Annotated in this window: 56 protein-coding genes, 6 tRNA genes and 1 pseudogene (1 of these 63 only partly in view); 44 read left to right on the forward strand and 19 right to left on the reverse strand. The window is 43.3% G+C overall.

Translation table 11 applies throughout. The features are described 5' to 3' along the window. Window positions 1–185: 185 nt before the first annotated feature. Window positions 186–1,370: a molecular chaperone DnaJ gene (gene dnaJ / locus NBH01_RS11765; protein ID WP_195583381.1), complete on the reverse strand. Its 1,185-nt coding sequence runs from the start codon at window positions 1,368–1,370 to the stop codon at window positions 186–188. Window positions 1,371–1,397: 27 nt separating this feature from the next. Next, the gene (locus NBH01_RS11770) at window positions 1,398–1,979 is read right to left on the reverse strand and encodes a nucleotide exchange factor GrpE (protein WP_048696129.1); all 582 of its coding nucleotides are present in this window, start codon (window positions 1,977–1,979) and stop codon (window positions 1,398–1,400) included. Between the two features lie 203 nt (window positions 1,980–2,182). Here NBH01_RS11770 and NBH01_RS11775 point away from each other — a divergent pair, with 203 nt between their 5' ends. Next, window positions 2,183–3,802 (forward strand): ABC-F family ATP-binding cassette domain-containing protein, encoded by a 1,620-nt coding sequence (locus NBH01_RS11775; protein ID WP_008763401.1) that lies wholly within the window; start codon window positions 2,183–2,185, stop codon window positions 3,800–3,802. Between the two features lie 1,132 nt (window positions 3,803–4,934). On the opposite strand, the gene NBH01_RS11780 is transcribed toward NBH01_RS11775, so the two are convergent. Continuing rightward, entirely contained in the window at window positions 4,935–5,984 is a 1,050-nt protein-coding gene (locus tag NBH01_RS11780; RefSeq protein WP_048695450.1) for a leucine-rich repeat domain-containing protein, read from the reverse strand. Between the two features lie 103 nt (window positions 5,985–6,087). Between NBH01_RS11780 and NBH01_RS11785 the strand changes: the two genes are divergently transcribed. Next, window positions 6,088–6,984, forward strand: coding sequence for a CPBP family intramembrane glutamic endopeptidase (locus NBH01_RS11785; protein WP_225680770.1), 897 nt, complete (start codon window positions 6,088–6,090; stop codon window positions 6,982–6,984). On the opposite strand, the gene NBH01_RS11790 is transcribed toward NBH01_RS11785, so the two are convergent. Further along, window positions 6,956–9,088: a Tex family protein gene (locus tag NBH01_RS11790; protein WP_173664736.1), complete on the reverse strand. Its 2,133-nt coding sequence runs from the start codon at window positions 9,086–9,088 to the stop codon at window positions 6,956–6,958. The two genes, NBH01_RS11785 and NBH01_RS11790, sit on opposite strands and share 29 nt — an antisense overlap. Window positions 9,089–9,205: 117 nt before the next feature. Here NBH01_RS11790 and NBH01_RS11795 point away from each other — a divergent pair, with 117 nt between their 5' ends. The 3 genes from NBH01_RS11795 (at window position 9,206) to NBH01_RS11805 (ending at window position 13,869) form a co-directional block, all read left to right on the forward strand. Then, window positions 9,206–11,131, forward strand: coding sequence for a sensor histidine kinase (locus NBH01_RS11795; protein ID WP_032813464.1), 1,926 nt, complete (start codon window positions 9,206–9,208; stop codon window positions 11,129–11,131). Next, entirely contained in the window at window positions 11,128–12,870 is a 1,743-nt protein-coding gene (locus NBH01_RS11800) for a bifunctional metallophosphatase/5'-nucleotidase (RefSeq protein WP_250700117.1), read from the forward strand. The genes NBH01_RS11795 and NBH01_RS11800 overlap by 4 nt, the downstream gene beginning before the upstream one ends. Before the next feature lie 96 nt (window positions 12,871–12,966). Next, on the forward strand, window positions 12,967–13,869 hold the full coding sequence (locus NBH01_RS11805; protein WP_074855842.1) for a helix-turn-helix domain-containing protein: 903 nt from the start codon (window positions 12,967–12,969) through the stop codon (window positions 13,867–13,869). An 18-nt stretch (window positions 13,870–13,887) separates the two neighbouring features. Here the strand turns inward: NBH01_RS11805 and NBH01_RS11810 are convergent, their stop codons facing one another. Further along, entirely contained in the window at window positions 13,888–14,472 is a 585-nt protein-coding gene (locus NBH01_RS11810; RefSeq protein ID WP_016267785.1) for a Crp/Fnr family transcriptional regulator, read from the reverse strand. Window positions 14,473–14,573: 101 nt separating this feature from the next. On the opposite strand from NBH01_RS11810, the gene NBH01_RS11815 reads away from it, so the two are divergent. Then, window positions 14,574–15,308, forward strand: a complete 735-nt coding sequence (locus tag NBH01_RS11815; protein ID WP_008763407.1) for a DUF3845 domain-containing protein — start codon at window positions 14,574–14,576, stop codon at window positions 15,306–15,308. 170 nt (window positions 15,309–15,478) lie between these two features. Here NBH01_RS11815 and NBH01_RS11820 read toward each other — a convergent pair whose 3' ends face one another. From NBH01_RS11820 to NBH01_RS11830, 3 genes are all read right to left on the reverse strand, one after another. After that, on the reverse strand, window positions 15,479–15,685 hold the full coding sequence (locus NBH01_RS11820) for a hypothetical protein (protein WP_008763408.1): 207 nt from the start codon (window positions 15,683–15,685) through the stop codon (window positions 15,479–15,481). Window positions 15,686–15,751: 66 nt separating this feature from the next. Next, window positions 15,752–15,823 (reverse strand) — tRNA-Glu (locus NBH01_RS11825). 66 nt (window positions 15,824–15,889) lie between these two features. After that, window positions 15,890–15,976 (reverse strand) — tRNA-Ser (locus NBH01_RS11830). A 678-nt stretch (window positions 15,977–16,654) separates the two neighbouring features. Between NBH01_RS11830 and NBH01_RS11835 the strand changes: the two genes are divergently transcribed. From NBH01_RS11835 to NBH01_RS11845, 3 genes are all read left to right on the forward strand, one after another. Then, window positions 16,655–17,098 carry a hypothetical protein gene (locus tag NBH01_RS11835; protein WP_008763410.1) on the forward strand — a complete coding sequence of 148 codons (444 nt, stop codon included), beginning with the start codon at window positions 16,655–16,657 and terminating at the stop codon, window positions 17,096–17,098. 315 nt (window positions 17,099–17,413) lie between these two features. Next, window positions 17,414–19,081, forward strand: a complete 1,668-nt coding sequence (locus NBH01_RS11840) for a putative transporter (protein ID WP_008763411.1) — start codon at window positions 17,414–17,416, stop codon at window positions 19,079–19,081. A 114-nt stretch (window positions 19,082–19,195) separates the two neighbouring features. Next, window positions 19,196–21,190 carry a fructose-1,6-bisphosphatase gene (locus NBH01_RS11845; protein WP_008763412.1) on the forward strand — a complete coding sequence of 665 codons (1,995 nt, stop codon included), beginning with the start codon at window positions 19,196–19,198 and terminating at the stop codon, window positions 21,188–21,190. Window positions 21,191–21,541: 351 nt separating this feature from the next. Here the strand turns inward: NBH01_RS11845 and NBH01_RS11850 are convergent, their stop codons facing one another. From NBH01_RS11850 to NBH01_RS11870, 5 genes are all read right to left on the reverse strand, one after another. Then, window positions 21,542–22,690 carry an LA_2272 family surface repeat-containing protein gene (locus NBH01_RS11850; RefSeq protein ID WP_011107664.1) on the reverse strand — a complete coding sequence of 383 codons (1,149 nt, stop codon included), beginning with the start codon at window positions 22,688–22,690 and terminating at the stop codon, window positions 21,542–21,544. 63 nt (window positions 22,691–22,753) lie between these two features. After that, window positions 22,754–24,412 (reverse strand): AMP-binding protein, encoded by a 1,659-nt coding sequence (locus tag NBH01_RS11855; RefSeq protein WP_011107663.1) that lies wholly within the window; start codon window positions 24,410–24,412, stop codon window positions 22,754–22,756. A 606-nt stretch (window positions 24,413–25,018) separates the two neighbouring features. Then, the gene (locus tag NBH01_RS11860; protein ID WP_234141482.1) at window positions 25,019–26,089 is read right to left on the reverse strand and encodes a GDP-L-fucose synthase family protein; all 1,071 of its coding nucleotides are present in this window, start codon (window positions 26,087–26,089) and stop codon (window positions 25,019–25,021) included. Between the two features lie 103 nt (window positions 26,090–26,192). Further along, window positions 26,193–27,263: a GDP-mannose 4,6-dehydratase gene (gmd, locus tag NBH01_RS11865; protein ID WP_234141481.1), complete on the reverse strand. Its 1,071-nt coding sequence runs from the start codon at window positions 27,261–27,263 to the stop codon at window positions 26,193–26,195. A gap of 76 nt (window positions 27,264–27,339) precedes the next feature. Further along, a complete protein-coding gene (locus tag NBH01_RS11870; RefSeq protein ID WP_048696908.1) occupies window positions 27,340–28,509 on the reverse strand; it encodes a dicarboxylate/amino acid:cation symporter in 1,170 nt (389 codons plus the stop codon). A 109-nt stretch (window positions 28,510–28,618) separates the two neighbouring features. Between NBH01_RS11870 and gnd the strand changes: the two genes are divergently transcribed. The 5 genes and pseudogenes from gnd (at window position 28,619) to NBH01_RS11895 (ending at window position 33,771) form a co-directional block, all read left to right on the forward strand. Further along, window positions 28,619–30,094, forward strand: a complete 1,476-nt coding sequence (gene gnd / locus NBH01_RS11875) for a decarboxylating NADP(+)-dependent phosphogluconate dehydrogenase (RefSeq protein WP_008763418.1) — start codon at window positions 28,619–28,621, stop codon at window positions 30,092–30,094. Then, window positions 30,087–30,254, forward strand: coding sequence for a hypothetical protein (locus NBH01_RS11880; RefSeq protein WP_165360425.1), 168 nt, complete (start codon window positions 30,087–30,089; stop codon window positions 30,252–30,254). The genes gnd and NBH01_RS11880 overlap by 8 nt, the downstream gene beginning before the upstream one ends. Window positions 30,255–30,438: 184 nt before the next feature. Continuing rightward, the gene (gene zwf / locus NBH01_RS11885) at window positions 30,439–31,935 is read left to right on the forward strand and encodes a glucose-6-phosphate dehydrogenase (RefSeq protein WP_008763420.1); all 1,497 of its coding nucleotides are present in this window, start codon (window positions 30,439–30,441) and stop codon (window positions 31,933–31,935) included. Next, window positions 31,932–32,647, forward strand: a pseudogene (gene pgl / locus NBH01_RS11890) (6-phosphogluconolactonase). Before zwf ends, pgl begins: the two are co-directional and overlap by 4 nt. A 173-nt stretch (window positions 32,648–32,820) precedes the next feature. Beyond that, window positions 32,821–33,771 carry a Dyp-type peroxidase gene (locus NBH01_RS11895; protein WP_234141480.1) on the forward strand — a complete coding sequence of 317 codons (951 nt, stop codon included), beginning with the start codon at window positions 32,821–32,823 and terminating at the stop codon, window positions 33,769–33,771. 286 nt (window positions 33,772–34,057) lie between these two features. Here NBH01_RS11895 and NBH01_RS11900 read toward each other — a convergent pair whose 3' ends face one another. From NBH01_RS11900 to NBH01_RS11910, 3 genes are read right to left on the reverse strand one after another with little or no spacing between them, the layout of a single operon-like run. Next, window positions 34,058–34,756 (reverse strand): SOS response-associated peptidase, encoded by a 699-nt coding sequence (locus NBH01_RS11900; protein ID WP_234141478.1) that lies wholly within the window; start codon window positions 34,754–34,756, stop codon window positions 34,058–34,060. 1 nt (window position 34,757) lies between these two features. Next, window positions 34,758–36,008 (reverse strand): Y-family DNA polymerase, encoded by a 1,251-nt coding sequence (locus NBH01_RS11905; protein ID WP_234141471.1) that lies wholly within the window; start codon window positions 36,006–36,008, stop codon window positions 34,758–34,760. After that, window positions 36,008–36,448, reverse strand: a complete 441-nt coding sequence (locus NBH01_RS11910; RefSeq protein WP_055217582.1) for a LexA family protein — start codon at window positions 36,446–36,448, stop codon at window positions 36,008–36,010. Before NBH01_RS11910 ends, NBH01_RS11905 begins: the two co-directional genes overlap by 1 nt. Before the next feature lie 421 nt (window positions 36,449–36,869). Between NBH01_RS11910 and NBH01_RS11915 the strand changes: the two genes are divergently transcribed. Next, window positions 36,870–37,208 (forward strand): hypothetical protein, encoded by a 339-nt coding sequence (locus NBH01_RS11915; protein ID WP_004300192.1) that lies wholly within the window; start codon window positions 36,870–36,872, stop codon window positions 37,206–37,208. On the opposite strand, the gene NBH01_RS11920 is transcribed toward NBH01_RS11915, so the two are convergent. From NBH01_RS11920 to NBH01_RS11930, 3 genes are read right to left on the reverse strand one after another with little or no spacing between them, the layout of a single operon-like run. Continuing rightward, window positions 37,205–37,672 carry a hypothetical protein gene (locus NBH01_RS11920; protein WP_004318837.1) on the reverse strand — a complete coding sequence of 156 codons (468 nt, stop codon included), beginning with the start codon at window positions 37,670–37,672 and terminating at the stop codon, window positions 37,205–37,207. The genes NBH01_RS11915 and NBH01_RS11920 overlap by 4 nt on opposite strands. 20 nt (window positions 37,673–37,692) lie before the next feature. Then, on the reverse strand, window positions 37,693–38,079 hold the full coding sequence (locus tag NBH01_RS11925) for a hypothetical protein (RefSeq protein WP_118443525.1): 387 nt from the start codon (window positions 38,077–38,079) through the stop codon (window positions 37,693–37,695). 10 nt (window positions 38,080–38,089) lie between these two features. Further along, window positions 38,090–38,470 carry a helix-turn-helix domain-containing protein gene (locus tag NBH01_RS11930; RefSeq protein WP_181982437.1) on the reverse strand — a complete coding sequence of 127 codons (381 nt, stop codon included), beginning with the start codon at window positions 38,468–38,470 and terminating at the stop codon, window positions 38,090–38,092. A gap of 153 nt (window positions 38,471–38,623) precedes the next feature. Between NBH01_RS11930 and NBH01_RS11935 the strand changes: the two genes are divergently transcribed. The 29 genes from NBH01_RS11935 to NBH01_RS12070 all read left to right on the forward strand — a co-directional run. Beyond that, the gene (locus NBH01_RS11935; protein WP_115484181.1) at window positions 38,624–38,917 is read left to right on the forward strand and encodes a hypothetical protein; all 294 of its coding nucleotides are present in this window, start codon (window positions 38,624–38,626) and stop codon (window positions 38,915–38,917) included. A 15-nt stretch (window positions 38,918–38,932) separates the two neighbouring features. Next, complete coding sequence (locus tag NBH01_RS11940) at window positions 38,933–39,169, forward strand: hypothetical protein (protein ID WP_004300198.1); 237 nt, start codon at window positions 38,933–38,935, stop codon at window positions 39,167–39,169. Window positions 39,170–39,443: 274 nt separating this feature from the next. Further along, window positions 39,444–39,577 (forward strand) — tRNA-OTHER (locus tag NBH01_RS11945). A gap of 26 nt (window positions 39,578–39,603) precedes the next feature. Beyond that, entirely contained in the window at window positions 39,604–39,810 is a 207-nt protein-coding gene (locus NBH01_RS11950; protein ID WP_004318833.1) for a hypothetical protein, read from the forward strand. A gap of 17 nt (window positions 39,811–39,827) precedes the next feature. Further along, window positions 39,828–40,085 carry a hypothetical protein gene (locus NBH01_RS11955; RefSeq protein WP_004300201.1) on the forward strand — a complete coding sequence of 86 codons (258 nt, stop codon included), beginning with the start codon at window positions 39,828–39,830 and terminating at the stop codon, window positions 40,083–40,085. Further along, window positions 40,082–40,273, forward strand: coding sequence for a hypothetical protein (locus NBH01_RS11960; protein ID WP_004300202.1), 192 nt, complete (start codon window positions 40,082–40,084; stop codon window positions 40,271–40,273). The genes NBH01_RS11955 and NBH01_RS11960 overlap by 4 nt, the downstream gene beginning before the upstream one ends. Before the next feature lie 62 nt (window positions 40,274–40,335). After that, a tRNA-OTHER gene (locus NBH01_RS11965) sits at window positions 40,336–40,406 on the forward strand. 92 nt (window positions 40,407–40,498) lie between these two features. Further along, window positions 40,499–40,596: transfer RNA gene (locus NBH01_RS11970), tRNA-OTHER, on the forward strand. Between the two features lie 394 nt (window positions 40,597–40,990). Further along, window positions 40,991–41,073, forward strand: a tRNA-OTHER gene (locus tag NBH01_RS11975). A gap of 236 nt (window positions 41,074–41,309) precedes the next feature. Further along, window positions 41,310–41,906, forward strand: a complete 597-nt coding sequence (locus NBH01_RS11980) for an ERF family protein (protein WP_009039406.1) — start codon at window positions 41,310–41,312, stop codon at window positions 41,904–41,906. Then, window positions 41,903–42,811: a hypothetical protein gene (locus NBH01_RS11985; RefSeq protein ID WP_032851137.1), complete on the forward strand. Its 909-nt coding sequence runs from the start codon at window positions 41,903–41,905 to the stop codon at window positions 42,809–42,811. The genes NBH01_RS11980 and NBH01_RS11985 overlap by 4 nt, the downstream gene beginning before the upstream one ends. Then, on the forward strand, window positions 42,808–43,281 hold the full coding sequence (locus NBH01_RS11990) for a single-stranded DNA-binding protein (protein WP_008775943.1): 474 nt from the start codon (window positions 42,808–42,810) through the stop codon (window positions 43,279–43,281). The genes NBH01_RS11985 and NBH01_RS11990 overlap by 4 nt, the downstream gene beginning before the upstream one ends. A gap of 2 nt (window positions 43,282–43,283) precedes the next feature. Continuing rightward, window positions 43,284–43,703, forward strand: coding sequence for a NinB/YbcN family protein (locus NBH01_RS11995; RefSeq protein WP_250700118.1), 420 nt, complete (start codon window positions 43,284–43,286; stop codon window positions 43,701–43,703). Between the two features lie 24 nt (window positions 43,704–43,727). Beyond that, window positions 43,728–44,336, forward strand: a complete 609-nt coding sequence (locus NBH01_RS12000) for a hypothetical protein (protein ID WP_004311529.1) — start codon at window positions 43,728–43,730, stop codon at window positions 44,334–44,336. Next, window positions 44,333–46,069, forward strand: a complete 1,737-nt coding sequence (locus tag NBH01_RS12005) for a DEAD/DEAH box helicase (RefSeq protein ID WP_004311530.1) — start codon at window positions 44,333–44,335, stop codon at window positions 46,067–46,069. Before NBH01_RS12000 ends, NBH01_RS12005 begins: the two co-directional genes overlap by 4 nt. A 177-nt stretch (window positions 46,070–46,246) precedes the next feature. Further along, window positions 46,247–46,696: a VRR-NUC domain-containing protein gene (locus NBH01_RS12010; protein WP_250700119.1), complete on the forward strand. Its 450-nt coding sequence runs from the start codon at window positions 46,247–46,249 to the stop codon at window positions 46,694–46,696. Further along, the gene (locus NBH01_RS12015) at window positions 46,693–47,550 is read left to right on the forward strand and encodes a hypothetical protein (protein ID WP_250700120.1); all 858 of its coding nucleotides are present in this window, start codon (window positions 46,693–46,695) and stop codon (window positions 47,548–47,550) included. Before NBH01_RS12010 ends, NBH01_RS12015 begins: the two co-directional genes overlap by 4 nt. Beyond that, on the forward strand, window positions 47,459–48,202 hold the full coding sequence (locus tag NBH01_RS12020; protein WP_009039409.1) for an AAA family ATPase: 744 nt from the start codon (window positions 47,459–47,461) through the stop codon (window positions 48,200–48,202). The genes NBH01_RS12015 and NBH01_RS12020 overlap by 92 nt, the downstream gene beginning before the upstream one ends. Window positions 48,203–48,207: 5 nt before the next feature. Beyond that, complete coding sequence (locus NBH01_RS12025) at window positions 48,208–48,396, forward strand: hypothetical protein (protein WP_008775937.1); 189 nt, start codon at window positions 48,208–48,210, stop codon at window positions 48,394–48,396. Between the two features lie 101 nt (window positions 48,397–48,497). Next, a complete protein-coding gene (locus NBH01_RS12030; protein ID WP_195435823.1) occupies window positions 48,498–50,213 on the forward strand; it encodes a ParB/RepB/Spo0J family partition protein in 1,716 nt (571 codons plus the stop codon). A 28-nt stretch (window positions 50,214–50,241) separates the two neighbouring features. Further along, window positions 50,242–52,755 carry a DNA methyltransferase gene (locus tag NBH01_RS12035; RefSeq protein WP_032811013.1) on the forward strand — a complete coding sequence of 838 codons (2,514 nt, stop codon included), beginning with the start codon at window positions 50,242–50,244 and terminating at the stop codon, window positions 52,753–52,755. Window positions 52,756–52,853: 98 nt separating this feature from the next. Beyond that, a complete protein-coding gene (locus NBH01_RS12040) occupies window positions 52,854–53,147 on the forward strand; it encodes a hypothetical protein (RefSeq protein WP_004318818.1) in 294 nt (97 codons plus the stop codon). 60 nt (window positions 53,148–53,207) lie between these two features. Further along, window positions 53,208–53,864, forward strand: coding sequence for a ParB N-terminal domain-containing protein (locus NBH01_RS12045; RefSeq protein ID WP_004314103.1), 657 nt, complete (start codon window positions 53,208–53,210; stop codon window positions 53,862–53,864). Continuing rightward, complete coding sequence (locus NBH01_RS12050; protein WP_004300221.1) at window positions 53,833–54,585, forward strand: GREB1-related protein; 753 nt, start codon at window positions 53,833–53,835, stop codon at window positions 54,583–54,585. The genes NBH01_RS12045 and NBH01_RS12050 overlap by 32 nt, the downstream gene beginning before the upstream one ends. Window positions 54,586–54,696: 111 nt before the next feature. Beyond that, a complete protein-coding gene (locus tag NBH01_RS12055) occupies window positions 54,697–55,272 on the forward strand; it encodes a hypothetical protein (protein ID WP_004300222.1) in 576 nt (191 codons plus the stop codon). Window positions 55,273–55,320: 48 nt separating this feature from the next. Continuing rightward, window positions 55,321–55,968: a DUF3560 domain-containing protein gene (locus tag NBH01_RS12060; RefSeq protein WP_004300223.1), complete on the forward strand. Its 648-nt coding sequence runs from the start codon at window positions 55,321–55,323 to the stop codon at window positions 55,966–55,968. A 28-nt stretch (window positions 55,969–55,996) separates the two neighbouring features. Beyond that, complete coding sequence (locus tag NBH01_RS12065; RefSeq protein WP_004318813.1) at window positions 55,997–56,461, forward strand: hypothetical protein; 465 nt, start codon at window positions 55,997–55,999, stop codon at window positions 56,459–56,461. Next, a complete protein-coding gene (locus NBH01_RS26795) occupies window positions 56,458–56,790 on the forward strand; it encodes a hypothetical protein (RefSeq protein ID WP_004318811.1) in 333 nt (110 codons plus the stop codon). The genes NBH01_RS12065 and NBH01_RS26795 overlap by 4 nt, the downstream gene beginning before the upstream one ends. Further along, on the forward strand, window positions 56,783–56,856 hold the 5' portion of the coding sequence (locus NBH01_RS12070; RefSeq protein ID WP_250700121.1) for a DNA cytosine methyltransferase. The gene runs 1,612 nt beyond the window's last position; the window shows 74 of its 1,686 coding nt (coding positions 1–74); the start codon lies at window positions 56,783–56,785; the stop codon falls past the right edge of the window. The genes NBH01_RS26795 and NBH01_RS12070 overlap by 8 nt, the downstream gene beginning before the upstream one ends.

Genomic DNA, 56,856 nt, shown 5'->3' on the forward strand with positions numbered 1-56,856 from the left:
GAAGTAGCTATACACTTCTGAAGAGTAGTTATGTCTATATACAAACTTACCCAAGGATACGTTAATGTTCGTAAACTTGGGTAAGATTTTATAGATATTGTTTGGAGAGGACTTAGAATTCACACTCTTTATTATATCTCTGTGTGAATGACTATGATCTTAAAAACAGACCCAGCCAAAGAAAGCTAGTCAAAGAAGCTCTTGAACTTCTTGAAGATCTTCTCCTTCACCGATGTACTCGGCTTGAAGTTGTCCGAAGCCTCCATCTTTTCCAGCGTGCTCTTTTCCTCCTTGTTCAATGCTTCCGGCACATAAATGCTGATATTAACCAGCAAATCTCCCGTACCGTAACCATTGACATTCGGCAGACCTTTGCCGCGCAGACGCAGCACTTTTCCCGGTTGAGTACCCGAGTCGATCTTCACTTTCACTTTTCCGTCGATTGTCGGAATCTCCACGGCACCGCCCAGTGCGGCAGTCGGGAAACTCAGCAGCAAGTTATAGATCAGATCATTCTCGTCGCGGATCAAGTCCGGATGCGGTTCTTCCTCTACGAGAATCAGCAAGTCGCCCGGCACACCATTATGCTTTCCGGCATTACCCTTGCCGCCCATCGAGAGCTGCATACCTTCTGCCACTCCGGCAGGAATCTTCACCGTCACTACCTCTTCGCCATATACGATACCGTCGCCGCCACACTCTTTACACTTGTTCTTGATGATTTTACCTTCACCGTTACAAGTAGGACAAGTGGCGCGGGTCTGCATCGTACCCAGAATCGTCTGCTGGTTACGGATCACCGAACCGCTACCTTTACAGGTCGGACAAATCTCCGAACCGCCGTCGCCTTCGGCACCCGTGCCATGACAGTGATTACACGGCACATATTTTTTCAGTTTGAATTTCTTTTCTACTCCTGTCGAGATTTCTTTCAAAGTCATCTTTACCTTGACACGTAGATCGCTGCCCCGATAGCGACGTTGCTGTGAACCACCGCCACCGAAACCGCTGAACCCTCCGAAGCCGCCGCTGAAACCGCCGCCGCGACCTCCGAAGATGTCACCGAACATGGAGAAGATATCATCCATAGACATTCCTTCGCCACCGAAACCACCGAACGGACCTCCGTTGCCCGCCGCACCGCTTACTCCCGCATGACCGAACTGGTCGTAACGCGAACGCTTGTCCGGATTGCTCAACACGTCATACGCTTCGGCAGCCTCCTTGAATTTCTCTTCCGCTTCCTTGTCACCCGGATTTTTGTCGGGGTGATATTGGATCGCTTTTTTGCGGTAGGCTTTTTTAATCTCTTCTACTGTGGCGGTTTTTGTCACCTCCAGCACTTCATAATAGTCTCTTTTTTCTGCCATGCTTCTTAACTAAACTAACTTTTGTATTTACTCCCCAACTACTACTTTCGCGTGACGAATCACCTTGTCATTCAGCGTATATCCCGTCTGTACGCAGTCCAGAATCTTACCTTTCTGCTCTTCCGACGGGGCAGGGATGACGGCAATGGCTTCGTGATAATCGGTATCCAGCGGCTGGTCTTTCGTTTCGATGACCTTCACACCATTCTGTGCAAGGGTAGCCATGAACTTATTATAAATCAATTCGACACCTTCCTTCACGGCTTTTACGTCTTTGGCAGTTTCCATCGTTTTGATGGCACGTTCAAAGTCGTCGATCACCGGCAGAATGCTGCTGATGCTCTTTTCGCCACCATTCAGAATCAGTTCCGCCTTCTCCTTCATGGTACGTTTGCGGTAATTGTCAAACTCAGCGGACAGGCGCAGATATTTGTCCTTTTGCTCCTCGATGACAGCCTGAGCATCTTCCAGCTCCTTTTCGAGTTGCTCCTCATGAGTCAGGGGAGCGGCCTCTTCTGCCTGATCGTTTTGCGGTTGTTCTTCCGCCGTATCCTTTGTTTCTTCCACATTCAGCTCTTCAGCCATCTTTTCTTTTTCTTTTGGATCCATATCTTATTTTTATTTTTTATTCATAATATCAATTTCCCAAGCAAAAACTTTGCCAATCTGACCGTTTTGCCAAAAAACGTGGCAAAGGTAATACATTTATGCCAGATTGACACATTCCGGATAGCTCATAATTCATTTTAAATGTCTACCTTTGCACGCTCAAATAATAATATAGTAACTGGTAAAATAGTAAATAATAGAAAATGATTACAGTTTCAAACGTTTCGGTGCAGTTTGGTAAAAGAGTCTTGTTTAATGACGTGAACCTGAAATTTACAAGTGGCAACTGCTATGGTATTATCGGCGCGAACGGTGCGGGAAAATCCACCTTCCTTCGTACAATCTACGGAGATCTGGACCCGACGACCGGTACGATTGCCCTGGGACCGGGCGAACGCCTGTCGGTGTTGAGCCAGGACCACTTTAAATGGGATGCTTATACGGTAATGGACACCGTAATGATGGGCCACACCGTGTTGTGGGACATTATGAAGCAGCGTGAAGTATTGTACGCCAAGGAAGACTTCACGGACGAAGACGGACTGAAAGTATCCGAACTGGAAGAGAAATTTGCCGAGCTGGACGGATGGAATGCGGAGAGTGACGCAGCCATGCTGTTGAGCGGTCTGGGCATCAAGGAAGACAAGCATTATACATTGATGGGTGAGCTGAGCGGTAAGGAAAAGGTGCGTGTGATGCTTGCGCAAGCATTGTATGGCAACCCCGACAACCTCCTTCTGGACGAGCCTACCAATGACCTCGATATGGAGACAGTGACCTGGCTGGAAGAATACCTTTCCAACTTCGAGCACACCGTGCTGGTGGTAAGCCACGACCGTCACTTCCTCGACTCCGTATGTACGCACACTGTAGACATCGACTACGGAAAGATCAATATGTTTGCCGGAAACTACAGTTTCTGGTACGAATCTAGTCAGCTGGCGCTCCGTCAGCAGCAGAACCAGAAGGCGAAGGCTGAGGAGAAGAAGAAAGAGCTGGAAGAATTTATCCGCCGTTTCAGTGCCAACGTAGCGAAGAGCAAGCAGACCACAAGCCGCAAGAAGATGCTGGAAAAACTGAATGTAGAAGAAATCAAACCTTCTTCACGCAAGTATCCGGGCATCATCTTCACTCCCGAACGCGAGCCGGGCAACCAGATCCTCGAAGTTTCCGGATTGAGCAAGAAGACGGAAGAAGGCGTAGTGCTGTTCAGCGACGTGAACTTCAACATCGAAAAAGGCGACAAAGTGGTATTCCTTTCACGCAACCCGCGTGCGATGACCGCTTTCTTCGAAATCATCAACGGAAACATGAAGCCGGATGCCGGACAGTTCAACTGGGGGGTAACCATCACAACGGCTTACCTGCCTCTGGACAATACGGACTTCTTCAACACTGACCTTAATTTGGTGGACTGGCTGAGCCAGTTCGGCGAAGGTAACGAAGTGTACATGAAGGGCTTCCTCGGACGTATGCTGTTCTCCGGCGAAGAGGTACTGAAGAAAGTCAGCGTGCTTTCCGGAGGCGAAAAGATGCGTTGTATGATTGCACGTATGCAGCTCCGCAATGCGAACTGTCTGATTCTGGATACTCCGACCAATCACTTGGACCTGGAATCTATTCAGGCTTTCAACAACAACCTGAAGACGTACAAAGGAAATATCCTCTTCTCTTCGCATGACCACGAATTTATTCAGACGGTTGCCAACCGCATTATCGAACTGACTCCGAACGGTATCATCGACAAGATGATGGAATATGACGAATATATTACTTCGGATCATATCAAGGAGTTGAGGGCGAAGATGTACGGTGATAAATAGCGTGTTGTATCAGCCGGATACACTGAATAATGTATAGAAGGTAGTATAAATAGTACCTTACTGTTAAATAAAGGGAAATGCTTGTTGACTGTCGTCACATTGCTTTTCCCTTTCCTTTTGTATATTGAAGTATATAAACTTGTATTGTACTGTTTGTAAAATAAAGTTTATTTAGATGTATTGCTGAGGGAGAGATCGAAAGTTCCAAAATTCCTCCAGCAAAGTCCAGTAAAGTTCAAAAGTCCACTATAGGATTTTCAGAAAACGGAAATTGGATTAAAAACGAGGAAGAAATGAGCAGAGAAGGACTTGGCGGGCATATTTAAATTTTCCCGGACTAAACCTGCAATCTGATTCCCACCATCTTCAAAAATGTGTCTCCATCATAAGAAAATAACGTGAATAGGATGAATAGTTGTTGTTATTTATTGTTGCGTGTGTTGCCGGACGAACCGGAAGATGTTGAACAGTCTTCTTATTTATTCTTGACAATATCAGTCGCACGTATATCGAAGTAGCGTTCGCCATTTTACTATATTACGTTGAACATAATAAAATGGTCAACACCTGCGTGAGAAGCTTTGTCGAAGACACGAAAACGTGCAATCGTCTGACATATCTCGCATCTTTCGGAGAAGCTTAGACAGTTTTTGGGGCTAAAGATTCATGTGTTGCGGGAGAGGAATTAAACTTCTCTAGAAGCGCTGTTTATTATTTAATAAATTAAGGCGTTAATGCTTGAAATATAGTAAGTTATATCGCAGATTGTGTATTCTAAAAATCTAATATGGACTTTCTGGACTTTATTGGACTTTGAAAGGAAGGAAATTCGTGACTTTTCCTTGATTGTCATAAGAAAAAAGAGTTGTGAAAATCGGGAGAAATTATGAAATAAAAGAAAGTTGTGACAAACGAGAAGCTTTTTCTCTCTATGCCAATGACGAAGTGAAATAATTGATCGGTTTTGTCATTCTTTTCTTTCAAATACGCTATGAGCAAATCGAAATTAGCTATTAGCAAAAACAAATTAGCTAATAGCTAATCGAAATATGCTAATAGCTAATTTATTTTCGATCTATCCTCGTATCTTCTACATAGCATAAATCAATGTCCAATGTGGATTATACTTTTTTTATTTCTTATAAATCAACTTGCTCGGCACCCCGTTTCCGAAGAGTTCATCGCCCAGCGTTGTTATCTTATCACCTGTAGCAAGCACATAGCGCAGATTATCGCATCCCATGAACGCTCCGAACTCGATAGCCGTCACGCTCGCAGGCAGCTCAAGTGTTCCGGCAAGCCGTCCGCAGTTGCTGAATACCCGTTGACCGATGGTCTTGAGGTTATGTGGCAGTTTGATCTTCAGGAGATACTTCTTTTGTGCGAAAGTGAAGTCGGGGATAGTCGTCGCATTTGTTTTAGAAATATCCAGAGATACGAGATTCGGCATATAGTCGCGGATTAGTTTGAAGTCGGCGTTATCCAGTTTCCCTTCGATGGTCAGGAAGTTGATGTCCCTGGGTTGCAGACCAGCTTTCATAATCTCGTCTTCCAGTTTGCCCATTGCGCCTACCTGTATGGTGGTTTCCAGCGGTTCACCTTCTATAAATGCAAAGTGCTCCCATCTGTTCTTAAAACGGTAGGCATCACTGCTGCCCAGCGGGATGAAGATGGCGGTCACACTGTCCGCCAGAGCTTCCGGCAGCAGGTTAGGAGCTGTCTTCTTGCGTATCTGACAGATTTTCAAGTTGTCACATCCTTTGAAGGCTGCATCTTCGATATTCTTTATCTTTTCGGAAAGGATCACTTTCTCCAGCGTCTGTTTACCTTTGGTCACTCCGTTCACCACATTCGAGAAAGCGTAGGCAGGGATGAAATTGGCCATATAGATGTAGAACTTTCCGTTAGGATATGTGCCGGCTTTTCCGCTGTACATCTTGATTTCGGCATTGGAGATATCAAGCACTTTCAGGCTGGGAAACTCGTCGCGGAGATGTCTGAAGTCTTCTGCGTTCAGTTTTCCTGTCAGTGTCAGGTGGGTGATGCTGTTGGCTTCTTCTTCCGTCATCATCGAGATCAATGTGCCGGGCTTGCTGACATAATACGTTTTGCTTACTTGTGCGGTTGCTCCCAAAGTACTGGCAGCCAATAAAAAACTTATCAGTAGTTGTCTTATTTTCATAATTATGCAGATTTGTTCAGACAAATATAGGAAAAATAGGTAAGACACGATGTTTTTTTATGTTTTATATCTAATTTTGTAGCGTGATTAACAAAAAGTAAAAATGGAGACAGAAGAAATCAGAGAAAAGAAAGAACCGAAGAGACTTCCCGTATGGGCGTGCATCCTGTTGTTTGCACTGGGGCTTTTCGTCACCTTTGGATTGTATAGTACGATAGGCTTCGGAGTTTTATCTCTGATTCTTGGTGATGAGGCAAGGCACCCCGGATTGTTGGGGCATATGGTGGCGGAAGCCGGTATGCTGCTGGCTGTGCTGACTTCGGCAGTGATTCTGCTCTATTTTGAGCGCCGCCCTTTCTCTGACCTGGGACTGACACTGAAAGGTCATGCACGGGGATTGTGGTACGGACTGCTGGCAGCCATCCTTCTCTACTTGATCGGCTTCGGACTGTCTTTGGCTTTGGGTGAGGTGGAAGTAACCGGTTTTCAATTCGATCCTCTGAATCTGCTTGCTACCTTTGTGTTCTGCCTGCTGGTGGCTCTGGCCGAAGAAATCATGATGCGTGGCTATATACTCGGCCGTCTGCTGCATACCCGGATGAATAAATTCCTGTCTCTTTTTGTCTCCGCACTGCTGTTCGCATTGCTGCACCTCTTCAATCCGAACCTTGCCTTCCTGTCTATGCTGAATCTGTTACTTGCAGGTATGTTTATCGGCGCTTCCTATTTATATACGCGCAATCTTTGTTTCCCTATTTCCCTTCATCTTTTTTGGAACTGGATTCAGGGCCCGATACTGGGCTATCAGGTAAGTGGAAATGACTTTGGGACATCCCTGCTGACGCTGCATCTGCCCGAAGAGAACGTACTGAATGGCGGAGCCTTCGGGTTTGAAGGCTCGCTCATTTGTACAGTACTGATGATTATCTTTACGATTTTAATTGTTTGGTGGGGAGAAAAACGTGAGGCGATCAGTCTTGCTGTACCCCGATCATGCTAAGCTGAATCCGTTTCCGGTCGGTATCCACGTTCATCACTCTGACCATGACATGCTGGTGGATGGACACGATTTCTGTAGGATCGGAGATGTATCGTTCGGCCAGTTGGGAGAGGTGTACAAGCCCGTTCTCCTTGATGCCTATATCGACGAAAGCTCCGAAATTGGTAATATTGCCTACGATGCCCGGCAGAATCATGCCTTCGCGCAAGTCTGCGATGGTGCGCACGTTCTTGTCGAATTCAAATACCTTGATCGCTTTACGCGGGTCGCGTCCCGGCTTGTCGAGTTCCTGCATGATGTCTTGCAGGGTAGGCAGGCCCACAGTCGGCGTGATGTAGTCCGATATCTTGATTTTTTGGCGGAGTTCCTTATTCGCGATCAGTTCGTCTACGCTACATTTCAAGTCCTTTGCCATTTGCTCTACGATGTGGTAGCTTTCCGGATGCACGGCTGTGTTGTCCAACGGGTTCTTTGCTCCGGGAATGCGGAGGAAGCCGGCACACTGTTCGAAGGCTTTGGCACCCATGCGGGGGACTTTCATCAGCTCCTTGCGTGAACTGAAAGCTCCGTTCTCGGCACGGAAGTTGACAATGTTTTGTGCCAGTTGCGGACCCAGACCGGAGATGTACGTCAGCAGATGGCTGCTGGCGGTATTCAGGTTCACGCCTACTAGGTTCACGCAGTTTTCCACTGTCTGGTCAAGGGCTTTCTTCAGTTTCGTCTGGTCTACATCGTGCTGGTATTGTCCTACACCGATTGATTTGGGATCGATTTTTACCAGTTCCGCCAGAGGGTCCATCAGTCGGCGACCGATGGAGACTGCTCCACGTACCGTTACGTCATAATCGGGAAACTCGTCACGGGCGATCTTGGATGCCGAATAAATGGAAGCGCCCTGCTCGCTGACCACGAATACAGGAATCTGCCGGTCGAAGGTCTGATGATTGATAAAGTCTTCCGTTTCGCGGCTGGCTGTTCCGTTGCCGATGGAGATGGCTTCAATTTCATAGGCTTCTATCATCTTGCGGAGTTTGGAGGCCGCTTCACCGGTTTTATTGACCGGAGGATGCGGGTAGATATTCTCATTGTGCAGCAAGTTGCCTTGCGCATCGAGGCAGACGACTTTGCAGCCGGTACGGAATCCGGGGTCGATGGCGAGCACCCGTTTCTGTCCGAGAGGAGGAGAGAGAAGCAGCTGGCGGAGATTCTCCGTAAATACGCGGATAGCTTCGTCGTCGGCTTTTTCTTTGGACTGGGCGGCAAATTCTGTTTCGATGGAAGGTTTGAGCAGACGTTTATATGCGTCGGCAGTGGCTTCCTTTACCTGATGGCTGCATTCATTATTGCCATGTACGAACTGGCGGTCGAGGCGTTCCAGGCAGGCTTCGTCATCCGGACTGATGGATACTTTCAGCAACCCTTCGGATTCTGCCCGGCGGATGGCGAGCAGGCGATGGGAAGTGCAGCGTTTCAGCGATTCGGAGAAGTCGAAATAATCCCGGTACTTGGCGGCCTCTTCCTCTTTTCCTTTCACTACCTTGGCGGTGATTTCCGCCTGACGGGTGAACTGGTTACGTATGGCGTTGCGGGCACGCTCGTCCTCGTTCACTTGCTCCGCGATGATGTCACGGGCACCTTTCAGTGCGTCTTCCGTATCCTTGACGTCGCCTTTGACGAAGGTGGCGGCTTTGGCGGTGAGGTTAGGCTCCCTTTGCAGCATCATGATCATGGCCAGTGGTTCCAGTCCCTTCTGACGGGCCGCTTCGGCACGGGTCTTTCGTTTGGGTTTGTAGGGGAGGTAGATGTCCTCCAGTTCCGTAGGATTCCAGGTGGCGTTGATGCGCTTTTCGAGCTCCGGAGTGAGTTTGCCTTGCTCGTTGATGGTACTGAGGATGGTTTCCTTCCGTCTGGCTATGTCGCACAACTTGTCATGTTGCTCCTTGATGTTCTCTATCTGTACTTCGTTCAGTCCGCCGGTAGCTTCCTTACGGTAACGGCTGATGAAAGGGATGGTGGCACCTTCGCCCAACAAGTGGAGGGTACTGCTGATTTGTCTTTCCGGAATTCCCAGTAATCCGGAAATCATTTGATGAAATAGTTCCATAAACAATTTTTTTGTGAATGAATGAGCGACAAAAATACACATAAATCTGTTATAGCCGACAAGTTTTAGTATATTTGCAAGCTAAAATGAGATAGTAACACTTCAAAACTTACAAGTATGATGAGATATATAGGATGCCTGTTTATCTGTTTACTATGGCTTTTCCGGGCCACAGCGTTATTTGCTGTCTCTAACGATCAGAAACCTATCCTGATTATCTGCTCCTACAATCCCGCCGCTCATCAAACTTCGGTCACTATCTCCGACTATATGGAAGAATATAGCAAATTGGGAGGGAAACGCGATATTATCATTGAAAACATGAACTGCAAAAGTTTCTCCGAAGCCCCGCTTTGGAGCGGTATGATGACGCAGATTCTTTCTAAATATCAAGGGGAGAAGCATCCGGCCCAGATTATTCTGTTGGGACAGGAAGCATGGGCGGCGTATCTGTCGCAACGGGATTCGATACAGGTGAAGGTGCCGGTGATGTGTAGTCTCGTCAGCAGCAACATCGTCATACTGCCTGAGGATACGGTTGCCGGACTGGACGCATGGATGCCGGAATCGGTAGATCTCTTTACCGACCACATGAATATACCGGAATTGAAGTCGGGATTTATCAATCAGTACAATATAGAAGATAATGTCCGGATGATCAAGGCGTTTTATCCGAAGACGGAACACATCGCTTTTATTTCGGACAATACTTACGGCGGCGTCACCATGCAGGCACTGGTGCGGAAGGAAATGAAAAAGTTTCCCGAAATCGACCTGATCCTGATGGACGGCCGGCGGCATACTATCTATACGATTGTAGAAGAATTGCGTCATTTACCGGAGAATACGGTGATCATGGTAGGCACGTGGCGTGTGGATATGAACGAAGGTTATTTCATGCGGAATGCTACTTATGCCATGATGGAGGTTACTCCGACCATTCCGACTTTTACTCCCTCATCGGTGAGCCTGGGGTATTGGGCGATCGGCGGAGTGCTGCCCGATTACCGGAAACTGGGGAAGGACATGGCATTGGCATCTGTACAGATTGATCAATATCCGGCGGATGAACAGCAGCACCTTTCCGTGATTGGCAGCAAGGCCGTACTGGACAGCCGGAAGGTGAAGGAGTGGGGACTGGACCCGGATATCCTTCCTTTTGATGTGGAGATTATTAATCAGACTGTATCATTCTATCAGCAATATACTTATCAGATTTGGTCGGCGTGTGCACTGTTTCTCATCCTTGTGCTGGGTTTGTGCATCTCGCTCTTCTACTATTTCCGCACCAAACGTCTGAAGGACGATCTGCTGAAGTCGGAAAAAGACCTGCGGGTGGCTAAGGACCGTGCAGAAGAATCGAACCGTCTGAAAAGTGCTTTCCTCGCCAATATGAGCCATGAGATACGTACGCCTTTAAACTCCATTGTAGGTTTCTCGGATGTGCTCGCTGTGGGTGGCAATACGGAAGAAGAACAGCAGACCTATTATCAGATTATCAAGACAAATTCGGATTTGTTGCTTCGCCTGATCAATGATATTCTTGATCTCTCACGCCTGGAAGCGAACAGGGTCACGTTGACTTGGGAAGAGTGTGACGTGGTGCAGCTATGCAGGCAGGTGGTGGCATCTGTCAGCGTTTCACGGCAGTCCGGCAATCAGTTCCTGTTTGTCAGCGATTACGAGTCGTTTCGGATGACGACAGACATACAGCGTATGCAGCAGGTGATTATCAATCTGATGTCTAATGCGGATAAGTTCACCAGGAAAGGGCAGATAACACTGGAATTTTCGGTGAATGAAGAGACGGAGATGGCTGTATTCTCTGTGACGGATACGGGGTGCGGCATCCCGAAAGAGAAACAGAAACTGGTATTCGAGCGCTTCGAGAAGCTGAACGAATATGCCCAGGGAACAGGTTTGGGATTATCTATCTGTAAATTAATTGTGCATAAATGGAAAGGGGATATATGGATCGACTCCGAATATACAGGAGGTGCACGGTTCATGTTCTCACATCCGCTTAAAATAGAAAAAGAATGAAACGATTTGCATGTGTTTACGTATGGCTTCTTTACCTCGTGCTTTCAGTTGCGGCACAGGAAAAAGTTGTGAAGCTGAAAATTGTACAGACAAGTGATGTACATGGTAATTATTATCCTTATAATTTTATTACCCGTAAGGATTGGCAGGGCAGTCTGGCACGAATATACGCTTTTGTGGAGAAAGAACGCGAACAATATAAGGAGAATCTTATTTTACTCGACAACGGCGACATATTGCAGGGGCAACCGACTGCCTATTACTATAATTATATAGATACAGTATCACCCCACCTATGCGCGGAAATGATGAACTACATGAAATATGATGCCGGAAATATGGGTAATCATGATGTGGAGACAGGCCGAGCCGTGTTCGACCGCTGGATAAATACTTGTGACTTTCCCGTATTAGGAGCTAATATCATCGATATATCGACCGGAGAACCTCATCTTCCTCCTTATAAAGTCATGGAACGGGACGGAGTGAAAATCGTAATCCTTGGAATGATCACCCCTGCTATCCCTGCATGGCTCTCGGAGAACCTGTGGAAGGGACTGCGTTTCGATGACATGGAGGAGACTGCACGCAAATGGATGAAGATCATCCGTGAAAAAGAGAATCCGGACTTGATGATCGGCTTGTTCCATGCAGGACAGGAGGCTTTCAAAATGTCCGGCAAGTATAACGAAAACGCTTCTCTGAATGTGGCGAAGAATGTCCCCGGTTTTGACATTGTACTGATGGGGCACGATCATGCATGCGAATGTAAGAAAGTGATGAATGTGGCAGGTGATTCGGTGCTGGTCATCGATCCGGCAAGCAACGGAATTGTTCTGTCCAACATCGATGTGACCTTGAAACTGAAAGATGGAAAGGTGCGCAGCAAAGATATAAAAGGAGTATTGACCGAAACGAAAGATTATGGAATCAGCGAGGACTTTATGAAGCATTTTGCTCCTCAATATGACACTGTCCGTAACTTTGTCTCTAAAAAGATCGGTACATTCACCGAGAGTATCTCAACGCGTCCTTCTTTCTTCGGACCGTCTGCTTTTATCGACTTGATCCATACCTTGCAGCTTGACATCACCGGTGCGGAGATATCCTTTGCGGCACCGCTTTCATTTGATGCGAAAATTAATAAAGGAGATGTGTTTGTCAGCGATATGTTCAATCTGTATAAGTATGAGAATATGCTGTATATGATGACTTTATCCGGAAAAGAAATCAAGGATTATTTGGAAATGTCTTATTTCATGTGGACCAACCGGATGAAGTCTCCGGACGATCATCTGCTCTGGTTTAAGGAGAAACGTCGCGAAGGTGCGGAAGACAGAGCTTCTTTCCAAAATTTCAGCTTCAATTTTGATTCGGCATCGGGAATTATTTATACCGTAGACGTCACCAAGCCGCAAGGGGAGAAGATAACGATTGTCAGCATGGCAGACGGCAGTCCTTTCTTCATGGATAAGATTTATAAGGTGGCTTTGAACTCTTATCGGGGGAATGGCGGTGGAGAACTGCTGACGAAAGGATCAGGCATCCCGCAGGAGAAATTGAAAGAGCGTATCATCTTCTCTACGGATAAGGACCTTCGTTTCTATCTGATGAATTATATAGAAAAGAAAGGTACTATGGACCCGAAGGCATTGAACCAATGGAAATTCGTTCCTGAAAAGTGGACTGTTCCGGCTGCCGAACGTGATTATAAGTTTTTATTCGGAGATAGTCAATAAGTAGGCAAAAGTGTTCTTTTTGACAGATAATCTCTCGCCTTAGGTTGAACATCTCATTATTACTGGTATCTTTGTCGCAACCAAAAGAGAGAGTGTATGGATATTCAAGTTGTTCCTAAGATAGGTATTTCTTCGGTAGTTCATTCTAAACATATAGATCCGGATAGTATTGATGTAGTCGGCAATGATATAGCGCTCTTCGACACGGAGAGCGTTACTTCCCTTTATAATGGCCCCAGTAAACTGGAAGTGGTGAGCATCGGACTTTGTCTGGAAGGCTCTACTCGTTTTAATATCAGTCTGCGTGAGTTTGAACTGATTCCGGGAAGAATGGTTATTGCGTTGCCCAATCAGATTATCGAACATCGTCAGTTCAGTTCCAATTTCAGAGGGATTTTCTTTGCTGTATCAAAAAGTCTGTTGGAATCATTGCCCAAAGTTGGTAATGTGCTTTCATTCTTTTTCTTTCTGAAAGATTACCCTTGTTTTGATCTCAATCTGCACGAGCAGGAGATGATTAAGGAGTATCATGCTTTCATCAGAAAGAGATTGAAAAATAAAGACGATAGGTACCGTAGGGAGGTAGTAATGGGATTGATGCAGGGCTTCTTCTTTGAGCTTTGCAATATTTTCAACAGTTATGCTCCGGATGCTTCTGCCGTTGTCAAAAGTAAAAGTCGTAAAGAATATATATTTGAGCGCTTCTATGAATCTTTGGTTCAGTCTTATCAGTCGGAACGCAGCGTGAAGTTTTATGCGGATCAGTTGTGTCTGACGCCGAAACATCTGTCCGGAGTTGTCAAGGAAGTCAGCGGGAAGACGGTAGGGGAGTGGATTGACGAATTAGTGATCTTGGAAGCGAAGGCACTCTTGAATTCTTCGAGCATGAACATACAGGAGATAGCCGACCGTTTAAACTTTGCCAACCAGTCGTTCTTCGGTAAGTACTTTAAGCATTATACCGGTATGTCTCCCAAAGAATACCGGAAAAGCAGATAGCTCCCCAAAATTACAAAACTACAGAACACCTGAACGTACTCGGCTCAATGTTTCCGGTGTCATCAGCAGGTATGAAGCGATGTGTGCCAAAGGTGCCCGTTTGATGATTTCCGGATGAGTTTCGAGCAATAGATTATAACGCTCGCGGGCGGATTCGAAACGCCAGGAATCGGCTTTGGTTTGCGATACAATCAGAGAATATTCCAGTATCTTCCGATAGAACATATTGATTTCCCAGTTTTGCTTTGTCAGCTGCATCATTTTGTCATAAGGGAACAGATAGATGACAGCAGGCTCCAGTGTCTCTATGATCAATCGGGTAGGGACTTGTTTCAGCAGGCTTTCGATACACATCAGGATACAGCCTTCGTATGAGAAGTGTTCGGTAACGTCTTTCCCGTTTTTATAATAATATTGCCGGAGCATCCCTTTCCCGACAAAAACTAATTCATGGGCTACTTCTCCTTCATTAAGTGCGATCACTCCTTTAGGATATTCCTCACGTATCAGGATGCTTTCTATCTGTCGGCGTCCCTCTATACTCATTTCGGGAAAGCGGGAATTTACGACGGCATTTACAGTTTCTCTTAGTAGTGTATCCATGTCATTATAGTCTTGTTATGTGCAAAAGTACTAAAAACGGTTGATATAAATCAAGTTGATTCAAAAAAGATGTATCTTTGTCTCCAAAATAAGGATGTAATATGATAATGAATAAGATAATAGGAATAGCAGCTTTACTGCTTTGTCTGACAGGTTGTGTCAGAGATAATGATGCAATATATTACCCTGTAGGCGATGTGGATATTGAAAGAGGAGGTCCGGCGTTGGAAGTCGGAGAGGGGGATGTATTGGTAGCGCGGAGTTTTAATGAAGAAGATTATGTGCTGGATACGATAGCTCAATATCCGAATGACCCGACTTTGGGTAAACTGACATTTATGATTGACTTGAAAAATCAACAGAAAGATCTGAATGTGGCGGATTTCAACGGCGTGGGTAAATCAAAACTGACCATGAGCCTTGGCTATAAGGATGGTAATTATCCATCAGAGAGTCAGGTCCCCATTTATACTTCTCAGGACGTCACGGCTAAATATGCAGTCAAACTTCGTCTGAAAGGAGAATTGCTTGTATCCGGTGATGAATGGATGATCGATTATGTGTATGCGCAGCTGGCCAGCTTGTTTCAGCCTTATCCGCCTGCGAATTTCCCCGAAGTCTTTATGTGTAAGGGAGGTATGAAGCTGGGAACTTTCGATTCATTCCGAAGAACATGTACATTCGATATCACTTATGATCGTTCCGACCTCTCTTTTAGTCAATTATACTTCAATTTATTTATCAACCTGGCCGGTCAGAAGCGGGAAAACAGAGTCCGACTGCGGATTGATAAAGAGTCTTACTTTGAATTGTACGAGCAGAGTGAAGAAATGTAAGTAAGCAGCGTTTTTCTTCATTTGTTGGCGGGTATCCATGTGAAACACAATCGTTTTACATGGATATAACATTCTTTTACAGAAAAAACTTTGAATGCTCAAATAATTATTAAATCTTTTAACATCTTAATACAATATCAATAAGCATATCCTTCTTTTTTTAATTATGCTTATTTTACCTCTTCTACTTTATATTCATCCTTCACTTTCCTGCATTTAAAGACGCAGTAATCCGGATTATTTAAAGCGTTATCAAGGCTTTGTGGCAAAACGATCTCTTTCGTCTGTTTGTTGATTGCTATCAATGCGTAATAAATACCTTCTTCTTTGCATTGTTCAATCAATACCTTTTTCAATTCTTTTACGTTATATTCCATTTCTTGAGATATGAACATAATAAAAAAAGCCTCTTACTTCAATGTAAGAGGCTAACTAAAATAGAGTAGTGGGTACGAGAATCGAACTCGTATTACATGCGTGAGAGGCATGTGTCCTAACCGTTAGACGAACCCACCGGCTTTTGATAGATTTAAAAAGAGCCAAGTCTATAAAACTTAGCTCTTTTTATTTAGAGAATCTTGCGGAAGCTGGGGGATTCGAACCCCCGGTACGGTTACCCGTACGTCAGTTTAGCAAACTGGTGGTTTCAGCCACTCACCCAAACTTCCTTGAACCCGCATTCTCTCTCAAATGCGGTGCAAATATAGGGGGAACTTTTGGACTACGCAAATCTTTTAGCAAGATTTTTTTTACTTGTTTTTTGATGAAAGAGATAACTTGCTATGTTTCAAATGTTAAACGGATTATTTTTTTTGAGAATATTTTTTCTCACTATTCATGGGAGAAAACGATTACCTTATTAATTATTATAGAAGCCTGTGGTGTCATCAGATTTTTCACATCAGTATTTGCCATTTTACGTTTGTCTTCATGGCTTCTTGAGAAGTTTATTAAAAAAAGAGCATAAAAAAAGGCTATCTATCCCAGACAGCCAATCTTTTTGTTAACCTTAAATCTAATACTATGAAAAACACATTGCAAATATACGGAGTTTTGTGATATCTGCAAATAAATCGGGCTAAATGGCTTGATTTATAACATTGATTAAATAATTGAATGTTTGATTCAATGTTTATTAAGGTTCTGGAGGGCGGAAGCGTGTCTTCTTAGCTATTTAGGAATCTGTAAGGTATCCAGTACGTTGGGGGAATTTACCTCTTCCATTAGGTGAATTCCCCTAAACAAGTAGGAATTTTCAATTTCATAAGGAGAATTCATTCCTTACTTTTGTAATATCGAAAGATAAATGATAGGATTAATAAAGGAACCATTAAAAATAAAGGAATATGAAAACGAACGCATTTAGATACTTAGGACTGGCTTTAATGGCTGTGTTAACGTTGAGTCTGACTTCTTGTGAAGTAGAAATCGATAGTTTTTATGATGATGATAATATCGGTGGTGGTTACTATAATCGTTCTTCTGATTTATGTAGCCGTACATGGGTGAGTTTTTATCGGGATGTGGACGGTAACCGTTGCCGTCAGGAACTCGACTTTTATTTGGACCGGACAGGCGTTGATTTTATTCGGGTGGAATATCCTAATGGACATGTGGAGACATTCGAATATTATTTCCGTTGGAACTGGGAGAATTATGCACAGACTTCCATTCGCATGGATTACGGTCGCAATGATGTATCTTACCTGGATGATGTATACATCGGAGGAAATCGATTGAGCGGTTATCTGGATGGTCGGAATAATTTCGTAGAATATACAGGTAGGTGAGATAATAGCCGGCAGATGGAAAGTGCCGGCAAATGAAAAGAAAATGATGATTACACAAAAGATGACAGGTAGAGAGATTTCGGATAACGACAGGTAGAAAGATACCACATGGAATAGGTTGAAAAGGTAAAAAGCGATAGGTGGAGGTGACAGGTAAAAAGATTGCGGATAACAAACAGATAATTTAAAGGATAACATATAAGATTTCAGGATATTAAGAATTTAGAGAAGAGATAGGGCGCGAAATGAAAGCTTAAAAGTTTTGAATGGGACTAAATAGTTTTTATCTTTGCGCCCTATTAGTATGTTTAATTCATGGAGTGGTTATATAATCTGTTTCTCGAACATTCTGCCTTACAGGCAGTTGTGGTGCTTTCACTGATTTCTGCGATTGGGCTGGGGCTGGGAAGAGTGCATTTCTGGGGAGTATCTCTGGGAGTCACTTTTGTTTTTTTTGCAGGTATCCTTGCCGGACACTTCGGGCTTTCGGTTGATCCACAGATGCTGAATTATGCAGAAAGTTTCGGACTGGTTATTTTCGTATATTCACTGGGGCTTCAGGTAGGGCCCGGTTTCTTCAGTTCTTTCCGGAAAGGAGGGGTGACGCTGAATATGTTGGCGTTGGCCGTAGTTCTGTTGGGTACTTTGCTGACTGTTGTTGCCAGTTATGCGACAGGTGTGTCTCTTCCTGATATGGTGGGTATCCTTTGCGGAGCCACGACTAATACTCCTGCCTTGGGAGCTGCGCAGCAGACACTTAAACAGATGGGCATAGAGAGCAGTACTCCGGCTTTGGGGTGTGCGGTAGCCTATCCGATGGGAGTGATCGGTGTGATTCTTGCCGTACTGCTGATTCGTAAATTCTTGGTTCATAAAGAAGACTTGGAGATTAAAGAAAAGGATGATGCCAACAAAACCTTTATCGCAGCGTTTCAAGTACATAACCCCGCTATTTTTAATAAAAGTATCAAGGATATAGCTCAGATGAGTTATCCGAAATTTGTGATTTCCCGTTTGTGGCGTGACGGTCATGTCAGTATTCCTACCTCCGACAAGGTATTGAAGGAAGGCGACCGCCTGTTGGTGATCACAGCGGAAAAGAATGTCCTGGCTCTGACAGTACTTTTCGGTGAACAGGAAGAAAATACGGACTGGAACAAGGAAGATATAGACTGGAATGCAATTGACAGCGAATTGATCTCGCAGCGTATCGTCGTAACCCGCCCCGAACTGAATGGAAAGAAACTTGGCTCATTGAGACTAAGAAACCATTATGGAATCAATATCAGCCGTGTGTACCGTTCGGGTGTGCAACTACTTGCCACTCCGGAACTGATTCTCCAGCTGGGCGACCGCCTGACAGTAGTAGGTGAAGCAGCAGCCATTCAGAATGTAGAAAAAGTATTGGGAAATGCAGTGAAAAGTCTGAAAGAACCTAATCTTGTTGTCATATTTATAGGCATCGTATTGGGATTGGCATTGGGAGCGATCCCGTTCTCCATACCGGGAATCAGTACTCCCGTGAAGCTGGGGCTGGCAGGCGGACCGATTATCGTGGGTATCCTGCTGGGAACTTTCGGCCCACGGATACACATGATCACTTACACTACCCGCAGCGCCAATCTGATGCTGCGCGCGTTGGGGCTTTCCATGTATCTAGCCTGTCTTGGTCTGGATGCCGGTGCTCATTTCTTTGATACCGTCTTCCGTCCGGAAGGATTACTTTGGATAGCTTTGGGAGCCGGGCTGACAATTATCCCGACAGTTCTGGTCGGCTTTGTCGCTTTCAAGATTATGAAGATAGATTTCGGCAGTGTATCCGGTATGTTGTGCGGCAGTATGGCGAATCCGATGGCGCTGAATTATGCCAACGATACGATACCGGGTGACAATCCTTCCGTCGCTTATGCTACGGTATATCCGTTATGTATGTTTCTGCGTGTGATCATTGCGCAGGTGCTGTTGATGTTTTTATTGGGCTGACGATGAACATTAAAGGCTGGAATTTGTAATAAGTAGATGATAAATCGTTATATTTATAACGATAAACGATAAGTCCATAAATAGTATATTGTAAATAGTAAAATAGTACATATAATGACTGCTCAAAGTAATATAACTCCTGAAAGCATAGTTGGCGATCTCCGCTACTTGCAGTTGCTTTCCCGGAGTTTTCCTACTATTGCCGATGCAAGTACGGAAATTATTAATCTGGAGGCTATCCTGAATCTGCCTAAAGGAACGGAGCATTTCTTGACAGACATACACGGTGAATACGAAGCCTTCCAACATGTATTGAAGAATGCTTCGGGTGCGGTAAAACGCAAAGTGAACGAGATTTTCGGCAATACCCTGCGCGAAGCGGAGAAGAAAGAACTCTGCACGTTGATCTATTATCCGGAAGAGAAAATTCAGCTGGTAAAAGCCCGCGAGAAGGACTTGGACGACTGGTATCTGATCACTCTGAACCAGTTGGTGAAGGTTTGTCAAAATGTATCTTCCAAATACACCCGTTCCAAAGTTCGAAAATCCCTGCCTGCAGAGTTCTCTTATATCATTCAGGAATTACTGCACGAAACGTCTGTCGAGCCGAATAAGCACGCATATATCAATGTCATCATCAGCACCATAATCTCTACCAAGCGGGCGGATGACTTTATTATAGCCATGTGCAATCTGATTCAGCGTCTGACCATTGACTCTCTTCATATCGTAGGCGATATATACGACCGTGGTCCCGGAGCGCACATCATCATGGATACTTTGTGCAATTATCACAACTTCGACATTCAATGGGGCAACCACGATATCCTGTGGATGGGAGCCGCTTCCGGCAATGACAGTTGCATAGCCAACGTGATCCGTATGTCCATGCGCTACGGCAATCTGGGTACTCTTGAAGATGGTTATGGAATCAATCTGCTTCCTTTGGCAACTTTCGCCATGGATACTTATGCCGATGATCCGTGTACCATCTTTATGCCGAAGATGAATTTTGCCGACACCAATTACAATGAGAAGACTTTGCGTCTGATCACCCAGATGCACAAGGCGATTACGATCATCCAGTTTAAGCTGGAAGCTGAAATAATAGACCGTCGTCCGGAGTTCGGAATGAGCAACCGGAAGCTGTTGGAGAAGATCGATTTTGAGCGTGGAGTCTTTGTGTACGAAGGCAAAGAATATGCCCTGCGTGACACAAACTTCCCGACCGTAGATCCTGCCGATCCTTATCGACTGACCGATGAAGAACGGGAACTTGTGGAAAAGATTCACTATTCGTTTATGAATAGCGAGAAGTTGAAGAAGCACATGCGTTGCCTGTTTACGTATGGCGGAATGTATCTGGTTTCCAATTCCAATCTTCTTTATCATGCTTCGGTACCTTTGAATGAGGATGGCAGTTTCAAGCATGTCAAGATACGTGGTAAGGAGTATTGGGGACGTAAGTTGCTCGATAAGGCCGATCAGCTGATTCGTACTGCATACTTTGACGAAGAAGGAGAGGATGATAAAGAATTTGCGATGGACTATATCTGGTATATGTGGTGTGGTCCGGAAGCTCCTCTGTTTGATAAGGATAAGATGGCGACTTTCGAACGCTATTTCTTGGAAGACAAGGAGATACAAAAGGAAAAGAAGGGATATTACTACACGCTTCGCAATCGCGAAGATATCTGCGATCAGATATTAGATGAGTTTGGGGCATTGGGACCTCATTCTCATATCATCAATGGTCATGTGCCTGTAAAGACAATTCAAGGTGAACAGCCGATGAAGGCAAATGGCAAACTGTTCGTTATTGACGGAGGATTCTCCAAAGCCTATCAGCCGGAGACGGGAATTGCGGGCTATACGCTTGTCTACCATTCTCACGGGATGCAGTTGGTGCAGCATGAGCCGTTCCAGTCTAGGCAGAAAGCTATTGAAGAAGGATTGGATATCAAGTCAACCAACTTTGTACTGGAGTTCAATTCGCAACGGATGATGGTGAAAGACACCGATAAAGGGAAGGAACTTGTGACGCAGATTCAGGATTTGAAGAAGTTGCTTGTGGCTTATCGCATCGGGTTGATTAAAGAGAAAGTATAAATAAGTAATAGGTAATAAGTATTAAGTATTAGGTAATAAGTATTAGGTATTAACCGTAGCTGCCATTTAGAGACGTATCTGTCTGTCATTCAGACGACTGTAAGGAGGAAGAATCTCTTCTTTGTGACTACAAAAGAGGAGATCCTTCGACAAGCTCAGGATGACAGATACTTATGCTCGTCATTATCGAATTGTTTCACTTTGATAAAGTGATGAAAACTTTGAATGACAGATAGATATACCTCTAAATGATAGCTACGGTTAATACCTAATACTTATTACCTAATACTTATTACCTAATACTTATTACCTAATACTTAATACTTATTACCTATTACTTATTAATCAGCCTTAGAAGAGGACAATACCTGCTTCTATGATCGCTCCTTTATCGAAATTACCGGATTTGTTGTAATACCGTGTCAGTCCGTAACCACCGGTGGCAAAGATGCCGAATTTCTTGCTGATCTGATATTCCAGATTCGCTCGTGCCTGCAATCCATAAAGGCGTCGGGGAATCACTTCACCCTTGTTGGAGCACGTTTCTATATGCTGGAATCCGAGGTCACCGCTAATGGACAAACCTTTGTAAACAGGTACCGCCAATCCGGCACGGTAAGACGTGCTGATAGAAAATTTATCGTTCAGATTCTGATCGAATGCACCCACTCCCAAGATCGTATAAAACAGTTGGTTCTTGAAACGCACTCCTATGTTGGCGGGCGTGACGTTACCGCCATATACCATCATTTGTATTCTTGTATCGGGATTCGCGTTCACGAGGCCGAGTTGTAATCCTTTCATATCTTCCCTGTAGTAATTGACCAGACCGATCTGAAAGCCATGAGCCTTCGTCGCATAGTTGCATAACCCGATCTGTGCGCCATTCAGGTCTTTTGCGGTGATATTGGCGATACCGGCAATCTGCAGACCGTTCATGTTTTCGCCTACCACATTCAAGAGTCCGGAAGTCATCATACCGTTGAAACTCTGTCCCGTGATATTTGACACGCCGGAAAACTGAAATCCCGAAGCCATGTTTCCCGTCACATTCATCAGACCGCTTATCATTACTCCCGAGTTGTTGTCTCCACCGATGCCGGTAAGTCCCGAAATAATGACCCCCTTTGAGCCGTCGCCTGTGATATTCACTAGTCCGGCGGCGGAAAGCCCTACGGTGTTGTTTCCGCTGATATTGCTGACACCCGCTATCTGAACACCCCGCATCGTACCACCGGCAAGATTGGCTAATCCTGTGATCTGTACTCCGTTCATATCTCCATGAATGACGCTTCCCAGCGCGTTGATGCCAACGCCGTTGAGACGGTTCAGCGTAGACAGCAGACCGAGGTTTACATAAGTCGTCTGAGTGCTGTCATACGGCTGTGTGCAGATGTCTTTCCATAAGGAAAGGTTGATGCCCGCACTCTTGTTCTGTGCCGGCAAACAAACGGCAGCCATCAGAACAGCTGCCGTGAATATTGTCTTTATTATCTTCATCTTTATTATAACTCTTTTTTTCAGTTTAGGTTCACAGAGTATTCCCTTAATCCTTCACTTCCTTTATCCTTTCGCTTCCTGATACAGATAGCGTTTGATGCTCTTCTTCGGGGTCTTTTCAAATTCTTCAGGATATATCTTCATTTTTAGTATTTGGCTGTATGCCGGTAACATGGCGTTCAGTGCTACGCGGTTTTCTTCCATTACCCGTTCGATGTCCTCATTCTTCAGACCATGGGCGAATGCTTCGTCAAAGTCCGGATAAACCAGTCCGACGAGTTTCTCGTTCTGCTGTACGATGATACTTTCCGATACGTATGGCAGATTGTTCAGTTTATCTTCGATTTCTTCGGGGTAGATGTTCTGTCCGCTGGCGCTGAGCAACAGGTTCTTGCTGCGTCCCTTGATGGTGATATTGCCTTCGGCGTCCATCAAGGCGAGGTCGCCTGTGTGCAGCCAGCCGTCTTTGTCGATCACTGCTTCTGTCGCTTCGCTGTTCTTGTAATATCCCAGCATTACGTTAGGCCCTTTGCAGACGATTTCGCCAACGATATTTTCCGGATCGGAAGACAGCACCCGTACGTCCATACGCGGCGCGGCTTTTCCGCACGAACCCGGCTTGAATCTTGTCCAGTCTTCGTAGCAGATGATCGGACCGCATTCTGTCATGCCGTAGCCTACTGTATAAGGGAAGTCTATCATTTTAAGGAATTGTTCCACCTCCTGGTTGAAAGCTGCTCCACCTACGATGATTTCTCTGAAGTTTCCACCGAACGCTTTGATCATTTCTTCGCGTATGGTTGCTTTTATCTTGTCGTTGATGATGGGTACTTTGAGTAAGATTTTCATGGTCGGCGTTTCCAGTTTCGGGAGTACGCTCTTCTTGATAATCTTTTCGATGATGAGTGGAACGGCGACGATGAGATTCGGTTTTACTTCTTCGAATGCCTGGAAGATAATCTTCGGACTCGGCATACGGGTGAGGAAGTAGATATGGCAGCCGACGGAGAACTCATAGAGGAACTCGAAGGCCAGTCCGTACATATGTGCCATAGGAAGCATGGAGACGATCTTGTCTCCGGCTTTCAGTTCGAGCACTTCATACGCGAACTTGGTGTTCGACCAGAGGCTGCGGTAGGGGAGCATGACTCCTTTTGAGTAGCTCGTTGTGCCGGACGTGTAGTTGATTACTGCCAGTTCTTCGGGTTCATCCTTATGGTATTCGATGTGTTCTTTGCGGAAGTTCTTCGGATATTTCTTGCCGAACATTTCGTTCAGATGTTCACGTGCGTGCGTCAAGCGTTCGCTGCGTGATACCAGTAAGGTGAAGTCGTTCATCATCAGAATACCTTCCAGCAGGGGCATTGCCGATTCGTTGAGGTTTTCCCACACCATGTCTCCTACAAATAGTAATTTGGCTTCGGAGTGGTTGACGATGTTGTGCACATTGTCCGCCTTGAACTCGTGAAGGATGGGGACGATGACTGCTCCATACGTCAGTGTGGCGAGGAAAGTGACTCCCCAATGGGAACTGTTTCGGCCGCAAACGGCGATTTTGTCTCCCTTGCGGATTCCGCTTTCTTCAAAGATGATATGGAGTTTTTCGATTTTTCGAGCAACGTCTTTATACTGAAGGGTGGCTCCCTTATAATCTGTCAGGGCGTCTAAGTCCCAATTGTTCTTGATACTATTTTCAATGTAAGCTATAAAACTCTTTTCCATTGTTTTTGCACATTTGGTATTAAATTGTGCAAATATAGTAATTAAATTAAGAATGAAGAATTAAGAATGAAGAATTTTTGGAAATGGGGAGTCTTGGGGTAATAAGGGACTAAGATGTGGAAGTATGGGAAAAGTGTTGGGAAGTATAGGGGAAGGAGTTGTGCCACGCCTTTGGCACAAGTGTTTCCGGCCTGTGGCACGATTGTTCCTTACAGGTGACATTACTGTTCTCTCTATAAGAAAGGGAAGTTATCAATGCTTGTTAGGGTCGATAAGAATGCATGGTAATGTCATTAACAATGCTTGTTAAGACAGTCCACAATGCATGTCGCAGTCATTAACATGGATTAATCCGAAAAACCGGTTGTTTTCAGTCTGTTCCTAATGAGCTGAATTAGAAGTCGGTAGTGTCTTACTTCTCCTCCTTCGGGAAGGAGGAGTACCCGTAGGGGGAGGTGGTAGGTAAGCATATAACTTAATTTATTATTATTAGTTTATGTGTTCACCTACCACCTCGGTCTTCGACCACTCCTCCTTCCCGAAGGAGGAGAATGTAGATACTACCGACTTTTTAGTCAGCCCCAATGCGGATAGTTCTTTTTGAATTTATTTCAAGTACCATTCGTACATTCTCCGTACTCCTTCCTCTATTTCTATTTTGTGATGCCATCCCAAAGAGTGTAGTTTGGACGGATCGGTCAGTTTGCGCATAGTGCCGTCCGGTTTGCTGCTGTCGAAGGTTAGTTTGCCTTGATAGCCTACCGTTTCTACAATTCGTTCGGCGAGTTGGCGGATGGTGATTTCCTTTCCCGTTCCGATGTTGATATGGCAGTTGCGGATATCCTTATCACCTTCTTTGTAGGTATCTTTGAAATCCACATGCTCCATTACAAATACACTGGCGTCGGCCATTTCTTCACTCCAGAGAAACTCGCGCAGGGGAGTTCCTGTGCCCCACAGAGTCACTTCCGTTTCGCTGATACCGTATTTGCGGAGGATATTCAGAATGTCCGCCTTGGGGCTGTCGCCATTGACACCTTCTACGGGACGTTGATTCAGGTCCTTGCGGACAGCTTCCCAGTCTCCTTCCTTCAGACAGTGCGCAAGATGAATCTTACGGATCATGGCAGGCAGGACATGGCTGCGTTCCAAGTCAAAATTATCATTCGGACCGTATAGGTTGGTCGGCATCACAGCGATGTAGTTCGTGCCATATTGCAGGTTGAAACTCTCGCACATTTTCAGTCCGGCGATCTTGGCGATGGCGTATGGCTCATTCGTGTATTCCAGTGGTGAAGTCAGCAGGACTTCTTCTTTCATCGGCTGTTCGGCGTCACGCGGATAGATGCAGGTGCTGCCTAGAAACAGCAGTTTCCGGACGTTATGACGGAAACTTTCACCGATGACGTTCTGCTGTATTTGCAGGTTCTTATAAATGAAGTCGGCACGGTAAATACTGTTTGCCATGATGCCGCCTACGAATGCAGCAGCCAGAAACACATACTCCGGTTGCTCTTCGTCGAAAAAACGGCGGACAGCTACACCGTCGAGCAAATCCAGTTCTTGATGCGTACGCCCGATCAGATTGGTATATTCCTTATCCTGTAAATTCTTCCAGATAGCAGATCCCACTAGGCCGTGATGTCCTGCTACATAGATTTTAGCATTCTTTTCCATGATTAAGTATCATATATGAACACGGATTACTCCGGTTATGCGCATCTTCTGTAAAAAAGGAAGATTGTTTAATCGGCGTAATCCGCGTTCGGTTTGAGATCTGTTAGTGCTTGGTAGCGATCATTCTTCTTACTTTCTCCATGTCATGGCGCACCATGATGCTTACCAGTTCTCCGAACGATGTCTTCCTTGGGTTCCATCCCAGCAATGTCCGGGCTTTGGTAGGATCTCCTAACAGTTGTTCCACTTCTGCCGGACGGAAATATTTGGGATCAACCTCTACCAATATTTTTCCGGTAGCCACGTCGATACCCTTTTCGTCCACGCCTTCGCCTTCCCAACGAAGTTCGATGCCTGCCTCCTTGAATGCCAGTGCGGCAAATTCGCGTACGGTGTGCATCTCTCCGGTGGCGATTACGAAATCTTCCGGAACGTCATGCTGAAGAATCAGCCACATACATTCCACGTAATCTTTCGCATATCCCCAGTCACGGCGGGCATCCAGATTACCTAAATACAGCTTGTCCTGCTCGCCTTGCGCGATACGTGCGGCAGCGAGAGAAATCTTGCGGGTAACGAATGTTTCGCCACGACGTTCGCTTTCGTGATTGAACAAGATGCCGTTAACGGCAAACATGCCATAGCTTTCGCGGTAGTTCTTGGTGATCCAGAAACCGTACTGCTTTGCCACTCCGTAGGGAGAGCGGGGATAGAACGGAGTTGTCTCCTTTTGCGGAACTTCCTGCACCTTACCGAAGAGCTCGGAGGTGGAAGCCTGATATATCCTTGTTTTCTTTTCCAGTCCCAGGATGCGTACGGCTTCGAGCATACGCAGTGTGCCGATAGCGTCCGCTTCGGCAGTATATTCGGGCACGTCGAACGATACCTTCACATGACTCTGTGCTGCCAGATTGTAGATTTCATCCGGTTGCACCTGCTGTATGATGCGGATCAGTGAGCTGGAGTCCGTCATATCGCCGTAGTGCAGGTTGATGGTACGTTTTTGTTTCATGTCGCGTACCCATTCGTCAAAGTACAAATGCTCGATACGTCCGGTATTGAATGAGGAAGAACGACGGAGGATACCGTGTACTTTGTAACCTTTTTGCAAGAGAAATTCGGCAAGATAAGAACCATCCTGTCCGGTGATGCCTGATATAAGGGCTGTTTTCATATTCCTTTATTTTTTATTTGAAAATACGGGGGACAAATTTCGTTATTTTATGCTGTATATGCAAACCAAGTCTGTTTTATTTTCCCGTTCCTTTTCCCATTACTTTGTCTATGATCAACGCGATGGCTCCGTCGCCCGTCACGTTGCAGGCAGTCCCGAAACTGTCCATGGCGATGTAGAGTGCGATCATCAGCGCCTGTGCCGACTCGTCGAAGCCGAGCATCGATTGCAGGATACCGAGTGCCGCCATGATGGCTCCTCCCGGAACGCCCGGTGCGGCTACCATCGTGATGCCCAGCATAAAGATGAATCCGGCAAATAGCGGGAAGTCGAACGGCATTCCTTGCATCATCATCAGTGCCAGTGCGCAGGCCACGATTTTCAGCGTGCTGCCGGACAGGTGAATGGTGGCGCAGAGCGGAATCACAAATCCTGCAATGTCGGCGGATACTCCGTTCTTCTTCGTCTGCTCCAGCGTCACCGGAATGGTGGCGGCGGACGATTGCGTGCCCAATGCGGTGAAATAGGCCGGCATCATCCTGCCCAGCAACCGGAACGGATTCTTACGGACGAAGAGTGCTGCAATGGAATACTGAAAGACGAGCAGGAAGATATGTAACAGAAAGATAACTCCGATGATTTTGATAAAGACCATCAGAATGGCATATACTTGTCCGGAATGAGTCATATTCAGGAAAATGCCGAAGATGTAAAGCGGCAGTAAAGGCAGGATGACCGCACTGATCATGCGTACGATGATTTCCTGAAAATCCCGTGCTACACTCTTCAGAGCATCGCTGTGCAGTGCCGCCAGTCCCAATCCCAGTGTGAAGGCAAGGATCAATGCCGTCATGACATTCATCAGCGGAGGGATGGATACGGAGAAGTAGGGGAGAATGCCGTGCGCTTCGCTGACTTCTTCGAGCGGCGCGCCCACTTCGATGAGCGAGGGGAACACGGTGACACCGGTGAAGTAGGACAGGAAGCCGGAGAAGAGCGTCGCACCGTAAGCGATGAGGGCGGTGACAAGCAGCATCTTTCCCGCACCTTTGCCGATGTCGGCAATGGCTACGGTGACCAGTCCGACGATAATGAGCGGGATGGAGAAGTTAAGAAATTCACTGAAAATTCCGTTGAACGTAACGAATATTCGTACCAGCGGAGCCGGAAAAATAGTGCCAATGGCAATCCCCAAGATGATAGCAATAATGATGCGTGGCAGCAGGTCGATCTTGATTTTCTTCATTCTGATAGTTATTTGTTGACCACAAAAATAGTATTTTAATCCAAAACTAGCGAACAAATGTGCTTTTCAAGTGTTTCTTACATAAACAATATTTTAAAATATATAAGATATGGCAAATCAGAATAAAACAGATATCGGGTTGATCGGTCTGGCAGTGATGGGTGAGAACCTTGCTTTGAATATGGAAAGCAAGGGCTGGCACGTCTCTGTTTATAATCGTACCGTCCCCGGAGTGGAAGAAGGAGTAGTAGACCGCTTTATGAATGGTCGTGCTAAAGGTAAAAACATTGAAGGTTTTACAGATATAAAGGCTTTTGTGGAATCAATCGCCACCCCTCGCAAGATTATGATGATGGTACGTGCCGGCAGTCCGGTAGACGAACTGATGGATCAGCTTTTCCCTTTGCTTTCTCCCGGAGATATTCTGATTGACGGTGGTAATTCTAATTACGAAGATACCAATCGCCGTGTAAAATTAGCTGAATCGAAAGGCTTCTTGTTTGTAGGAAGCGGAGTGTCGGGCGGTGAGGAAGGTGCGTTGAACGGTGCTTCCATCATGCCCGGAGGATCGGAGAAAGCGTGGCCGGAAGTGAAGCCTGTCTTGCAGAGCATCGCGGCGAAAGCGCCGGACGGAACTCCCTGTTGCCAGTGGGTAGGCCCTGCCGGGTCGGGACATTTTGTGAAGATGATTCACAACGGTATCGAATACGGTGATATGCAGTTGATCGCCGAGGCTTACTGGGTGATGAAGAATCTCATTGATCTGACGAACGAGGAGATGGCGGACGTTTTTGCCCGTTGGAATGAAGGGAAGTTGCGCAGTTATCTGATTGAGATTACTTCTAATATTTTGCGTCACAAGGATAAATCCGGTGGGTATCTGATCGATAAGATTCTCGATGCCGCCGGACAGAAGGGGACGGGAAAGTGGTCTGTCATCAATGCGATGGAGTTGGGGATGCCGTTGGGCTTGATTGCCACGGCGGTGTTCGAACGCAGTCTCTCGGCTCAGAAGGAGTTGCGTCATCTGGCTTCCAAGCAGTTCTTGTGCAAGCATACATTGCCTGTATATAATAAGGCGGAATTGGTGAAGGAGATATTTTCTGCGCTTTACGCTTCCAAGCTGGTGTCGTATGCGCAGGGCTTTGCTGTGTTGCAGCGGGCTTCTGATGCTTTCGGATGGAATTTGGATTTGGCCTCCATTGCCCGTATGTGGCGTGGGGGATGTATCATCCGCAGTATTTTCCTTAATGATATAGCTGCTGCTTTTGAGGCGGCGGATAAGCCGAAGCATTTGTTGCTGGCTCCTTACTTCCGTGAGGAAATCAAGTCTTTGCTCCCCGGATGGAAGAATCTGGTGGCGGAGGCGATGAAGGAGGAATTGCCTGTTCCGGCTTTCTCTTCGGCTTTGAATTATTTTTATTCGCTGACTTCTGACAATTTACCTGCCAATCTGGTGCAGGCGCAACGTGATTATTTCGGTGCGCATACGTTTGAGAGGAAGGATGAGTTGCGCGGACAGTTCTTTCATGAGAATTGGACGGGGCACGGAGGGGAGACGAAGTCGGGGACTTATAATGTGTGAGTACTTTTCTTTTGCCTTGATGCAAAAGAAAGGTACCAAAAGAAAAAATCAAGGCTGCACCTACGGAGCTACTCCGGCCGCATCTCCGGCTAAAGGGCAGGAACTCGCTCCGCTCAAACAGCCTGCCCTTCTTCACGCCGGAGATACAGCCTCCGCTTGACGCTCCTTCGGTGAGGCCGGGAGACCGTTCGGATGGTAAGTTGTAGGTGGGGGTAGTAGTGGGTGTGTGGGTGATTATGCGTTAGGGCGGTTGGTTGAGATTGGTCGGTTTGTCGGTTGGTTGAGGCTGGTCGGTTTAGGTGCGGTGATGGATAGATAAAAGGTAAAAAGTTAAAAATACGACGATGGATAAATTTGCAATGATTATTTTTGGTGCTTCGGGCGACTTGACTAAACGCAAGTTGATGCCTGCATTGTACTCTCTGTATCGGGATAAACGGCTGACGGGGAGTTTTACTGTTCTGGGAATTGGGCGTACTGTCTATTCTGATGAAGATTACCGTTCATATATACTTGGGGAGTTGCAGCAGTTTGTAAAGGCTGAAGAGCAGAATTTGGAGCTGATGTCTTCTTTTGTGTCTCATTTGTATTATTTGCCGATGGATCCTGCGAAAGTGGAGGGATATTCGCAGTTGCGGGAGCGTTTGGTAGAGCTTACGAAGGAGGTCGATCCGGATAATTTGTTGTTCTATCTGGCTACTCCGCCTTCGCTGTATGGGGTGGTGCCTTTGCATTTGAAGGCGGCCGGGCTGAATACTCCTCATTCTCGTATTATTGTTGAGAAGCCATTCGGGTATGATCTGGAGTCGGCGCTTGAGTTGAATAAGATTTACTCTTCTGTGTTTGATGAGCATCAGATTTATCGTATCGATCATTTTCTAGGCAAGGAGACGGCGCAGAATGTGCTTGCTTTCCGTTTCGCCAATGGTATTTTTGAGCCGTTATGGAATCGTAATTATATTGATTATGTGGAGATTACTGCTGTAGAGAATCTGGGTATTGAGCAGCGTGGAGGTTTTTACGAGACGGCGGGGGCTTTGCGGGATATGGTGCAGAATCACTTGATTCAGCTCGTAGCCCTTACGGCTATGGAGCCGCCGGCGGTATTCAATGCGGATAATTTCCGGAATGAGGTAGTGAAGGTTTATGAGTCGCTGACTCCGCTTACGGAGACGGACTTGAATGAACATATCGTTCGCGGACAATATACGGCTTCGGGCAATAAGAAGGGGTATCGTGAGGAAAAGGGAGTGGCTCCCGACTCGCGTACGGAGACTTATATTGCGATGAAGCTGGGCATCAGTAACTGGCGTTGGAGCGGGGTACCGTTCTACATCCGTACCGGTAAGCAGATGCCGACGAAGGTGACGGAGATTGTCGTTCACTTCCGCGAGACGCCCCATCAGATGTTCCGCTGTTCCGGCGGTAACTGTCCGAGGGCTAATAAGTTGATCCTTCGTTTGCAACCAAACGAGGGTATTGTGCTGAAGATCGGAATGAAGGTTCCGGGTGCAGGTTTCGAAGTCCGTCAGGTGACGATGGATTTCAGTTACGCACAGTTGGGCGGCGTGCCGAGCGGTGACGCTTATGCCCGTCTGATTGACGACTGCATTCAGGGAGATCCGACCTTATTTACTCGAAGTGACGCTGTAGAGGCTTCCTGGAATTTCTTTGATCCGGTCTTACGTTATTGGAAAGATAATCCGGACGCACCTTTGTACGGCTATCCGGCAGGTACGTGGGGACCTCTCGAAAGTGAAGCTATGATGCACGAGCATGGGGCAGACTGGACCAACCCGTGTAAGAACTTAACAAATACAGACCAATATTGCGAACTATGAAACTATCTGTTTTCCCGTCGTCTATGGAGACAGCCCGTTCGTTGATATTCCACTTGGTGGATATCATGAATGCTGAACCGGACAAAACGTTCAACATAGCAGTGAGTGGTGGCAGTACTCCCGCCTTGATGTTTGATTTATGGGCAAATGAATACGCTGATATTACTCCTTGGAAGCGTATGAAACTTTATTGGGTAGACGAACGTTGCGTTCCTCCCGAAGATTCTGATAGTAATTATGGAATGATGCGTTCCCTGCTTTTGGGGATAGTGCCCATTCCTTACGAAAATGTATACCGCATTCGCGGTGAAGAGAAACCGGCAAAGAAGCAGCCCGCTATTCCGAACTTGTCAGCAGGCAGGTACCCAAGAAGAATGGTTGGCCCGAATTTGACATTGTGCTGTTGGGAGCGGGAGATGACGGACATACTTCCTCTATCTTCCCCGGACAGGAGGCTTTGCTCTCTTCCGACCAGATTTATGTGACCAGCACTCATCCCCGCAACGGACAGAAACGCATTGCAATGACCGGATTCCCGATTCTGACTGCCCGCCTTGTTATTTTTCTGATTACCGGAAAAGCGAAGGCGGAAGTGGTGGAAGAAATCTGCCACTCGGGAGATACGGGACCGGCGGCTTATATAGCGCATCATGCGGAGAATGTCGAACTCTTTATGGATGCCGGAGCCGCGATGTATGTGCGGAATGACTGAAAAGAGAGAGACAATATAAAGACAAAGTATATTATATATAAGAAGAGAGAGTAACATTGGAGAAGAGAGAAGCTCACGGGGTCGAAGCCGGGAGCTTCTTGCCTATGTAGCCATTCGGTTTTATCACCGGATATATCTTATGGGCGAAACTAAAAAACTAAAATTAAAAGAATATGAATCCATTTCAAAATTCGTTCGGCGGTCATATCCCACAGGATGTGGCCGGAAAACAGGGAGAGAATGTAATATTTATAGTCTATAACCTGACAGATTCCCCCGATACGGTTGATAAAGTAAAGGATGTATGTGCCAATTTCTCGGCAATGATCCGTAGTATGCGCAATCGTTTTCCTGATATGCAATTCAGTTGCACGATGGGATTCGGGGCTGATGCGTGGACGCGGCTTTTCCCCGATAAGGGTAAACCGAAAGAGCTGAGTACTTTCTCCGAGATAAAAGGGGAGAAGTATACAGCTGTTTCTACTCCCGGTGATTTGTTGTTCCATATTCGGGCGAAGCAGATGGGGCTGTGTTTCGAGTTTGCTTCTATCCTTGATGAGAAGCTCAAAGGGGCTGTGGTGTCTGTTGATGAGACGCATGGGTTCCGCTATATGGATGGTAAGGCGATTATCGGCTTTGTGGACGGTACGGAGAATCCTGCTGTCGATGAGAATCCCTATCATTTTGCGGTGATAGGCGAGGAGGATGCGGATTTTGCAGGAGGCAGTTATGTGTTTGTGCAGAAGTACATTCATGATATGGTTGCGTGGAATGCGCTTTCGGTGGAACAGCAGGAAAAGGTGATCGGACGTCATAAGTTCAATGATGTGGAGCTGTCGGACGAAGAGAAGCCGGAGAATGCACATAATGCTGTGACCAATATCGGTGATGATCTGAAGATTGTACGTGCCAATATGCCGTTTGCCAATACTTCGAAGGGGGAGTATGGTACGTATTTTATTGGGTATGCTAGTACATTCAGCACGACTCGCCGGATGTTGGAGAATATGTTTATCGGTAGTCCGGCGGGGAATACCGACCGCTTGCTCGATTTCAGTACGGCAATAACGGGGACGCTTTTCTTTGCGCCGTCGTATGATTTGCTGGGCGAGTTGGGTGAGTAAATCACCGGACGGTGCGAATCTGATAAAAACGTGGTGGGAAGTTCGGAAAAGATGGTTATGTTTTCCGGATTTCCCACCACGTTTTGTTCTTTGAACTCTGTTTCTTTTTGTACTTTCTCCCGAATTTCATGAAATAAAGGGGAAAAAGTGAGAGGAGTGAGAGAGGATTTCTAACATTCGTATTTTTTTTAGTTGAAAATTAGAGAGTAGAAACAGTGAAATAAAAATATAAAAGTTGCAATTCCTCTCTCACTTCCCTCACTTTTTTGGGATAAACTTCTTTTTCCTATGCCCTTTGTACTATTGTCGGATCATTGGGAGATTTCTTTAAGAAATCGTTTCTGATAACGTATGCATCCATCTTCTCTGTATCGAAGGGGTTCAGTAAAGAAGCTATTTCGGCTTTGCTCAATGAGGGATTGAGCCATTTTACTTCTTCCTCTTGGGTGAGTATGGCGGGCATCCGGTGCTTGGTGTTATCGATGTAATCGGTCAGCGAATTGGTGTCAGTGGTGATGATGGAGAAAGTTTCGTGTTCCTCTCCCGTATCCTTGTCCAGCCAACGGTCGTAGATGCCGGCCATCGAGAAGATAGGTTCATCTTTCACATATATATAATAAGGTATCTTGTTTGCTCCTTCATGCCTCCATTCAAAGTAGCCGGTACTGGGCACTATACACCGTTTCTTCATGATCGGTTCTCGGAAAGACGGTTTCTCGAAAATGGTATCCGCACGGGCATTGAGTGTCATCTTTCTTATTTCTGTCGCATCCTCTTCGCTTCTTACCCAGAAAGGGATGAGTCCCCAGTTGAAAACCTGTACTTCGTCCGAAGAAGTAATGATGGGATATCTGGGGAAAGTGAACGCATTCACATGATACTGTTCGTCAAGAATGCTTTGGTATATCTCGACTACATCCGATTGGCGTCCGTAACGGGCGGCAACTTTGATGGCTTTGGCTGACATGGAGTTGTGGAAACACATATTATCTGCAATTAATGTTTATAATTTGGTTGATATCAGTAGTATAACGTCCGGAGAGCTGTTCTTGTTTGAGCATCCATTCTCTTCCGTTGCCTTGCACGGCCAGTTTGATGCGTTGACCGTGTTCACCGTTGATCTTGTCTATGATTTGCATGAGTTTATGATGCTTCTCACGGTCGACGGAATCAAAAAGTCCGAGTTGCGCATCTTCTGTTATTTCGGTGATGATGACGCCTGCCTTCTTGTATTGATAGCCTTGCATGAAGATGTTTTTCAGTCCGATAAGTGCGTAATGGATAATCTCTTGCGTGTCATTGCTCGGTACGGGAAGATGGATGACGGTGTTCTTCCAGTATTGCGGAAGGTCTTCCCGAAAGTTATTGGTGTGGATAAATACCAGGAGAGAATGGGCATACGCTTTCTGTTTCCGGAGCTTTCGGGCACAGGTCGATGCGTGTGTGGCGATGGCTTCTATCAGGGTATCGATGTCGGAGATCATCTTTCCGAAAGACCTGGATGTACAAATCTGTTTCTTTGCCGGAGGAATGGATTCCATGCGGATGCAGGAAATGCCACGAAGTTCCTTCCAGGTGCGTTCGCCTGTCACGGTCATTTCTTTGCGCACCCATGCTTCGGGAAGTTGGATGAAGTCATAAGCCGTCTTTACCCCTTGCTTTTCGAGTTTGGCGGCTTGCTTGTGTCCGATGCCCCAAACATCTCTTATCTCTGTCTGTTGCAGGGCTTTGAGATGCTTCTCTTCTGTGTCGATGATGCACACCCGATTGTATGCAGGATACTTTTTCGCAAATTTATTCGCTATTTTGGCGAGCGTCTTTGTGGAGGCTATTCCCAGACTCATGGGGATGCCGGTACCACGGGTCACGCTGTTTACGATGTTTGTCCCCAGCGGTTGCAATTCCTTTATGCCGTCCAGATTTAGAAACGCTTCGTCTATCGAGTAGACTTCGATTTCTGGAGCCAGTTCGGTAAGTATCGACATGACTCGTCCGGACATATCGCCATATAGGGTATAGTTTGACGAAAAGACGGCGATTCCGTGGCTGTCTATCAGATTCTTAATTTGATAGGCGGGGACGCCCATCTTAATTCCCAGTTCTTTGGCTTCGTTGCTGCGCGCTATCACACAACCATCATTGTTGGAAAGTACAATGACAGGTTTTCCGTTGAGAGCCGGATTGAATACCCGTTCGCAGGAAGCATAAAAGTTATTGCAATCTATTAGTCCGAACATTATCTTTTCCTCCGATTCTTTTTGATTGTAAATGTAACGATTCCCCAGATCATGAAGTCATTCTCCTTGGTTACTTTTATCAGTGGATAATCCGGATTGGAAGGGACCAGCCAGATAGCTTCCGGTTCCAGTCTCACTCTTTTGACGGTGAACTCGCCATCGATAAAGCATACTGCCAAATCATCATCCATCAGCTCCAATGACTTGTCGATGACCAGTATGTCACCTTCTTCTATTCCTTCGTCTCTCATCGAGTCTCCCGTCACACGTCCGTAGAACGTTGACGCCGGATGACGGATCAGTTCTTTGTTCAAGTCAATCGCCTGTTCCATATAGTCCTGGGCAGGGGAGGGGAAGCCGGCCTTGATTCCTTCATCGGCAAATTGCAACGGAAGGCTGCTGGATATATCTATCTTATGTATCTCTATTTGTTTGTTCATAACTTGTTTGTTTATTACCCATGTGTATTCCCTATAAACAAACGGAGTCAAGTCTTTGCTCGCAAAAAGAAATGCATTAAGATTTAATAGAATATAAAAGAGCTTTATGTATAATCAAACTTTATGTTATTTTTCTTTGATTTAGTGCTATCGTTCAGCTTGTTCTATAAATAGATAAATAAAAAGTGCTTCCTAGATCGTCCGCCGACGAGGAAGCACTCAACACAAAAACTAAACTAGACACATTTTTGGAAATCTAGTTGTATATTCTGTATATCAATTATATAGTCCTGCTTTTTTTTATGGTTCGACCATAATTCGACCATTTGATGTTTTATGTACTATCAAGATTTCTATATTTCATATTTTATATTACTTTAAATATTATATTTGCGCATTGTCAAACTAAAATAGTGCGTTTATGAAATCGTTATTAAAAAATGTCCTAAGAAGGATAAGTAAAAAACAATCTTCTAAAGAAGATAATGCAACAGCCTTTTATCCCCAGTGTTGTGCAAAAGTGGATGATTCCGCTCGTATGCGTATAAAAATGTCTTATGACCAAAATGTAAAAGAAACTATATCAAGCTTGAAAACACTTGCTAATGATATGTCTAGTGGCTTTGTTACTTTTAAAAAGTTTCAGACTAGGCGTTATCAATACAACCCGGATGCAGATGCAACTCTATATGCTTCAAGACTGCTTCGTGCAGCTTCTATATTGGAGTTCCTATTAACTGATCCTGATAATAAATCTTAGAGATTCATTTTTTCAGCTAGAGCAGAGAGCCCTATCAGTAGTTCAGTTATATTTTTGGCTTTTCCGACAACATCATCAACTTTCGCTGCTGTATCAGGGCTTAACTCCTTTTCTAATCGTTCTAGCTGCATTTGAAATGTATCAAAACTTAATATATATAAGTCTCTTTCAACAGTGAATCCCCCTTTTTCTGCAAAATTGAATATTTCAAAATTCAACGTAAGATATTCAATACCATATCCTTTATAGTCAATAAATCTCCTATTTTTGAACTCCTCTAAAACTATTTCATATTGTTCTTTACTGATCCTAAGGTCTGGTATATCTTTATAATTTAGTTTAGCTGTTCTTTTCCCGTTTGCTACAACCAAAATATAATTTAATACTTTATCCTTCTCTTCAGCTGTTATAACTAAAGGATATTCTCTTTCATCTTTTGGGGGTACAGTTCTAATTGGGCGCATATTTGAAAAAAATATTTATTCTATTGTTTATATAGTTTCATTCTAGTATCACTGTAATACATTATATCTTTTTCTATTTCGCAGGGAATTGTTAAGTTGTCTTTTTCTACTATTAGATTCACTATATTGTTATTTATAGAGTATTTACCTGATACCGTTTCTTTCCATTCATATTCTAAATCCTCATTATCATCTGCAACATTATATATTGTGAAAGATTTTAAACCAAAAGATATAGCGAAGAAAGGTCTTAAATAAGGAGTTCCTTCTTCAAACGACAATCGAGTTTTGCCATACCAATCTTTTGTAGAAGTCCATGTTGTTCCTGCTAAGTTAATACTGTCATCAGAACATGAGCTAAATATCAGTACTAATAAAAGGGGTAGTATAAAAAAAGTCTTTTTCATACATATATATTTATCCTATATTTCGTTCATTCTTCAACATAGCCAGTTCACCCTTTAATTTTTGGTTTTCTTCCAAAAGCCGTTGGGTAAGCATTGTCTTCTCATTGATTTCATCCTGCAAATTGGCTATGGTATATACAATACTTTTCAATTTGTCCATTCCTGGTTCTGTTTCTTCTTTTTGAATGAGCATGGAACCAGTTCCTCTTAACAACCATTCAGCGGAAATTTCCTCAAATGAGGATGAAATTGCTATTATTGTTGCAAGGCTAATTTCTCTTTTTCCTATCAGTTGATTATTAATAGTTGTGGGCTTTAATCCACACTTAATAGCAAATCCCCTCTCTGATAGCCCTGAATAGGTTATTACTTCTTTAATTCTGTTTATCATAATCAATCAAAAGTTAAATATCCACAAATGGGGATATAAAATAGGTTTTAAATTTTTAAATATCCACATTTGAGGATATATTTGCATCATAAATCAATCAATCATACAAACATACAAAAATTGATTGATAAAACCAATTAAAGAATAACGATTATGAGCTACAATTTATCACAAATAATGAAGTCTGCACACCGCAATTACAAGAAGGGTGGAAAAACATTTTCAGAGTGTTTAAAATCTGCATGGAGCTTCGCAAAACTCCAAGAAAGTTTCTCACCGGAAGCAGTGAAATCAAGAACTGATAAATTTTTAGCTGAAAGACATGAAGCTATGAGCAAGACTGCCAAAGCTACACTTAGCAAGGAATATAATAACCTTAATATTCCCGTTTCCGCTTACTACAACCCAAATAGTACTCATTACGGTGCACATTACGTCGGAGATTAATCAAATTATACAACAATGGATAAAAGAACCGAACTAGAAATACAGCGAGACAAATATGAAGCTGTGATTGAAGAACGAGACGCGTTGATCAGCTCTTTGAGAGGTGAGAATGAAAAACTCAAACGAGATTTAGAATCAGAACGTGGATTTTATAGAGAGAAAGTTTCCCAATGTGATGATTTGAAGAAATTTATTGAATCGCAACGAAACTTAATGGACATAGTTTTGAAGAACAACCAAAGTATTCTCTAACCCTCACTAAAGTCAAACCAAACCGCCGGTTATCCGGTACCCAGTCCGGTCTTTGAGCCTGCCCTTGAAGGGAGACTGGGAACAACAGAGAAGAGTTCTTTGACATATTGGTAAAATGGTGTTTTGGAAGCCGACACGTGCTGAAAGGGATTACTGACGTAGGCGGGCTTCTCAACGATATAATGCTGTGGTTAATGGTCAAGCCGTATCGTTGTAAAACTAAATCAGTTAGACGTTTGTCGGCAAATCGAGGTATTTGCTTTATGTATATAAAGGTGATGTAGCTCAGGCAGGTTAGAGCGCTGTGTGTGGTGGATGGTTGAGAGTTCGAGTCTCTCAAGAAATACTCTTAGCTTAACGGAAGAGCACCACAAGCAGAGGTCGGCGGTTCGAATCCGCTCATCGCTTCAATGTTTAATTTAAAATTAGATTGTATGGAAAAGGATATTCAGAGACGTAACGTAATTGATGTATTACGGAGTATGGATGTTGGTGCAATAGAAGTATTTCCTATCGTTCAGAAACCGTCTGTAACTAATACATTGAATGCTCGGCTTTATAAAGAAAAAGCTGAAGGAATGGCTTGGAAAACAAAGTCAGATGTAAAAAATATGCAGTTTATAGTAACCAGAATTGCATAACTACCTTGCTTGTTGAGATGATCAGAGGTGAAATGGCTGAAATATTGCTAGATAATATTCTCCGTCTGTTTTCTACAGAAACGTTTGGAAAAGATAAGTCTGCGTATTATGTGGGTGGGGAAAAGAAATTGATGAATCTTATAGAAGCGGGTAAGATTGAAAGTGATAAGCCCACTAATGTCCAAAACGGCAAGTGGCATTGTAATGCTGCTCAAGTATTACTTCATTGCCGATGTGCGGGAAGGAAAGTTAAATCTAAAAAACGGAAGAAATGAAAAAGATTAAAGTGATACAGTATGCCATGATGTTCATTGCCTTATGGACAACACTGTATCTTATAGATAGCATTGAAGTTAGCAAGAAAGAATTTATTGCTGCTTTTGTATTGGTGACTGTCGTATCAGTGAATTATATCTGTTTTCGATACTACGAAGATAGGAAACAAAATAAGGATAGCCTGTGAAGGTCTGCATTGCTTAATTTTAGTATTTGTCATGTTTATTTAGCCCGGTTCGCCGGGCATCTGCCGGGATAGCCCAGTTGGTTAGAGCGCATGTTTCTACATGAGGTCAGCGGTTCGAATCCGTTTCCCGGCTCAACTCAATCAGAGTTAAGTAACCCGTGAGGGTGAAAATATATTTGCATTATATATACAATCAATGTAGCCGGAAGCGTCTGGCTACGACCTGAAGGAATGGCGGAATTGGTAAACGCAAGTATGCAGATAGATTGAAGAAAGTCATACATAGGTAATCTATCATCCCGGTTCGAGTCCGGGTTCCTTCACAGAGAATTTTTCTTTTTATGTTTAACTAATGTTGCCAGCGAAAAGGACGCTGTAGGGTTAAAGCCCCTGTTATTTGAGTTTTAATTGTTCTATACTATTCCGGTGTGCTTTGAACGGCTATCCGGAAGCAAGAAGCTCGTGAGAGTGCTATTTAATAGTTAATGTCGTGTTTTATTTTGTGTTTGTGTTCTAAGTGAATGGTTCGTGAGAATAGTTCACTTTAAACGGATGGCTGGTGTAATTGGCAGCATATGCAGGTATGCGTGATGTGGGTTCGAGACCCACGCCATTCACCCTTTTGATCCTATTAAATTATAGTAGTTCATGAGTTTTGTTTTGTGTTTGTGATTGGGGTGTATGGTCTGTGAAGATAGTGCACCTTTTTAATTAATCGGGCGGATATGTATATCGTTGGCTGAAACTGCGGTGAGGTGCACCAATATTCCGTGAGACCGGTTCGACTCCGGTTCCGTCCACTAGCATTTACATTATGTATAAATCAGGGAGCCGTACACCCTTCAAGCGTAGCCGTTCCATAAGGTACATTGGATTATTCATTTTCTTATTTTTCTGCCTGTACAATACCGTACAGGCAGTTTTTAACTACCTGAAAATGGCGTTAAAATGGCGAAGTTTCTGTTTGCTAAACTTGTCAATAACGATTACCTTTACTGATGTAATAAACTAAAAGTCAAACCATTAATTCAGAATTATGAAAGAATTAGTAACCATTCAGCAAAAGCTGAAAGCCCCGAAAGGGCAATTTAATAAGTTCGGTAGTTACAAATACCGTAGTTGTGAGGATATTCTTGAGTCAGTGAAACCTATTCTGACTGAAACAAAGTGTTCGTTAACTCTCAGTGATGAGATGGTGCCAGTAGGCAATAGAATTTATGTAAAAGCAACTGCCACTTTAACCAACGAAAAAGGGGAAAAAGAAATAGTGACTGCTTTTGCGAGAGAAGAGGAAACAAAGAAGGGAATGGATGGCAGCCAAATTACCGGAGCCTCATCTTCTTATGCAAGAAAATATGCTCTTAACGGTCTATTTTGCATTGATGATACAAAAGACAGTGATGCAACTAACACTCACGATAAAGAAGACGCACAACAGCCTGCAAAAACACCGGCTAGTATGAAGAATCCAGTTTATACTGGTGCCCAACTGAAAAAGGCTATTGCTGACATGCTTGCTGTCAAAAGCAGAGCTGAACTTGAAAAAGTATGGTATGCTAATCCGGCTATGCAAAATGATAAAGAGTTTGTAAATGCTTGTATGGAAATGGGCAAAATTTATCCTGCATCATGATAGAGTTGGTTAAATCGAGTGTGGTTTTCTCAGAAGAGAACCACACATATTTTCTTGGTGAAAAGCAACTGAAAGGTATTACCGGAATGATAAGCCGGCAACTATTTCCCAATAAGTATAGGGATATTCCAGAATACATATTGAAAAAAGCTGCTGAAAAAGGCAGTCGTATTCATGGACAATGCCAGTTTGCTGATGTTACAGGATTACCACCCGAGAGTATTGAAGCTATTAATTATATCAGGGAAAGAGTAAATGCCGGATATAAGGCTTTTGCCAATGAGTACACTGTTTCAGACAATGAATATTTTGCATCGAATATTGATTGTGTTTGGGAAAAGGACGAAAAAATCAGTCTTGGCGACATCAAGACTACTGCAAGCCTTGACCGTGAGTATTTGAGTTGGCAGCTATCAATCTATGCCTATTTGTTTGAACTTCAAAATCCACTAATTAAAGTTGATAAACTGTTTGGCATTTGGTTACGTGGAAATAAGTCGGAATTAGTCGAGATTGAGCGTAAGCCGGATGCAGAGGTTAAGAGATTACTGGAGTGTGAGATTAAAGGTGAACAGTTCTTACCTAATGCTCCTGTTCCAGCCGATGAGAAGCAGCTTATTCCTATGCAATTAGTAAATACTATTATTGATATAGAGGAACAGGCGAGTTATATCGCTGAAGTGCAGAAAGGTTATAAGGAACAGCTTAAAAGTGCCATGCGTGAGAACGGTGTTAAATCATGGGACGCCGGTCGGTTGCGTGTTAGCTATACTCCCTCTTCAACGGGTAAGAGTTTTGATGCAAAGAAGTTTCAGGAAGATCACCCGGAACTATATTCTCAATATTTAAAAACATCAACTAAAGCGGATAGTATTCGTGTAACTATAAGGGAGGAAGGAAAATGAGTGTTAATAAAGTAATTCTTATAGGGCGTGCCGGTAAAGACCCGGATGTGAGAACATTGGACGGTGGAGCGAAAGTAGCTTCTTTATCTTTTGCTACAACAGATAAGGCGTACACCTTACAAAATGGAACCCAGGTGCCGGAACGTACAGAATGGCATAATCTTATTTTTTGGAATAAGACTGCTGAAATAGTTGAGAAGTACGTCCATAAAGGAGATAAGTTGTATATAGAAGGTAAGTTACGCACTCGTAACTATGACGATAGCAAAGGAGTTAAACGTTACATAACTGAAGTCTTTGTTGATAGTATCGAGATGCTTACACCGAAAGTTCAACAACAGGCTGCTCCTGTACCACCACCGTTACCAACGCAACAGCCTACACAGAGACAGCAACAACAAGTACAGCAGCCTGCATATCAGCAACAGCCATATCAACAGGTATCACCGCCTGATGATTTACCATTCTAAATATGGCAGAAGCTATTCTAACAAAACAAAATGGGGTAGTCACAATGGATAAGTCGTTTGACTACCTCTGTTCCACGCTCAAGAATGGAACTTACACTGTAAGCATCAAGAGAAAGGTAGAACCACGTACCCTGTCGCAGAACGCGCTCATGTGGCTGTGGTTTGCCTGTATTGAGAGGGAGACAGGCACGGATAAGTTGGATGTACATGATTACTATTGCCGGAAGTTTCTTCCACGGCAAATATGTATGAATGGAAATATTGTTTCGGTTGTTGGAAGTACTTCTAAATTGAATACGATCCAAATGAATACTTTCATGGATAAGGTTCAGGCTGATGCTGCCACCGAATTAGGAATCAATTTGCCATTGCCTGTTGACCAGTACTATAAAGATTTTATTAATGAATACCTGCATAGGTAAGTATTAACTCAAAGTTTAATTAAAATGGATTTGAATATTTCAAAAGCAAAATTGACCAAAAAGGGATGTCTTGAAGTGGTCTATGCAGACAAGGAAGGAAACGATATTGTTTTCAAGGGGATTAATCCTGTTCATCCGGATTTGAAGGATTCGCTAAACAAGCTCATACCCTACATTGTCGATATTACAGAACAGAAAGAATCCCAGTACATTAATTGGGAACGTCCAGAGTCATGTCTTGAAGATGAGTTCTTCAAAAAGTTCAATGTAACCGGCGTTAGCATTGGTGGTGATTCTTCTTTTGAGGTTTGTGTGTTGACAGGTAAGCGAACCCTTATGACGAGCAAAGTCCTTAATCTTTGTTCTCCTGGTATCGGTTTCGATCCGGACAATGAATCGTATGTGCATTGTGAGGAGTTTCGTGATGCGGTTTATAATTTCTTGTATGAAGCAGAGCTTTATGTTACAGAGAATAAATGTTCGGAGATTCAAAGGGAATTTGAATTTAAAGATGGTGAGGATCCGTTTGACAAGGTTGATGAAGCTGCTGATGCAATGAATGAAGATGGTGAAGATAACGGGATATGTTCAACAGTTGAACATCATGAATTAGTATTAGAACCTGCTTCATGAAACCAATTTATGTGACTAAGACGCCCAATCTGTACCGGATTCAGTTCGAGTATCACCCAAAGTTGGTCGAGGTCATAAAGATGATACCAAGTAAGCCACGCTATGACGGAACAGACCGGGCGTGGCTTGTTAGTATCAATGATACGCGTTATCCTATTGGACGTGATGCGAATTGGTATGTGAGAGCTTTTGCGCAATGGGCTGTTCAGATGCGTTATTGTTCTACTGTCAAGGAACGTGAGGTAACTGAAGATATTAATTATGATATTCCTCCGATGAAACCTTTTGTCGGTGAACACTATATGTTACTTCAACCTTACGAGTATCAACTTGAAGGAGTACAGTATGCAATAGAGCACAAACGCTGTTTTTTCGGTGACCAGCCCGGATTAGGTAAAACATTGCAAGCCATATGTGCAGTTGTTAAAGCACATAAGGAAGCGCCCATTTATGGTGAGTCTTTTCCAGTACTTGTAATTTGCCCTGCTGCGTTGAAAGTAAACTGGCAGCGTGAGTTTAAGAAGTTCGCAGGTATGAATTCGATTATCCTTGATGACAGAAACCGACAGTCCTGGCAATCATTTTATGAGTGTAAAAAGTCTGATGGCAACCCACTTTGTGAGGTGTTCATTACTAATTATGAATCGCTTAATAAATTTTTTGTAAAAGCTGTAAATAAGGAATCCAAGCTTACAATGAAAAGTATTGCTTTCGATCAGCGTGTCTCTCTGTTTAGGTCTGTTATCATTGACGAATCTCATAAATGCAAATCAAGTAAAACTCAACAGAGCAAATATGTTGAAGGTATCTGCAAAGGTAAACGTTATATATTCGCATTGACCGGTACTCCTGTTGTTAACAATAATACAGACTTGCTACAACAGCTAAAAATATTAGGTCGATTAGAGGACTTTGGAGGTTATAGCCGGTATGTTGAAAGATATTGTGATGGTCCCAAACAGGCATCCAACGTTAAAGAGCTGAATTGGCGACTATGGAATACTTGCTTCTTTCGTCGTGAGAAGTCAAAGGTGCTTACACAACTTCCGGACAAGACTCGTCAATACTTGACAGTTGATATCACTACCACCAAAGAGTATAAGGCTGCCGAGGCTGATATGGTAAAATACTTGAAGAAGTACAAGAACGCTTCGGATGAACAAGTGCAGAAATCAATGAATGGTGCCGTTATGGTGCAGATGCAGCTTTTAAAGCAGATATCTGCCAGAGGTAAAATCAAGGCTGTTTGTGAATTTGTCCATGATGTTATCGACGGTGGTGAGAAGCTGATACTTTTCGGTTACTTGAAAGAAGTTGTAGCAGAACTGAAAAAGGAATTTCCTAAAGCTGTTACTGTAACGGGTTCCGATAGTGTCAACCAAAAGCAATATGCCGTTGACTCTTTCCAAAATAATCCGGATTGTAAACTGATTATTCTGAATTTCAAATCGGGCGGTACCGGGCTTACTTTGACTGCTGCCAGTCGTGTCGCTTTTATAGAGTTCCCTTGGACTTTCAGTGATTGCGAACAGGCAGAAGATAGAGCACACCGTAACGGTCAAAAGAACAACGTTAACTGCTATTACTTCTTAGGTAAGGATACTATTGACAAGTATATGTATGATGTGATTCAAACAAAGAAGAACATTGCTAACGGTGTAACCGGAACGGATGACCAAGTAGAAGAGAATATGGTGAATCTTGCAATGGACTTGTTTAGGGATAAATTATGAAGCCATTTAGATTAGTTATAATTGGGCAGAGAACTCATATTCAGGAATACAAGAAAGAAATGTTGTTCGGTCCTGAATGGGAAACCATAATATCCTTTGTCGGTTGCAGGAACAGGTGTAAACAAATCGTTGACCTTCTAAATGAATGTGCTACGATTTCAAAAAACAAGCAGAAAAATGACTGAAGAAGATATTCGTAAATTGGAGGTGAAATATTCTGAAACCAAGATACAACACATTTGTGTAACTTGGTTCAGAGAAACGTTTCCCAATGTCGGCCCTCTACTCTTTGCTATACCAAACGGCGGCGTCAGGACAAAGAAAAGCGGTGCTATGCGTAAATATGAAGGTGCCATCGCTGGTGTTGCTGACTTGATTCTGCTTTTTCCTCGCGGTGGTAAGAGCAGTCTTTGCATAGAGATGAAAACTCCACATGTAAAAGGTAAACGTGCCGGAACGCAGTCTGATGAGCAAAAAGAATGGCAGACATTAGTTGAGAAATATGGCAGTGTATATGTCGTTTGTCATGGGTTGATTGAGTTCATTAATAGCGTTTGCTATTATCTGAAAGCTGACCCTCAACCTTATATAAACAATGTCTTACGGAATTATTATAAATTGATATGACTTATATTGAACTTATCAATAGGTTTTGGGAACTTGACGAAAGCTGGCAATTTTCCTGCTGTGAAACGAGGCTTTATTTTTACTTGCTAAAAATTGCGAATCGTTTAGGCTGGGAGGATAACTGGACACGTAGTGATACAAAGGTGTCATCTGACGTGGGAGTGTCTGTAAAAGTATTCAAGTCCGCCCGAAATAGATTAGTTCAAGCAGGTCTTATTGAATGTAAACAAGGCAATGGAAGAGGCAATAAATCAACGTATTCTATAAAAGGTGTACAAAAAGGTATGCAAAATATACCACCTTTACGGCATCCTTTAGGGACACCTTTAGGGTACCCTTTAGGGACACCTTTTCAAGAAAGCTCCCCCATACCCCCTAAAGAAGAATATAAGACAGAGACAAAGAAAGAACCCCCTAAAGGGGGTAAGAAAGAAAGTAGCTCTGGCGAGCTTTTCCCACTCTCTAAACCGGAGAAACCTAAAAGAGTCGCAAAAGAATTTATAGCTCCTACGCTTGATGAGGTTATTCAACACTTCATCAAGCAAAATGCTCCGGAACGGTTAGATGACTGGCAAGAGCAAGCAGAAATATTCTTCAATCACTTTGACTCGATAGGGTGGAAGAATGCCAATGGAGTGAAAATAGAGCGGTGGGATTCCAAAGCAAACCTTTGGATACTGGATCGTATTCGTGAAAATCGAAAAAATGAATTAGACCATGACGGAAGAGGAAAAGAATTTATCAAGCAAACTTCAAAATTTGATGGAGAAGGAAGCCGGCAAGCGCAAGCTGACACTCCAACAGATAGAGAATCTGATACAAAGGCACAAAGAAAGTATTCAGAACGTTTCTGAATATGACTTAACTGATACGCAAGAGTATTACAGTCATTGGAATTTAATTTCTAACCTTGGTACGGATTATACGGAACGGGAGTTTAGAAAATTTGATGTTGATGATAACAACTCTAAACTAATTCAGTTTCTTCTGTACTACTTCAACGGATGTCGGTATGCTCAAAATGTGTTTCCGGAAGAGAATTACAAGGTTCATAAGAATCTTTTGCTTGTTGGTGAACCTGGTACCGGAAAAACAATGTTGATGCAGATTTTTGCAGATTATTTGAAACTCACTTGTAACCCCAATGCTTTTGAAAACTTGTCTGTTACTCAAATGATGAATTATTATAAAATTCACGGGCATATTGACTTGTACACTTACAATGAGAATCAATCCAAAGGATTTAAACCAAATCCCTTTAATATCTGCTTGAATGATATCGGTCTGGAAACGGAAAATCAAAAATCGTATGGTACCAGTCTCGATTCAGTTATTGATGAATTTCTTTATGCCCGGTATGAGATTTTTCAGCAATATGGCAAGAAGTATCATATAACATCGAATCTTGGCATAGCCGAATTTAAGAAACGTTTTGGGCCAAGATTAGTGGATCGTTTTAAAACGTTTAATGTTCTCCCCCTGTGTGGCGAGAGTCGTAGAATATAGCTACTATGAAAGTTACAATTTACTGGGTTACTAAAGATTCGGATAAAATTGCTCGTATCAGAGAGCGTTTCGGTATTGGAACGTATCGAAGTGTGAACGGTGAAACGCCTGCTGAAATACGAGAAGAAGATATGGAACTTCTTCGGGAAACTGAAAGAAGAGGATTTATTCAAATACGTAATAAGCCCACATGAAAATGGCGTTAAAATGGCGAAGTTTCTGTTTGCATAACTTGTCATTTTACGATAACTTTACTGATGTAATGAATTAAAAGTCAAACCAATATAATTAAATTATGGAAGTACAAAACATTAGAATTGACCTTATTAGTCCTTCTCCTTTGAATCCGAGAAAGACTTTTGATGAAGCAGCTCTTGAAGAGCTCGCAAGCAACATTGAAAAGCAAGGCTTATTGCAGCCTATCACCGTCAGGGTAGCCAAATCCGAAGATTTTACTGACTTAGAGACTGGCGGTGTTACGACAATTCCCTGTTCGTATGAAATTGTTTGCGGTGAGCGTCGTTTTCGGGCTGTGTCACTTTTGAAAGCAAAGGAAGATGAAGCGAATGTTGCAAAAATCAAAGCCCATCGAAAAAAGTCGGAGAAATTTCAGACAATATCCTGCATTGTCAGAGAAATGACAGACGATGAGGCTTTTGAAGCGATGATTACCGAGAATCTTCAAAGAAAAGATGTTGATCCCATCGAAGAAGCTTTTGCCTTTGCGCAGTTGGCTGAGAAAGGACGGACTTTGGAAGATATTGCTCTTAAATTTGGAAAGTCTACTCGTTTTGTCTTTGACCGTATAAAGCTAAACGGTCTTATCCCGGAACTGAAAGAACGTGTAAGAAATGGAGACATACCATTATCCGGTGCTATGATTCTTTCAAAACTTGACGAAGAAACTCAAAAGGAGTTCAATGAGGAAGAAGATGAACAATGCACGACATCTATGATACGTGACTATGTTAGTAATTCCTTTTTAGAACTGGATAAAGCGGATTGGATTAAAGAAGACGCAGACAATTGGGAAAATGGCGAATTTAAGCAGTGCTCTCAATGTGAATCTAATACCTGTAATCATGGTTGTTTGTTCTATGAGATGAATAATAAGAATGCTCGCTGTATCAATGCTGCCTGTTTTTATAGAAAGCGGATTGCATATGTAATCCGAAAGATTCTGCTTGAGAGTGAGAATCTTGTTAAAGTAGGTGAACCTTTTTCATTCGGAAAAACTGTTATTGTAGCAAAAGCAGAATATTATTGGAGTGATGAAAGAAAAGCACAATATGAAAGTGCTTTAGAAGCCGTAAAGCAACTTGGATTTGAAGTAGTTAATCCAGATGAGGTGTTTAGGAGTTTATGTTATTATAGTGCTGATGATGAACGGACACTAAAAATGCTTGATGAAGGTGAAATTTATCGCTGTATCTCATTCTTTGGTAATTATAATCCAGAATTTAATGTAAAATTCTATTACACAAAGAAAGAACTGGTTTCTAGTACTGCCGCTGTTGCCGATCTAAAAGAGATAGAAAGGGAAAAAATAAACGCCCAATTAAAAAGAGCGAAGGATATAGTCAAGGAGAAGTCTGCTGAAGAAATGCGCAAGTGGGCGCAAGAGAAAACATATTATCAGAGAACAAAAGAATTCTCTGAAAATGAACAACTTGTTTTTGATGTGCTGGTTCTTAGCGGTTGTAGCAGTACTTATCTTGAAAAACTGAATTTGAAAAAATGGAATGGTGAGAGTGATTTTGTAAATTATGTCAAGAACAACCAAGCTGACCGACACCAATGGTATAGAGCCTTTATTGCTGAATGCTTATCATCGAATAATGTGAATTTCTGCTCCTATTTGCAAAAGTGTCAGAAAATCCTTTTTGCAGAACAATATCCGGATGATTACAATGCGCTAACAAAGAAACTTGCAGATTCATATAGCAAGAAAGAGATGAAGCTCAAACAGCAACTCGAAGAACTTAATAACGATAACACAGAGGAAGCCTAACGGTTTCCTCTCTTTATTTGAAATGAAAATGAAAGACTATATAGAATTTCTAAAAGACAAGATGGCTATTAGCCATAATACTGGATTTGAAGTTAATCCTAATGAAATATCAACTTCTCTTTACCCTCATGTGAGAGATACCGTTCGTTGGGCGGTATCCGGTGGTTGCCGTGCCATATTCTCCAGTTTCGGTATGCAGAAAACAGTAACCCAATTGGAGATATGCAGAGTTATAATCAACCAGTATTTTGGTAAAGCTCTTATCGTTTGTCCTAAACGTGTAGTAGTAGAGTTTATCACCCAAGCTAAGGAGCACATGAACATGACAGTTAAGTATGTCAAGACCATGAGCGAAGTCAGAGCCTGCAAGTGTGATATAATGATTACCAACTATGAGCGTGTCCGTGACGGAGAAGACGGCGTAAGAATAGAACCTTCCTTTTTTACCGTTACCTCATTGGATGAAGCAAGCGTATTGAGAGGGTTCGGCACCAAGACATACCAAGAGTTCCTACCGCTGTTCGCCGATGTGCCTTTCCGCTTTGTTGCCACTGCCACGCCGTCACCTAACAGATATAAGGAGCTGATACATTATGCCGGATATCTTGGAGTGATGGATACAGGTCAAGCCCTTACACGTTTTTTTCAACGTGATAGTACCAAAGCTAATAATCTAACGCTTTATCCACACAAAGAAAAAGAATTTTGGCTGTGGGTATCAACTTGGGCATTGTTCCTAACCAAGCCTTCCGACCTCGGTTATCCTGATACCGGCTATGAATTGCCGGAACTGCGGGTACATGAAGAAGTGGTTAGCGTTGACAATTCCACTGCCGGTACAGACCGTGACGGACAAGTGAAGATGTTTCGTGAGGCTGCTCTCGGACTTGCTGATGCAGCGAAAGAACGTCGGGACAATATGGCAGAGAAGATTGCCCGTGTCGTAGAGATTATTAATCGTCCTGAAAACAAGGACGAGCATTTCCTTTTGTGGCATGACCTTGAGAGTGAGCGGGAAGCCCTTTGCAAGGCTATCCCCGGTTGCAAAGCTGTTTATGGCTCGCAGGATGATGAGGAAGCCGACAAGGTGATAGCGGACTTCAAAAACGGGAGATTGAAATACCTGGCCGCAAAGCCTGAAATGCTTGGTGAGGGTTTGAACTTCCAGTACCATTGTCATAAGGCTATCATGTTCATCGACTACCGGTTCAATGACAAGTTTCAGGCGATAGCCCGTATCTACCGTTTCATGCAAAAACATCCTGTAGACCTTTACTTGGTCTATGCAGAAAGTGAAGGAGAGATATTCAAAAGCTTTATGCAGAAATGGGCGCAGCATCGTGAAATGGTTTCTAAAATGACTGATATCGTCCGTGAGAACGGTCTGTTCGGTTTGCAGGCAGAGGAGAAGATGATGCGCTGGATGTTTGCCAGCCGTGAAGAAAAATCCGGTAAACTGTGGAAAGCCATCAATAACGACAATGTTTTGGAGTGTCAGAAAATGGAAAGCAACTCGGTGGATTTGGTTGTAACCAGCATCCCTTTTTCCAATCATTACGAATATACGCCGACCTATAACGATTTCGGGCATAATGAAAGCAACGACAAGTTCTTCGAGCAGATGGACTACCTCACACCAGAACTGATGCGGATATTGAAGCCTGGGCGGCTGGCTTGCATCCATGTGAAAGACCGTGTATTGTTCGGTAATGCCACAGGTGACGGTATGCCCACCATCGACCCGTTCTCCGAAATGACGGTATTTCACTACATGAAACACGGATTCCGCTACATGGGGCGTATCACAGTAGATACCGATGTGGTAAGGGAGAATAACCAGACCTACCGCCTTGGCTATACAGAGATGTGCAAAGATGGTTCTAAGATGGGTATTGGTTGCCCTGAATATGTGCTTCTTTTCCGTAAACTGCCTTCTGATACTTCACGTGCCTATGCAGATTTGCCAGTAACCAAGAATAAGAATGAATATTCGTTAGCCCGCTGGCAAATAGATGCTCATGCAAGTTGGAAATCTTCAGGTAATACTTTGTTAAGCTATGAAGATATGAAAGTTGCCGGTATTGACAAGATACGCCATTTGTTTAGAAACTATGAGCGTGAACATATATACAATTATGAAGAACATGTTGCTTTCGCTGAAGAATTAGAAGTTTACGGTAAACTACCAAAAACATTTATGGCCGTAGATCCTGTAAGTAAGAAACCTTGGATTTGGGATGACGTTACCCGGATGCGTACACTCAATACCAAGCAGTCACAGAAAAAACGTCAAAATCATATTTGTCCTCTTCAGCTTGATATTGTTGAGAGGTTGATTGAACGGTATTCAAATAAAGGAGACTTGGTATTCGACCCATTTGGCGGTATCGGTACTGTTCCTTACTGTGCTATTAGATTGGGGCGTAAAGGGCTCTCTACCGAGTTGAATTATGACTATTGGAAAGACAGCCTTTCATACTTGCATGAAGCTGAAATTGAAGTGAATGCACCGACGCTATTTGATTTGATGGAAGCTATTTAATCTAAATAAGAATGGATATGTATTTGTATAAAAACAGACCACCGCCTTTATTAAATAGTGTGAGATTATTCTTAGTCTAACAATTTAACCCGATCGATATGATAACATTGAATAGGTTTGCCCAGAGATGCTTGAATATCATGAGGAAGCGCTTTAAGATGAATGAGCATAGCTCAAGAAAAGCGTTTAGCATAAGAATTGAAGCCGTTTGGAGAAAATTCGATATTGCTTCTAAATATAGGAGTGATAATCTTCCTAAATATTCGGAAGATGAAGAATTGGCAGCCGAGATGATAATTTACCTTGTTGCCTATTTAAAAAGATTTGGTTGTGAGGACATTGAACAGCTTATCAAAGATAAGATAGAGTTCGATGATAGAAAAAATGATTAGGTGTTGTTACTGACTGTTTGTGTTGTTGATTTTGTGTTGTTGATTTTAATATAGTTAGTTATGACAGAGATTATTCAAGTCTGCCTACTTGATTTTAATAAGGGGCAGCTCACGGGATTGCCGAAAAATCCACGTTTTTTTCGTGATTACCGCTTTGAAGCGATGAAGAAAAGCATTCAGGATTCGCCAGAGATGCTTGAACTTCGAGAACTTATAGTTTTTCCCTACAATGATGGCAGATATATTGTTGTTTGTGGTAATTTACGTTTGCGAGCTTGCAAGGAGTTAGGTTATAAAGAACTGCCTTGTAAAATTCTGGCACCTGATACCCCCGTTAAGAAGTTGAGGGAATATGCCACTAAAGATAATGTCAATTTTGGTGAGAATGATTTGGACGTTATGGAAAACGAGTGGAATAAGGCGGAACTCCAAGATTGGGGCATCGAATTTGCCCCGGAGAAGAAAGAGGATGAATTTAAAGAGCGCTTCGATGCCATCACGGATGATACGGCCATTTATCCTCTCATTCCAAAGTATGACGAAAAACATGAGTTGTTTATCATCACCTCAAGTAATGAGGTAGATAGTAATTGGCTTCGTGAAAGGCTGGATATGCAGCACATGAAGTCGTACAAGACCGGGAAAGTAAGTAAGAGTAATGTAATCGACATAAAAGACGTTCGCCATGCCTTGCAAAATAGTAATACCAAGTCATAAGCGCCATGACCGGGTGTTCGCTAAAAAGTTGGTGAACGATCCTATCATTTGCGTTGCTGAAAGTCAAGCTGACTTATATCAACAATTTAACCCGGAATGTGAAATTGTTACTCATCCTGACGACGTTATGGGCCTCATCCCGAAACGTAACTGGATGGCAAAGCATTTTGGAGAACTTTTCATGCTTGATGATGATGTCCATGCCTGCAAACCTATTTATGTGGAAAAAGGAGAACCTAGCCGGATAAAGGATAAAGATAAGATAACCAATATCATTCAGTCATTATTTGAGATGGCCAGTATGATGGATGTACATCTGTTTGGCTTCACCGCTCGGATATCGCCGGTAATGTATGATGAATCCGCTTTTCTTTCTCTTTCGAAAATGATAACCGGTTGCAGTTATGGAGTAATCTATAACAAAAACACTTGGTGGAATGAGGAAATACGTTTGAAGGAAGATTTTTGGATTTCTTGTTACATGAAGTACAAAGAACGTAAGGTTTTAACCGATTTGCGGTATAATTTTGAGCAAAAGAACACTTTTGTAAACGCTGGTGGGCTTGCTTCTATAAGGAATCAGGAAGAGGAACGTAAATCTATCCTCTTTATCAAAAAGAATTTTGGTGATAGTATTTTGCTAAAGAGTGCAACCACTAATGGGAAAGACAAAACAAAGCAGCTCGTTCAATATAATATATCATGCAAATTCAAATTCTAATAGTCTGTAAAAAAGGCGTTTAAATGGCGTCCATTCTGTTTGTCATATTCGCCTTTTTTAGCTAATTTTACTGATGTAATAAACTAAAAGTCAAACCATTAAATTAGAATTATGATTATAAGAACAGTTTGCGGATATGATTTCTTTGAGGTGAGTTCTGCAATGCAGAAAGCCATTAGGCGAGCCGACACCGGGGTAGCCGGCTTTTTTGCATTGGAACTTTGGGCGAGTGGGTACCGCGACTATGTGTGGAAGCGTCTGTTTACCATTAGTGCTGAAGATTGCTATGGAATCATTACTAAAGAGATAGAAGCATTGTGGCAGGGGCATGAGCTGGTAAACAAGACTGCTACTGAACCCAAAGGGAGGATATTTGTCAGTAAAGCTGTTATTCTCCTTTGTGAATGTAGAAAGAATCGTGATGCGGATCATTTGCAAAACTTCATCTATGATAGAAAGGATATTGATATAGAAAAGTGGATAAATGATGTCAGGCGTTATCCTATTCCTATTCCAGATTACACTTTCGATGTACATACACGAAAGGGTAAAAAACATGGGAGAACCAAAGAAGAATTCTTTCAGGAAGAATACAAGGCGTTACAACCTCGTGTTCCTGGTTTATTCGATGATTTGGTTCAACCCAGTCAACCAAAGTTATTTAATGATGAAACCACGGCTAAGTAGCTGTGGTTTCTCATTTTTCATATAAGTCAAACCAATTTAATTAAAACAATGAACACGTATTACAAATTTGCGCCAAATGTATTTTTGGCAAAGTGTGATGAGAAGCACGAAAAAGGTGAAACTATTGAGGTTACCACCAAGTATGGTAAGGAGAACGAAAGTATAGTATTTAACCTAATCTTCGAGAAAGATGGGTTTTACTATTACTCCATTGTTAGAGCTGACGGCTTTAATGTTCAAGAATGGGCTAAGCAAAGAGCGGAACGCAGGCATGAATGGGCGTCATCGGCAGTACAAAAAAGTAATGAGTATTTTCAGAAATCAAATAAACATCGCGATTTCCTTTCTTTGGGTGAGCCTATCAAAGTTGGACACCATAGCGAACGAGGACATCGCAAAATGATAGATGATGCCTGGAATAACATGGGGAAAAGCGTTGAGTTTAGCGATAAGGCTGCCGAACATGAAAGAGTTGCGAAGTATTGGGAAAAAAGGGCTAATACGATAAACTTGTCCATGCCGGAAAGTATAGATTTCTATGAACATAAGTTGGAACAAGCAAAAGAATATCACGAAGGATTGAAGTCCGGTAAGTACCGACGCGAGCATACATACGCTATGGCTTATGCCAATAAAGCAGTAAAAGAGGCTAAAAAAAATTATGACCTTGCAGTAAAGCTGTGGGGCGATGTTTAATAATCTGTAGTATCTCAAATAATTTACTATGAGAGAATTATCAAAAGAAACCTCATTACAAAGGGTAATGAGGGCTTCAGGTCGTGTACCTGTACAATGCTCATGCAGTGTTTGTAAACAACAATGTCATACGCCATGTTTAGGTACTCCTGATGATATTGAACGAATTATAGATGCTGGTTATGCCGACAGGTTAGCACTGACAAACTGGGCTGCTGGTATATTCTTAGGGGTTATTAATATTGCTATTCCGATGATTCAACCTGTTTCCGGCAAAGAGTTTTGTGCTTTCTTCGAAAATGGACTGTGTATCTTACATGATAAGGATTTGAAACCCACTGAAGGGCGTTTGTCTCACCACACTGTCAGGAAGGATAACTTCAATCCAACTATGAGTATTGCTTGGAACGTTGCGAAAGAATGGCTGATGCCAGAGAATGAGGATGTACTTTCTCGTGTAGTAAATAAATTCTTGAATGCGAGGAAGCCATGAATGTGTATCAATCAATACCTCGTAGAGATTGTAGGGTGTTTGCTAAATGTGGGGCAAAATCCTTATCACATTGCCGGCGGCATCGTGGAACTGATGGTGAGTGTAAAAACTGTACTCTTATTCATCGCAAACCTCGCAATCGTATTATAGATGCTTCAGGACGTGAGATGAAAAAATGTACACACTGCGGAAATTACTTCTACTTGAACCGGTTCTACAATCGTATAGTAGTGAGAAAAGGTAAGGAATATCATTTATTGACTTCTTGGTGCCGCATGTGTATGTCTGAAATCAATAATCAAAGAAATTTGAAGAAAAGAAATGAGTAGTATAAATTTATTATATATTGACCTGTTTTGTGGAGCAGGTGGAACCTCGACAGGAGTGGAATCTGC

Source organism: Bacteroides sp. B1-V-101 (assembly GCF_023656585.1).
Taxonomy (GTDB): Bacteria; Bacteroidota; Bacteroidia; order Bacteroidales; family Bacteroidaceae; genus Bacteroides; species Bacteroides thetaiotaomicron.

What these genes read in the sequence shown, in the direction of transcription:
- NBH01_RS11775 (WP_008763401.1), top strand. Translation starts at nt 2,183, where the DNA reads ATGATTACAGTTTCAAACGTTTCGGTGCAGTTTGGTAAAAGAGTCTTG.
- NBH01_RS12055 (WP_004300222.1), top strand. Translation starts at nt 54,697, where the DNA reads ATGATTATAAGAACAGTTTGCGGATATGATTTCTTTGAGGTGAGTTCT.
- NBH01_RS11810 (WP_016267785.1), bottom strand. Translation starts at nt 14,472, where the DNA reads ATGGATACACTACTAAGAGAAACTGTAAATGCCGTCGTAAATTCCCGC.
- NBH01_RS11925 (WP_118443525.1), bottom strand. Translation starts at nt 38,079, where the DNA reads ATGAAAAAGACTTTTTTTATACTACCCCTTTTATTAGTACTGATATTT.
- NBH01_RS11860 (WP_234141482.1), bottom strand. Translation starts at nt 26,089, where the DNA reads ATGGAAAAGAATGCTAAAATCTATGTAGCAGGACATCACGGCCTAGTG.
- NBH01_RS11990 (WP_008775943.1), top strand. Translation starts at nt 42,808, where the DNA reads ATGAGTGTTAATAAAGTAATTCTTATAGGGCGTGCCGGTAAAGACCCG.
- NBH01_RS12035 (WP_032811013.1), top strand. Translation starts at nt 50,242, where the DNA reads ATGAAAGACTATATAGAATTTCTAAAAGACAAGATGGCTATTAGCCAT.
- NBH01_RS11895 (WP_234141480.1), top strand. Translation starts at nt 32,821, where the DNA reads ATGAATCCATTTCAAAATTCGTTCGGCGGTCATATCCCACAGGATGTG.
- NBH01_RS11905 (WP_234141471.1), bottom strand. Translation starts at nt 36,008, where the DNA reads ATGTTCGGACTAATAGATTGCAATAACTTTTATGCTTCCTGCGAACGG.
- NBH01_RS11935 (WP_115484181.1), top strand. Translation starts at nt 38,624, where the DNA reads ATGAGCTACAATTTATCACAAATAATGAAGTCTGCACACCGCAATTAC.
- gnd (WP_008763418.1), top strand. Translation starts at nt 28,619, where the DNA reads ATGGCAAATCAGAATAAAACAGATATCGGGTTGATCGGTCTGGCAGTG.
- NBH01_RS11795 (WP_032813464.1), top strand. Translation starts at nt 9,206, where the DNA reads ATGATGAGATATATAGGATGCCTGTTTATCTGTTTACTATGGCTTTTC.
- NBH01_RS11785 (WP_225680770.1), top strand. Translation starts at nt 6,088, where the DNA reads ATGGAGACAGAAGAAATCAGAGAAAAGAAAGAACCGAAGAGACTTCCC.
- NBH01_RS12000 (WP_004311529.1), top strand. Translation starts at nt 43,728, where the DNA reads ATGGATTTGAATATTTCAAAAGCAAAATTGACCAAAAAGGGATGTCTT.
- NBH01_RS11910 (WP_055217582.1), bottom strand. Translation starts at nt 36,448, where the DNA reads ATGAACAAACAAATAGAGATACATAAGATAGATATATCCAGCAGCCTT.
- NBH01_RS11800 (WP_250700117.1), top strand. Translation starts at nt 11,128, where the DNA reads ATGAAACGATTTGCATGTGTTTACGTATGGCTTCTTTACCTCGTGCTT.
- NBH01_RS12010 (WP_250700119.1), top strand. Translation starts at nt 46,247, where the DNA reads ATGACTGAAGAAGATATTCGTAAATTGGAGGTGAAATATTCTGAAACC.
- NBH01_RS11980 (WP_009039406.1), top strand. Translation starts at nt 41,310, where the DNA reads ATGAAAGAATTAGTAACCATTCAGCAAAAGCTGAAAGCCCCGAAAGGG.
- NBH01_RS11880 (WP_165360425.1), top strand. Translation starts at nt 30,087, where the DNA reads ATGTGTGAGTACTTTTCTTTTGCCTTGATGCAAAAGAAAGGTACCAAA.
- NBH01_RS11840 (WP_008763411.1), top strand. Translation starts at nt 17,414, where the DNA reads ATGGAGTGGTTATATAATCTGTTTCTCGAACATTCTGCCTTACAGGCA.
- NBH01_RS11955 (WP_004300201.1), top strand. Translation starts at nt 39,828, where the DNA reads ATGATCAGAGGTGAAATGGCTGAAATATTGCTAGATAATATTCTCCGT.
- NBH01_RS11915 (WP_004300192.1), top strand. Translation starts at nt 36,870, where the DNA reads ATGAAATCGTTATTAAAAAATGTCCTAAGAAGGATAAGTAAAAAACAA.
- NBH01_RS12025 (WP_008775937.1), top strand. Translation starts at nt 48,208, where the DNA reads ATGAAAGTTACAATTTACTGGGTTACTAAAGATTCGGATAAAATTGCT.
- NBH01_RS12030 (WP_195435823.1), top strand. Translation starts at nt 48,498, where the DNA reads ATGGAAGTACAAAACATTAGAATTGACCTTATTAGTCCTTCTCCTTTG.
- NBH01_RS12005 (WP_004311530.1), top strand. Translation starts at nt 44,333, where the DNA reads ATGAAACCAATTTATGTGACTAAGACGCCCAATCTGTACCGGATTCAG.
- NBH01_RS12045 (WP_004314103.1), top strand. Translation starts at nt 53,208, where the DNA reads ATGACAGAGATTATTCAAGTCTGCCTACTTGATTTTAATAAGGGGCAG.
- NBH01_RS12015 (WP_250700120.1), top strand. Translation starts at nt 46,693, where the DNA reads ATGACTTATATTGAACTTATCAATAGGTTTTGGGAACTTGACGAAAGC.
- NBH01_RS11900 (WP_234141478.1), bottom strand. Translation starts at nt 34,756, where the DNA reads ATGTGTTTCCACAACTCCATGTCAGCCAAAGCCATCAAAGTTGCCGCC.
- NBH01_RS12020 (WP_009039409.1), top strand. Translation starts at nt 47,459, where the DNA reads ATGGAGAAGGAAGCCGGCAAGCGCAAGCTGACACTCCAACAGATAGAG.
- NBH01_RS12040 (WP_004318818.1), top strand. Translation starts at nt 52,854, where the DNA reads ATGATAACATTGAATAGGTTTGCCCAGAGATGCTTGAATATCATGAGG.
- NBH01_RS11950 (WP_004318833.1), top strand. Translation starts at nt 39,604, where the DNA reads ATGGAAAAGGATATTCAGAGACGTAACGTAATTGATGTATTACGGAGT.
- NBH01_RS11920 (WP_004318837.1), bottom strand. Translation starts at nt 37,672, where the DNA reads ATGCGCCCAATTAGAACTGTACCCCCAAAAGATGAAAGAGAATATCCT.
- NBH01_RS11960 (WP_004300202.1), top strand. Translation starts at nt 40,082, where the DNA reads ATGAAAAAGATTAAAGTGATACAGTATGCCATGATGTTCATTGCCTTA.
- NBH01_RS11820 (WP_008763408.1), bottom strand. Translation starts at nt 15,685, where the DNA reads ATGGAATATAACGTAAAAGAATTGAAAAAGGTATTGATTGAACAATGC.
- NBH01_RS11790 (WP_173664736.1), bottom strand. Translation starts at nt 9,088, where the DNA reads ATGGAACTATTTCATCAAATGATTTCCGGATTACTGGGAATTCCGGAA.
- NBH01_RS26795 (WP_004318811.1), top strand. Translation starts at nt 56,458, where the DNA reads ATGAATGTGTATCAATCAATACCTCGTAGAGATTGTAGGGTGTTTGCT.
- NBH01_RS11940 (WP_004300198.1), top strand. Translation starts at nt 38,933, where the DNA reads ATGGATAAAAGAACCGAACTAGAAATACAGCGAGACAAATATGAAGCT.
- NBH01_RS11780 (WP_048695450.1), bottom strand. Translation starts at nt 5,984, where the DNA reads ATGAAAATAAGACAACTACTGATAAGTTTTTTATTGGCTGCCAGTACT.
- NBH01_RS11870 (WP_048696908.1), bottom strand. Translation starts at nt 28,509, where the DNA reads ATGAAGAAAATCAAGATCGACCTGCTGCCACGCATCATTATTGCTATC.
- NBH01_RS11835 (WP_008763410.1), top strand. Translation starts at nt 16,655, where the DNA reads ATGAAAACGAACGCATTTAGATACTTAGGACTGGCTTTAATGGCTGTG.
- NBH01_RS11770 (WP_048696129.1), bottom strand. Translation starts at nt 1,979, where the DNA reads ATGGATCCAAAAGAAAAAGAAAAGATGGCTGAAGAGCTGAATGTGGAA.
- NBH01_RS11805 (WP_074855842.1), top strand. Translation starts at nt 12,967, where the DNA reads ATGGATATTCAAGTTGTTCCTAAGATAGGTATTTCTTCGGTAGTTCAT.
- NBH01_RS11815 (WP_008763407.1), top strand. Translation starts at nt 14,574, where the DNA reads ATGATAATGAATAAGATAATAGGAATAGCAGCTTTACTGCTTTGTCTG.
- zwf (WP_008763420.1), top strand. Translation starts at nt 30,439, where the DNA reads ATGGATAAATTTGCAATGATTATTTTTGGTGCTTCGGGCGACTTGACT.
- NBH01_RS11845 (WP_008763412.1), top strand. Translation starts at nt 19,196, where the DNA reads ATGACTGCTCAAAGTAATATAACTCCTGAAAGCATAGTTGGCGATCTC.
- gmd (WP_234141481.1), bottom strand. Translation starts at nt 27,263, where the DNA reads ATGAAAACAGCCCTTATATCAGGCATCACCGGACAGGATGGTTCTTAT.
- NBH01_RS11985 (WP_032851137.1), top strand. Translation starts at nt 41,903, where the DNA reads ATGATAGAGTTGGTTAAATCGAGTGTGGTTTTCTCAGAAGAGAACCAC.
- NBH01_RS11930 (WP_181982437.1), bottom strand. Translation starts at nt 38,470, where the DNA reads ATGATAAACAGAATTAAAGAAGTAATAACCTATTCAGGGCTATCAGAG.
- NBH01_RS12050 (WP_004300221.1), top strand. Translation starts at nt 53,833, where the DNA reads ATGCCTTGCAAAATAGTAATACCAAGTCATAAGCGCCATGACCGGGTG.
- dnaJ (WP_195583381.1), bottom strand. Translation starts at nt 1,370, where the DNA reads ATGGCAGAAAAAAGAGACTATTATGAAGTGCTGGAGGTGACAAAAACC.
- NBH01_RS12065 (WP_004318813.1), top strand. Translation starts at nt 55,997, where the DNA reads ATGAGAGAATTATCAAAAGAAACCTCATTACAAAGGGTAATGAGGGCT.
- NBH01_RS11855 (WP_011107663.1), bottom strand. Translation starts at nt 24,412, where the DNA reads ATGGAAAAGAGTTTTATAGCTTACATTGAAAATAGTATCAAGAACAAT.
- NBH01_RS11850 (WP_011107664.1), bottom strand. Translation starts at nt 22,690, where the DNA reads ATGAAGATAATAAAGACAATATTCACGGCAGCTGTTCTGATGGCTGCC.
- NBH01_RS12060 (WP_004300223.1), top strand. Translation starts at nt 55,321, where the DNA reads ATGAACACGTATTACAAATTTGCGCCAAATGTATTTTTGGCAAAGTGT.
- NBH01_RS11995 (WP_250700118.1), top strand. Translation starts at nt 43,284, where the DNA reads ATGGCAGAAGCTATTCTAACAAAACAAAATGGGGTAGTCACAATGGAT.